This window comes from Rhodanobacter sp. B2A1Ga4, assembly GCF_018101315.1.
GTDB classification, from domain to species: Bacteria; Pseudomonadota; Gammaproteobacteria; order Xanthomonadales; family Rhodanobacteraceae; genus Rhodanobacter; species Rhodanobacter thiooxydans_A.
The window spans coordinates 114,427-172,097 of the sequence record NZ_JADBJR010000003.1 but is presented as its reverse complement, the minus strand read 5'-3'; the positions used below and the strand labels follow the sequence as shown (position 1 = coordinate 172,097).

At 68.4% G+C, this 57,671-nt stretch carries 46 protein-coding genes (2 of these 46 only partly in view); 25 read left to right on the top strand and 21 right to left on the bottom strand.

Annotated features, from left to right (window positions below):
- From murG to lpxC, 7 genes are all read left to right on the top strand, one after another.
- Positions 1-608, top strand: partial view of an undecaprenyldiphospho-muramoylpentapeptide beta-N-acetylglucosaminyltransferase gene (gene murG / locus IMW82_RS11655; RefSeq protein ID WP_211004561.1) — the 3' portion only. It extends 466 nt beyond the left edge of the window; only the last 608 of its 1,074 coding nucleotides appear in the window; the start codon falls outside the window, past its left edge; its stop codon occupies positions 606-608.
- The gene (gene murC, locus IMW82_RS11650; RefSeq protein WP_211004560.1) at positions 605-2,044 is read left to right on the top strand and encodes a UDP-N-acetylmuramate--L-alanine ligase; all 1,440 of its coding nucleotides are present in this window, start codon (positions 605-607) and stop codon (positions 2,042-2,044) included. Before murG ends, murC begins: the two co-directional genes overlap by 4 nt.
- A 2-nt stretch (positions 2,045-2,046) precedes the next feature.
- Positions 2,047-2,997: a D-alanine--D-alanine ligase gene (locus tag IMW82_RS11645; protein WP_211004559.1), complete on the top strand. Its 951-nt coding sequence runs from the start codon at positions 2,047-2,049 to the stop codon at positions 2,995-2,997.
- Positions 2,994-3,728, top strand: a complete 735-nt coding sequence (locus tag IMW82_RS11640; RefSeq protein WP_211004558.1) for a cell division protein FtsQ/DivIB — start codon at positions 2,994-2,996, stop codon at positions 3,726-3,728. The genes IMW82_RS11645 and IMW82_RS11640 overlap by 4 nt, the downstream gene beginning before the upstream one ends.
- Positions 3,725-4,957 carry a cell division protein FtsA gene (gene ftsA / locus IMW82_RS11635; RefSeq protein ID WP_108471911.1) on the top strand — a complete coding sequence of 411 codons (1,233 nt, stop codon included), beginning with the start codon at positions 3,725-3,727 and terminating at the stop codon, positions 4,955-4,957. The genes IMW82_RS11640 and ftsA overlap by 4 nt, the downstream gene beginning before the upstream one ends.
- Positions 4,958-5,081: 124 nt before the next feature.
- A complete protein-coding gene (ftsZ, locus tag IMW82_RS11630) occupies positions 5,082-6,272 on the top strand; it encodes a cell division protein FtsZ (RefSeq protein WP_108471910.1) in 1,191 nt (396 codons plus the stop codon).
- Between the two features lie 447 nt (positions 6,273-6,719).
- Positions 6,720-7,634: a UDP-3-O-acyl-N-acetylglucosamine deacetylase gene (gene lpxC, locus IMW82_RS11625; protein WP_108471909.1), complete on the top strand. Its 915-nt coding sequence runs from the start codon at positions 6,720-6,722 to the stop codon at positions 7,632-7,634.
- A gap of 184 nt (positions 7,635-7,818) precedes the next feature.
- On the opposite strand, the gene IMW82_RS11620 is transcribed toward lpxC, so the two are convergent.
- On the bottom strand, positions 7,819-8,301 hold the full coding sequence (locus IMW82_RS11620; RefSeq protein WP_211004557.1) for a DUF721 domain-containing protein: 483 nt from the start codon (positions 8,299-8,301) through the stop codon (positions 7,819-7,821).
- A 27-nt stretch (positions 8,302-8,328) separates the two neighbouring features.
- On the opposite strand from IMW82_RS11620, the gene IMW82_RS11615 reads away from it, so the two are divergent.
- Positions 8,329-9,258, top strand: a complete 930-nt coding sequence (locus IMW82_RS11615) for a M23 family metallopeptidase (protein ID WP_108471907.1) — start codon at positions 8,329-8,331, stop codon at positions 9,256-9,258.
- A 192-nt stretch (positions 9,259-9,450) separates the two neighbouring features.
- Positions 9,451-12,186, top strand: a complete 2,736-nt coding sequence (gene secA, locus IMW82_RS11610) for a preprotein translocase subunit SecA (RefSeq protein WP_211004556.1) — start codon at positions 9,451-9,453, stop codon at positions 12,184-12,186.
- Positions 12,187-12,258: 72 nt separating this feature from the next.
- On the opposite strand, the gene IMW82_RS11605 is transcribed toward secA, so the two are convergent.
- The 9 genes from IMW82_RS11605 to IMW82_RS11565 form a co-directional block, all read right to left on the bottom strand.
- Complete coding sequence (locus tag IMW82_RS11605) at positions 12,259-13,110, bottom strand: symmetrical bis(5'-nucleosyl)-tetraphosphatase (RefSeq protein ID WP_211004555.1); 852 nt, start codon at positions 13,108-13,110, stop codon at positions 12,259-12,261.
- 15 nt (positions 13,111-13,125) lie between these two features.
- A complete protein-coding gene (apaG, locus tag IMW82_RS11600; RefSeq protein WP_007509311.1) occupies positions 13,126-13,509 on the bottom strand; it encodes a Co2+/Mg2+ efflux protein ApaG in 384 nt (127 codons plus the stop codon).
- A gap of 46 nt (positions 13,510-13,555) precedes the next feature.
- Positions 13,556-14,353 carry a 16S rRNA (adenine(1518)-N(6)/adenine(1519)-N(6))-dimethyltransferase RsmA gene (gene rsmA / locus IMW82_RS11595; protein WP_211004554.1) on the bottom strand — a complete coding sequence of 266 codons (798 nt, stop codon included), beginning with the start codon at positions 14,351-14,353 and terminating at the stop codon, positions 13,556-13,558.
- Positions 14,350-15,396, bottom strand: coding sequence for a 4-hydroxythreonine-4-phosphate dehydrogenase PdxA (gene pdxA, locus IMW82_RS11590; RefSeq protein WP_211004553.1), 1,047 nt, complete (start codon positions 15,394-15,396; stop codon positions 14,350-14,352). The genes rsmA and pdxA overlap by 4 nt, the downstream gene beginning before the upstream one ends.
- Positions 15,397-15,411: 15 nt before the next feature.
- Positions 15,412-16,752, bottom strand: coding sequence for a peptidylprolyl isomerase (locus IMW82_RS11585; RefSeq protein ID WP_108472662.1), 1,341 nt, complete (start codon positions 16,750-16,752; stop codon positions 15,412-15,414).
- A 34-nt stretch (positions 16,753-16,786) separates the two neighbouring features.
- Entirely contained in the window at positions 16,787-19,168 is a 2,382-nt protein-coding gene (lptD, locus tag IMW82_RS11580; RefSeq protein ID WP_211004552.1) for an LPS assembly protein LptD, read from the bottom strand.
- Between the two features lie 150 nt (positions 19,169-19,318).
- Complete coding sequence (locus IMW82_RS11575) at positions 19,319-20,236, bottom strand: histone deacetylase family protein (RefSeq protein ID WP_211004756.1); 918 nt, start codon at positions 20,234-20,236, stop codon at positions 19,319-19,321.
- 11 nt (positions 20,237-20,247) lie between these two features.
- Positions 20,248-20,820 (bottom strand): cob(I)yrinic acid a,c-diamide adenosyltransferase, encoded by a 573-nt coding sequence (locus IMW82_RS11570; RefSeq protein ID WP_211004551.1) that lies wholly within the window; start codon positions 20,818-20,820, stop codon positions 20,248-20,250.
- Position 20,821: 1 nt separating this feature from the next.
- On the bottom strand, positions 20,822-21,433 hold the full coding sequence (locus IMW82_RS11565) for a hypothetical protein (protein WP_108472666.1): 612 nt from the start codon (positions 21,431-21,433) through the stop codon (positions 20,822-20,824).
- Positions 21,434-21,554: 121 nt separating this feature from the next.
- Between IMW82_RS11565 and ubiH the strand changes: the two genes are divergently transcribed.
- The 3 genes from ubiH to IMW82_RS11550 all read left to right on the top strand — a co-directional run bounded on the left by ubiH (position 21,555) and on the right by IMW82_RS11550 (position 24,916).
- The gene (gene ubiH, locus IMW82_RS11560) at positions 21,555-22,778 is read left to right on the top strand and encodes a 2-octaprenyl-6-methoxyphenyl hydroxylase (RefSeq protein WP_211004550.1); all 1,224 of its coding nucleotides are present in this window, start codon (positions 21,555-21,557) and stop codon (positions 22,776-22,778) included.
- Complete coding sequence (locus IMW82_RS11555; protein ID WP_211004549.1) at positions 22,775-23,986, top strand: UbiH/UbiF/VisC/COQ6 family ubiquinone biosynthesis hydroxylase; 1,212 nt, start codon at positions 22,775-22,777, stop codon at positions 23,984-23,986. Before ubiH ends, IMW82_RS11555 begins: the two co-directional genes overlap by 4 nt.
- 135 nt (positions 23,987-24,121) lie before the next feature.
- The gene (locus tag IMW82_RS11550) at positions 24,122-24,916 is read left to right on the top strand and encodes a dienelactone hydrolase family protein (protein ID WP_211004548.1); all 795 of its coding nucleotides are present in this window, start codon (positions 24,122-24,124) and stop codon (positions 24,914-24,916) included.
- A 44-nt stretch (positions 24,917-24,960) separates the two neighbouring features.
- Here IMW82_RS11550 and IMW82_RS11545 read toward each other — a convergent pair whose 3' ends face one another.
- The gene (locus IMW82_RS11545; protein ID WP_211004547.1) at positions 24,961-26,427 is read right to left on the bottom strand and encodes a GTPase; all 1,467 of its coding nucleotides are present in this window, start codon (positions 26,425-26,427) and stop codon (positions 24,961-24,963) included.
- 159 nt (positions 26,428-26,586) lie between these two features.
- Here IMW82_RS11545 and IMW82_RS11540 point away from each other — a divergent pair, with 159 nt between their 5' ends.
- Positions 26,587-30,186, top strand: a complete 3,600-nt coding sequence (locus tag IMW82_RS11540) for a hybrid sensor histidine kinase/response regulator (RefSeq protein ID WP_211004546.1) — start codon at positions 26,587-26,589, stop codon at positions 30,184-30,186.
- Positions 30,187-30,324: 138 nt separating this feature from the next.
- Positions 30,325-33,870, top strand: a complete 3,546-nt coding sequence (locus IMW82_RS11535; protein WP_211004545.1) for a hybrid sensor histidine kinase/response regulator — start codon at positions 30,325-30,327, stop codon at positions 33,868-33,870.
- A gap of 3 nt (positions 33,871-33,873) precedes the next feature.
- Here the strand turns inward: IMW82_RS11535 and IMW82_RS11530 are convergent, their stop codons facing one another.
- Positions 33,874-34,296: a DNA polymerase III subunit chi gene (locus IMW82_RS11530; RefSeq protein WP_211004544.1), complete on the bottom strand. Its 423-nt coding sequence runs from the start codon at positions 34,294-34,296 to the stop codon at positions 33,874-33,876.
- Between the two features lie 22 nt (positions 34,297-34,318).
- Entirely contained in the window at positions 34,319-35,806 is a 1,488-nt protein-coding gene (locus tag IMW82_RS11525) for a leucyl aminopeptidase (RefSeq protein ID WP_211004543.1), read from the bottom strand.
- A 99-nt stretch (positions 35,807-35,905) separates the two neighbouring features.
- Here IMW82_RS11525 and lptF point away from each other — a divergent pair, with 99 nt between their 5' ends.
- The 3 genes from lptF (at position 35,906) to ltaE (ending at position 39,221) form a co-directional block, all read left to right on the top strand.
- The gene (gene lptF / locus IMW82_RS11520) at positions 35,906-37,021 is read left to right on the top strand and encodes an LPS export ABC transporter permease LptF (protein WP_211004542.1); all 1,116 of its coding nucleotides are present in this window, start codon (positions 35,906-35,908) and stop codon (positions 37,019-37,021) included.
- On the top strand, positions 37,018-38,118 hold the full coding sequence (gene lptG / locus IMW82_RS11515; RefSeq protein ID WP_211004541.1) for an LPS export ABC transporter permease LptG: 1,101 nt from the start codon (positions 37,018-37,020) through the stop codon (positions 38,116-38,118). The genes lptF and lptG overlap by 4 nt, the downstream gene beginning before the upstream one ends.
- A gap of 83 nt (positions 38,119-38,201) precedes the next feature.
- Positions 38,202-39,221: a low-specificity L-threonine aldolase gene (gene ltaE, locus IMW82_RS11510; protein ID WP_211004540.1), complete on the top strand. Its 1,020-nt coding sequence runs from the start codon at positions 38,202-38,204 to the stop codon at positions 39,219-39,221.
- Here ltaE and phaZ read toward each other — a convergent pair.
- The 3 genes from phaZ to IMW82_RS11495 form a co-directional block, all read right to left on the bottom strand.
- Complete coding sequence (gene phaZ / locus IMW82_RS11505; RefSeq protein ID WP_211004539.1) at positions 39,196-40,494, bottom strand: polyhydroxyalkanoate depolymerase; 1,299 nt, start codon at positions 40,492-40,494, stop codon at positions 39,196-39,198. The two genes, ltaE and phaZ, sit on opposite strands and share 26 nt — an antisense overlap.
- Positions 40,495-40,584: 90 nt before the next feature.
- The gene (locus IMW82_RS11500; RefSeq protein WP_211004538.1) at positions 40,585-41,352 is read right to left on the bottom strand and encodes a methyltransferase domain-containing protein; all 768 of its coding nucleotides are present in this window, start codon (positions 41,350-41,352) and stop codon (positions 40,585-40,587) included.
- 193 nt (positions 41,353-41,545) lie between these two features.
- A complete protein-coding gene (locus tag IMW82_RS11495) occupies positions 41,546-42,049 on the bottom strand; it encodes an RDD family protein (protein WP_211004537.1) in 504 nt (167 codons plus the stop codon).
- A gap of 50 nt (positions 42,050-42,099) precedes the next feature.
- Here IMW82_RS11495 and xerD point away from each other — a divergent pair, with 50 nt between their 5' ends.
- The gene (gene xerD / locus IMW82_RS11490; RefSeq protein WP_211004536.1) at positions 42,100-43,017 is read left to right on the top strand and encodes a site-specific tyrosine recombinase XerD; all 918 of its coding nucleotides are present in this window, start codon (positions 42,100-42,102) and stop codon (positions 43,015-43,017) included.
- A 40-nt stretch (positions 43,018-43,057) separates the two neighbouring features.
- Here xerD and IMW82_RS11485 read toward each other — a convergent pair whose 3' ends face one another.
- Both IMW82_RS11485 and IMW82_RS11480 read right to left on the bottom strand, forming a co-directional pair.
- Positions 43,058-44,422, bottom strand: a complete 1,365-nt coding sequence (locus IMW82_RS11485; protein ID WP_211004535.1) for an SEL1-like repeat protein — start codon at positions 44,420-44,422, stop codon at positions 43,058-43,060.
- Positions 44,423-44,633: 211 nt separating this feature from the next.
- Positions 44,634-45,308, bottom strand: coding sequence for a Fe2+-dependent dioxygenase (locus tag IMW82_RS11480; protein ID WP_211004534.1), 675 nt, complete (start codon positions 45,306-45,308; stop codon positions 44,634-44,636).
- A 226-nt stretch (positions 45,309-45,534) separates the two neighbouring features.
- On the opposite strand from IMW82_RS11480, the gene IMW82_RS11475 reads away from it, so the two are divergent.
- The 5 genes from IMW82_RS11475 (at position 45,535) to IMW82_RS11455 (ending at position 53,016) form a co-directional block, all read left to right on the top strand.
- Complete coding sequence (locus IMW82_RS11475) at positions 45,535-46,305, top strand: DsbC family protein (protein ID WP_211004755.1); 771 nt, start codon at positions 45,535-45,537, stop codon at positions 46,303-46,305.
- A 148-nt stretch (positions 46,306-46,453) separates the two neighbouring features.
- Positions 46,454-50,317: a phosphoribosylformylglycinamidine synthase gene (gene purL, locus IMW82_RS11470; RefSeq protein WP_211004533.1), complete on the top strand. Its 3,864-nt coding sequence runs from the start codon at positions 46,454-46,456 to the stop codon at positions 50,315-50,317.
- Between the two features lie 29 nt (positions 50,318-50,346).
- A complete protein-coding gene (locus IMW82_RS11465; RefSeq protein WP_211004532.1) occupies positions 50,347-51,093 on the top strand; it encodes a hypothetical protein in 747 nt (248 codons plus the stop codon).
- A 53-nt stretch (positions 51,094-51,146) separates the two neighbouring features.
- A complete protein-coding gene (locus IMW82_RS11460) occupies positions 51,147-52,031 on the top strand; it encodes a glycosyltransferase family 2 protein (protein ID WP_211004754.1) in 885 nt (294 codons plus the stop codon).
- 91 nt (positions 52,032-52,122) lie between these two features.
- The gene (locus tag IMW82_RS11455; protein ID WP_211004531.1) at positions 52,123-53,016 is read left to right on the top strand and encodes a DMT family transporter; all 894 of its coding nucleotides are present in this window, start codon (positions 52,123-52,125) and stop codon (positions 53,014-53,016) included.
- Here the strand turns inward: IMW82_RS11455 and IMW82_RS11450 are convergent.
- Positions 53,004-53,528, bottom strand: a complete 525-nt coding sequence (locus IMW82_RS11450; RefSeq protein ID WP_211004530.1) for a DUF2127 domain-containing protein — start codon at positions 53,526-53,528, stop codon at positions 53,004-53,006. The two genes, IMW82_RS11455 and IMW82_RS11450, sit on opposite strands and share 13 nt — an antisense overlap.
- A 299-nt stretch (positions 53,529-53,827) precedes the next feature.
- Between IMW82_RS11450 and IMW82_RS11445 the strand changes: the two genes are divergently transcribed.
- A complete protein-coding gene (locus tag IMW82_RS11445) occupies positions 53,828-54,637 on the top strand; it encodes a class I SAM-dependent methyltransferase (protein ID WP_211004529.1) in 810 nt (269 codons plus the stop codon).
- 87 nt (positions 54,638-54,724) lie between these two features.
- Here IMW82_RS11445 and IMW82_RS11440 read toward each other — a convergent pair whose 3' ends face one another.
- Together IMW82_RS11440 and IMW82_RS11435 are read right to left on the bottom strand one after the other, a co-directional pair.
- Positions 54,725-54,919: a YbdD/YjiX family protein gene (locus tag IMW82_RS11440; protein ID WP_108472687.1), complete on the bottom strand. Its 195-nt coding sequence runs from the start codon at positions 54,917-54,919 to the stop codon at positions 54,725-54,727.
- Between the two features lie 10 nt (positions 54,920-54,929).
- Complete coding sequence (locus IMW82_RS11435; protein ID WP_211004528.1) at positions 54,930-57,005, bottom strand: carbon starvation CstA family protein; 2,076 nt, start codon at positions 57,003-57,005, stop codon at positions 54,930-54,932.
- 172 nt (positions 57,006-57,177) lie between these two features.
- Here IMW82_RS11435 and IMW82_RS11430 point away from each other — a divergent pair, with 172 nt between their 5' ends.
- Positions 57,178-57,671: the 5' portion of a DUF4197 domain-containing protein gene (locus IMW82_RS11430; protein WP_211004527.1), read on the top strand. 316 nt of this gene lie beyond the right edge of the window; 494 of the gene's 810 nt are visible here — the first part of the coding sequence; it begins with the start codon at positions 57,178-57,180; its stop codon lies off the right edge, out of view.

Here is a 57,671-nt window from a genome sequence, read left to right as displayed (position 1 = left end):
GGGTCGGCAACCCGGTGCGTGAGGCTATTGCGGCGCTGCCGCCGCCGGCCGAGCGCATGGCGGGACGCAGCGGCAAGCTGCGCCTGCTGGTGCTGGGTGGCAGCCTCGGCGCGCGTGCGCTGAACCTGGCGCTGCCGCAGGCGCTGGCGCAGCTGACTCCGGCGCAGCGCCCCGAAGTGCTGCACCAGTGTGGCAGTCGCGGCCTCGACGAAGCGCGCGAGGCGTATGCGCAGGCCGGCGTCGAGGCGCAGGTGGTCGCATTCATCGATGACATGGCCGGCACCTATGGCTGGGCCGACCTGGCCGTCTGCCGTGCCGGCGCGCTGACCCTGGCCGAGCTGGCTGCCGCCGGACTGGGTGCGGTGCTGGTGCCGTTCCCGCACGCGGTGGATGACCACCAGACGCGCAATGGTGAAGTACTGATGGCGGCCGGTGCCGCCGAACTGATGCAGGAGAACGAGCTGGACGTACAGATTCTGGCGCAGCGGCTGGCATCGCTGCTGGACGATCGCCAGCGACTGCTGGCGATGGCCGAAGCCGCGCGCACGCTGGCCAAACCCGACGCGGCGCAGGTCATCGCGCGCGCTTGCCTGGAGGTCGCCGCATGACGCCGCGCCGATTGCATGCGCACGAAGACCCGATGAGCACGTTCCGCCGGGTGCACTTCATCGGCATCGGCGGCGTCGGCATGAGCGGCATCGCCGAGGTGCTGCACAACCTCGGCTACGCGGTATCCGGTTCCGACCGCGCCAACTCGCCGACCGCGCAGCGGCTACGGCAGCTGGGCATCGACGTGCACGTCGGCCATGCGGTGGAAAACATCGGCGCCGCCGACGTGGTGGTGACCTCCAGCGCGATCAGGCAGGACAACCCGGAGCTCGTCGCCGCCCGCGAGGCGCGCATCCCGGTGATCCCGCGCGCGGAGATGCTGGGCGAGCTGATGCGTTTCCGCCGCGGCGTGGCGATAGCCGGCACGCATGGCAAGACCACCACCACCAGCCTCACTGCCAGCGTGCTGGCCGAGGCCGGTTACGACCCGACCTTCGTGATCGGCGGCCAGCTCAACGCGGCCGGCGCCAACGCGCGGCTGGGCACCGGGCAGTACCTGGTCGCCGAGGCTGACGAGTCCGACGGCTCGTTCCTGCTGTTGTCGCCGGTGATTGCCGCAGTCACCAACGTCGACGCCGACCACCTGGAGAACTATCACGGCGATTTCGCCGAGGTGAAGAAGGCGTTCACCGATTTCCTGCACCGGCTGCCGTTCTACGGCCTGGCCGTGCTGTGCGTGGACGACCCCGAAGTGGCCGTGCTGGCGAAGTCCACCACGCGCCGCGTGATGACCTACGGCATCGACGCCGCCGACGCCGACGTGCGCGCGCAGAACGTGAGCCAGCACGGCTTCGAGATGCATTTCGAGCTGCTGCTGCCGGGTCGCGACGAAGCGCTGCCGGTGAAGCTCAATCTGCCGGGCCGGCACAACGTGCTGAACGCGCTGGCCGCCGCCGCGATCGGCTGGCAGCTGGGCGTCGAGGCCGATGCGCTGGCGCGTGCGCTGGAGAACTTCCAGGGCGTTGGCCGGCGCTTCCACCGGCGCGGCGAGATCGCGCTGGACCAGGGCAGCGTGCTGCTGGTCGATGACTACGGTCATCACCCGCGCGAGCTGGCCGCAGTATTCGCCGCCGCACGCGGCGGCTGGCCGGAACGCCGCCTGGTGGTCGGTTTCCAGCCGCACCGCTACAGCCGCACGCGCGACCTGCTGGACGACTTCGCCAATGTGCTGGCGGAGGTCGACGTGCTGGTGCTGACCGACGTCTACCCGGCCGGCGAGGCGCCGATCGCCGGCGCCGACGGCCGTGCGCTGGCGCGTGCGGTGCGCGCGCGCGGCAAGGTCGACCCGGTGCTGGTCGAGCATCCGCGCGAGCTGAAGGACACCCTGCCGGCGCTGTTGCGCGACGGCGATCTGCTGCTGCTGCTCGGTGCCGGCGACATCGGCGCGGCGGCGGTCGAGCTGGCCCAGCTCGGCAACCTGAGGACGAACAAGTGAGCATGAAGGTGGCCGTGAACAAGATCAGCGACCCCGCCCGCTTCGGCCGCGTCGCCGTGGCGATGGGCGGCAGTTCGGCCGAGCGCGAGGTCTCGCTGGATTCCGGCCGCAACGTGCTGGAAGCGCTCAAGGCGCGCGGCGTGGACGCGCATGCGGTCGACGGCATTCCGGCCCTGCTCGACGCGCTGCGCACCGGTGGCTTCGCGCGCGTGTTCAACATCCTGCACGGCCAGCACGGCGGTGGCGAGGACGGCGTGCTGCAAGGCACGCTGGAGGCGCTGAAGGTGCCGTACACCGGTTCGGGCGTGCTGGGCTCGGCGCTGTCGATGGACAAGACGCGTTCGAAGCGCGTGTGGCAGTCGCTGGGCCTGCCGACGCCGAAGTTCGTGGCGTTGCCGCGTGGCGCGGATGTGCACGCGGCGGCGAAACAGATCGGCTTCCCGTTGATCGTGAAGCCGGCCTGCGAGGGTTCCAGCGTGGGCGTCACCCGCGTGTTCGAGGAATCGCAGCTGGACCAGGCGGTCGAGCTGGCGGCGAGGTATCCGGGCGACCTGCTGATGGAAACCCTGATCGAGGGCGACGAACTGACCGTCGCCATCCTCGGTCGCCAGGTGCTGCCCAGCATCCACATCGTGCCGAAGGGCGCGTTCTACGACTACAACGCGAAGTACATCGCCGAAGACACGCGGTACCTGTGCCCCGGCCTGGAAGGCGATGCCGAGACGGAGCTGCGCGCGCTGGCGCTGGCCGCGTTCGATGCGCTGGGTTGCCAGGGTTGGGGCCGGGTCGACGTGATGCGCGACCGCCAGGGCCGCAACTGGCTGCTGGAAGTGAACACCGCGCCAGGCATGACCTCGCACTCGCTGGTGCCGAAGGCGGCCAAGGCGGCCGGCATCGACTATCAGGAACTGTGCTGGCGCGTGCTGGAAACCAGTTTCCGGGAGGGCCTGTGAAGGGAGCCATCCGCCTCGTCGCCTGGTGCCTCGCCATCGCGCTGGTCGTGCTGCCGATCGTCGGCGTGCTGCGCGGCTGGTTCGCGGCCGGGCGCTGGCCGGTGACCCAGCTCACGGTGCAGGCCGAGTTCAAGCACGTCAGCGCGGACGACATCCGCGCCGCGGTGCGGCCGCGGCTGGGCAAGGGCTTCTTTGCGCTGGATCTGGACGCGGTGCAGAAGGCGGTGGCTGCGCTGCCGTGGGTGGAATCGGTGGAGGCGCGCAAGCGCTGGCCGGACACCTTGCAGTTGCGCATCTACGAGCGCCAGCCGTTTGCCCGCTGGAACGACAAGCAGCTGATCAGCCGGCAGGGGCTGGTGTTCGAGGCACCCGGCATGGCTGGCATCGGCGCGCTGCCGGATCTGCGCGGGCCGGACGCGCGGCTGGCCGAGGTGGTCAGCTTCTACGCGGAAACCAGCAAGGCGTTCGCCGGCACCCATCTGCAGGTCACCGGTGTGGCGCTGACCGAGCGCGGCAGCTGGAGCGTCAATACCGCGGATGGCGCGCAGATCGTCATCGGCGATCGCGAGCAGGCCGGGCGCCGGCTGCGCCGCTTCCTTGACGTCTATCCGCAGCTGATCGCCGGCCATGCCGACGGTTTCGCCTACGCCGACCTTCGTTACACCAATGGATTCGCCGTGCGCTGGCCGCAGACGGCCGCCGTCAACGCTGGAGGTTCGCCCCGCTCATGAAGCCACGCAATGACAAGCAATTGGTAGTGGGGCTCGACATCGGCACCTCGAAAGTGGTGGCGATCGTCGGCGAGTACGAGCCGGGCGAACCGATCACCGTGATCGGCATCGGCACCCACGTCTCGCGTGGCATGAAGCGCGGTTCGGTGGTGGATATCGAGTCGACCGTGCATTCGATCCAGCGCGCGGTGGAGGAAGCCGAACTGATGGCCGGCTGCGACATCCGCTCGGTCTACGCCTCGATTTCCGGCAGCCACCTGGAAACCCGCAACTCGCACGGCAACGCGGCGATCCGCGACCGTGAGGTGACCGCCGGCGACCTGGAACAGGTGCTGGAAGCGGCCAGCGCGGTGGCGATCCCGGCCGACCGCAAGGTGCTCTACAAGGAATCGCAGGAATACCGCATCGACGGCCAGGACGGCATCCGCGCGCCGATCGGCATGAGCGGCGTGCGGCTGGAGGCGAACGTGCACCTGGTCACCGGCGCGGCGGCGGCGGTGCAGAACGTCACCAAGTGCATCCAGCGCTGCGGCCTCACCGTGGACGAACTGGTGCCGTCGGCGGTGGCCAGCGCGAAGGCGGTGCTGACCGATGACGAGCGCGAGCTTGGCGTGTGCCTGGTCGACATCGGCGCCGGCACCACCGACATCGCGATCTACACCCAGGGTTCGATCCGCTACACCGCCTCGCTGCCGGTCGGCGGCGATCAGGTCACCAGCGATATTGCGTACGGCGTCCACACGCCGACCGCGCACGCGGAGGAAATCAAGATCAAGTACGCCTGCGCGCAGACCGGACTGGCGCACGCCGAGGAAACCATCCAGGTGCCCAGCGTGGGCGATCGCCCGCCGCGCCGGCTGGCGCGGCAGTCGCTGGCGCAGAGTGTGCAGGCGCGCTACGAGGAAATCTTCGAGATGGTGCAGGACCAGCTGCGCCGCTCCGGTTACGAGAGCCTGGTCGCCGCCGGCGTGGTGCTGACCGGCGGCGCCTCGAAGATGGAAGGCGCGCTGGAACTGGCCGAGGAGATCTTCCACAAGATGGTGCGCATCGGCGTGCCACAGCAGATCGACGGCCTCGGCGAAGTCGTTTCCAGTCCGCTGCACGCCACCGGCGTGGGCCTGCTGCTGCATGGCTCGCGCGCGGGCGGCACGCGCATGGGCGGCTCGGCCGGCGGCAGCGTCGGCGGCCTGGTCGGCAAGTTGCGCGGCTGGCTTACCCGGAATTTCTGATGATGGTTTTTCTAAGCGGCGCAGGAGGCGCAGCCACGGGCAGAAGGACGTTCGCCCACCACCATGGACCGACAGGAGTCGCGCTGCATGGTTACAACGACAACAACTCTACGGAGGACGGGAAATGTTTGAACTGATTGATAAACTCGCACCCAATGCAGTCATCAAGGTGATCGGCGTGGGCGGCGGCGGCGGCAATGCCGTGGCGCACATGCTGAATGCCAACATCGAAGGCGTGGAATTCGTCGTCGCCAACACCGACGCGCAGGCGATGAACAGCTGCGGCTCGCGCACCCACCTGCAACTCGGTGGCAACGTGACCAAGGGCCTCGGTGCCGGCGCGAACCCCGAGGTCGGCCGGCAGGCCGCGCTGGAGGATCGCGAGCGGATCGAGGCGATGCTGGAAGGCGCCGACATGGTGTTCATCACCGCCGGCATGGGCGGCGGCACCGGTACTGGTGCGGCGCCGGTGGTGGCGCAGCTGGCCAAGGAAAAGGGCATCCTCACCGTGGCGGTGGTCACCAAGCCGTTCCCGTTCGAGGGCCGCCGGCGCATGCAGGTCGCCCTGAAGGGCATCGAGGACCTGTCGCAGCACGTCGACTCGCTGATCACCGTGCCGAACGAGAAGTTGCTCAGCGTACTCGGCCGCGAGGTCACCCTGCTCAATGCGTTCAAGGCCGCCAACGATGTGCTGCAGGGCGCCGTGCAGGGCATCGCCGACCTGATTACGGCCCCGGGCCTGATCAACGTCGACTTTGCCGACGTGCGCACCGTGATGTCGGAGATGGGCCTGGCCATGATGGGCTCGGGCACCGCCCGCGGTGACGACCGTGCCCAGGCGGCGGCCGAGGCGGCGATCAAGAACCCGCTGCTGGAAGACGTCAACCTCAACGGCGCCTGCGGCATCCTGGTCAACGTCACCGCCGGTCCGAACCTGACCATGCGCGAGTTCGACGAGATCGGCCGGATCATCCACGACTTCGCCAGCGAAGACGCCACCGTGGTGATGGGCACCTCGCTCGACCCGGAAATGAAGGACGACGTGCGGGTCACCGTGGTCGCCACCGGCCTCAACCGTGCCGTCGCCTCCCGCCAGCAACCGCCGATCCGCATGGTGGAAACCACCCAGCAGGTACAGATGCGGCCGCGTCCGGTGGTGCTGCGGACCGGTACCGGCAACGAAGTGGTCGACTACGCGCAGCCGGACATGGTGGTCAGCCACAGCCGTGCGGAGTCCGCGGCGCCGGCGAAGAACGCCGAGCCGGGCTTCGATTACCTGGATATCCCGGCGTTCCTGCGCCGCCAGGCCGACTGATGGAAGATTGACTTCTGGCAGCTTGCACAAGTTAAGGAGATGCGAAAGTATTGAACGAATGCCCGCTGGGTCGGTCACTATTCCCATCGTGTCAGCGGCCTTGGCCGATCGTGCCGAGGTGCGAGGTGGGTCGAGGATTGGCCTGGGGAGGCCGTTTGCAGGTGTAAGCAGCAAGGCTGTGCGTCGGGATGACGCACGACCAGCGGCCATGGGCTTCCCGTGGCGGCCGGTCCGATGCCCCGTGCCGGATTCCCGTCCAGGCACGGGGCGTCGTGTCGAACCATCGCTTGGTCGGGAAAACCGCAGCGGACGCTCCCTCAGCTTTCAAGGATGAAAGAAACATGAAGGCTTAATCAGACTGTACGGTACGGTTTGCTTTTATCGCAGGTTAAAACTGTGTTAGCATCCGCTCCTGATTGGCTGCTGCCTACACGGGTACCAACTACAATGATCAAGCAGCGTACGCTTAAGAACATCATCCGGGCGACCGGCGTCGGCCTGCACACGGGTGACAAGGTGTACATGACCTTGCGTCCTGCCGCGCCGAACACCGGCATCGTGTTCCGCCGCACGGATCTCGATCCACCGGTGGATATTCGCGCCCGCCAGGACAATGTCGGCGACACCCGACTGTCGACCACGCTGGTCAACGGCGATGTGCGCGTTTCCACGGTCGAGCATCTGCTCTCGGCGATGGCGGGCCTGGGCATCGACAATGCCTACGTCGACCTGTCCGCGCCGGAAGTGCCGATCATGGACGGCAGCGCCGGTCCGTTCGTCTTCCTGCTGCAGTCTGCCGGCATCGAAGAGCAGAACGTGGCCAAGCGCTTCATCCGCATCAAGAAGCCGGTGAAGGTTCAGGAAGGCGACAAGTGGGCCAGCTTCGAGCCGTTCGAAGGCTTCAAGGTCGGCTTCTCGATCGACTTCAACCACCCGATCATCAGCCAGCGCACCTCACGTGCCGAGATCGACTTCTCCACCACCTCCTTCGTCAAGGAAGTGAGCCGCGCACGCACCTTCGGCTTCATGCGTGACATCGAGATGCTGCGCGAACACAACCTGGCGCTGGGCGGCTCGATGGACAACGCCGTGGTGCTGGACGACTACCGCGTGCTGAACGAGGACGGCCTGCGTTACGAGGACGAGTTCGTCAAGCACAAGATCCTCGACGCGATCGGTGACCTGTACCTGCTCGGCCATAGCCTGATCGGCGCGTATCACGCGCACAAATCCGGTCATGAGCTGAACAACAAGCTGCTGCGCACGCTGATGGCCGATGCCTCGGCGTGGGAAGAGGTCAGCTACCAGGACGACCCGGCCACCTCGCCGATCTCCTACGCCCACCCGGCACAGGCGATCTGAGCCGACGCTCGCTTCTCCTCCACAAACCCCTTACAAGAAACGGCCCTGTCGCGAGACAGGGCCGTTTTTCGTGATGCGTATCACATTTTCACCGCGTTACGCTTCACGCCTCCATGACATGGCGGATTACTCCTTAACAAACGGCGTGTTATAAAACCGCCTCCGGTACGCGGGTCGGTGCAGATCAGTCCGTGCCGGGCAAGGGGGAATCAGCGGTTTCGGCGAAGGACGCCAGCTCAAGGAACAGTACCCGCCATTCGGGGTCTGTGAATGACGCGGCGGCAGCCCTGAGGTGGGCGGCGGCGGCGGGCGAAAGCGGTTTCGACCGGTCCGGCGCTGTGGCGACCGGTGGTGGGGGAACTACTTTCACGGTGACTGAACTGGCGCAGGTGCCGATGGCATGTGCGGCGGCAAGGATTTGCGTCTGCATCAGTCGCAGGCGTGAGGCCCAGCCCGGTGAAGACGCCAGGAAGACGAGGCGGTCGTTGCGCAGGTTGGCGAATCTCACCTGCTCGCGCAATGGCGATGGCAACGTCTGGCGCAGTGCGCGGTCCAGCGCTTCCAGCGCACCGGCCTTTCGGGCCAGTGTCGCGAAGGAGCCGCAGTCGGCGAGGGACTTCGGTCCGTTGCCGGTGCGACGGGAAGTGGCCGGAGTGGCGCGCTGCATGGTGCCGGAATTCGACCCTGGAAAGACATGCAGATCATACTCGTATCACGCGCCAGGAAATTGCCGAAGACCCTCGACCTGGCGGATCACCGCCTGCGTTGGAAGCTGTTTTCGGCGGCCGCGCTGGCGGTGCTTGGTTGCATGGGGGCCGGCGTGGCGCTGGCCATGCTGGTGGCCAGCCCGCGTGATCGGGCACTGGTCGAGATCCACGACCTGCAGCAGCAGATTCAGCAGCAGAATGCCCAGCTGGGTGGCGTGCGCCAAGATGCCCAGCGTGGCCTCGATGCGCTGGCCGTGAAACTGGGTCAGCTGCAGGCTCAGTCGACCCGTCTGAATGCGCTGGGCGAGCGGCTGGCCGAGGTTGGCAAGCTCGACGATGGCGAATTCGATTTCGACCAGCAGCCGGCGGTGGGTGGCGTCGAGGATGCCGGCAGCAGCGCCTACGCCCTGCCGCCCGCGCTGGACGACAGCATCAATCAGCTGGCCAGCCAGTTCGACCGGCAGCAGGCGCAGCTGTCGGCGTTGCAGAGCTTGCTGCTGGATGCCCGGATCGAGTCCAACCTGAAGCCGACCGGGATGCCGGTGCCGGGCTACATCTCCTCCTATTTCGGCGTGCGCGCGGACCCGTTCGACGGCCGCTCGGCGCGGCACACCGGCATCGATATCTCGACCCCGCTCGGTACGCCAGTGCACACCGTGGCCGAAGGCATGGTGACCTTTGCCGGTGTTCGCAGCGGCTACGGCAACGTGATCGAGATCGACCACGGCAATGGCTACATGACCCGCTACGCGCATAACAGTGCGCTGGTGGCGCGTCCGGGCCAGCATGTGCAGGTGGGTGACGTGATCGCCCGCGCGGGTTCCACCGGCCGCTCCACCGGGTCGCATGTGCATTTCGAGGTCTGGTACGACGGCCGCGTGGTCAATCCGCTGGCGTTCGTGCGCAACCACCGCTGACGCCGGGTCTTCGCCCCGGCCATCCCTTGAATCCCGCTCCGGCTGGCGCCATTCAGGACTGCGTGGCGGCATGGCCTGGCCGGCCGTATCCCGGTGGGGCCGGCCTCATGGGCGGCGCCCGGCGGGCATGTAGTAACATGCCCGATTGGCCCGCGCCTGCCGCAGGCATTTCACTCCCAACCCGGAAGATCGATGTTCAATCGTGCCCTGACGAGCCTGTTTGGTAGCCGCAACGAACGCGTATTGCGCCAGCTTTCCAAGAGTGTCAACCGCATCAATGCGCTGGAGCCCGAATTCGAAAAGTTGAGCGACGACGCGCTGCGCGGCAAGACCGACGAGTTCAAGCAACGCGTTGCCGCGGGCTTGTCGCTGGACAAGCTGCTGCCGGAGGCGTTTGCGGTGGTCCGCGAGGCGGCCAAGCGCACCCTGGGCATGCGTCATTACGACGTGCAGATGATCGGCGGCATGGTGCTGCACCAGGGCAAGATCGCCGAGATGCGCACCGGTGAGGGCAAGACCCTGGTCGGCACGCTGCCGGTCTACCTGAATGCGCTGGCCGGCAAGGGTGTGCACGTGGTCACCGTGAACGACTACCTGGCCCGGCGCGACTCGGCCCAGATGGGCAAGCTGTACAACTTCCTCGGCCTGGCCGTGGGGGTGGTGTACCCGGGCATGGACCACGCCGACAAGCACGCGGCCTACGCCGCCGACATCACCTACGGCACCAACAACGAGTTCGGCTTCGACTACCTGCGCGACAACATGGCGCTGAGCAAGGAACAGCGCTACCAGCGCGGCCTGCACTATGCGATCGTCGACGAGGTCGACTCGATCCTGATCGACGAGGCGCGCACGCCGCTGATCATCTCCGGCCCGGCCGAGGATTCCCCGCAGCTGTACCTCGCGGTGAACAAGATCGTGCCGCAGATGGTCCGCCAGGCCGAGGAGGACGGCGAGGGCGACTACTGGGTCGACGAGAAGCAGAAACAGGTGCACCTGTCCGAGGCGGGCATGCAGCACGCCGATGAACTGCTGCGCGCGGGCGGCGTGATCGAACAGGACAGCGGCCTGTACGACTCCAAGAACCTGGCAGTGGTGCACCACCTCAACGCCGCGCTGCGCGCCAACGGCATCTACCAGCGCGACGTGGACTACATCGTGCGCGACGGCGAGGTGATCATCGTCGACGAGTTCACCGGCCGCACCCTGCCGGGCCGGCGCTGGTCGGACGGCCTGCACCAGGCGGTGGAGGCGAAGGAGGGCGTGCCGATCCAGCGCGAGAACCAGACGCTGGCCACGGTGACGTTCCAGAACCTGTTCCGCATGTACAAGAAGCTGGCCGGCATGACCGGCACGGCCGACACCGAGGCGTTCGAGTTCCAGAGCATCTACGGCCTGGAGGTGGTGGTGATCCCCACCCACAAGCCGATGATCCGCAAGGACAACCCGGACATGATCTTCCTGTCGCAGACGCCGAAGTACAACTCGGTGATCGAAGACATCAAGGATTGCCACAAGCGCGGGCAGCCGGTGCTGGTCGGCACCACCTCGATCGAGGTGTCCGAGCTGCTGTCGGGCCTGTTGAAGAAGGCCGGTGTGGCGCACGAGGTGCTGAACGCCAAGCAGCACGAGCGCGAGGCGCACATCGTGGCCCAGGCCGGCGCGCCCGGCCAAGTCACCATCGCCACCAACATGGCCGGCCGCGGTACCGACATCGTGCTCGGCGGCAGCCTGGACGCGGCGCTGGCGGAGCTGCCGGCGGAGGCCGGCGAGGCCGACCGCCAGCGTGTCAGGGTCGAGTGGAAGAAACTGCACGAGCAGGTGGTCGCTGCCGGCGGCCTGCACATCATCGGTACCGAGCGGCACGAGTCGCGGCGCATCGACAACCAGCTGCGTGGCCGTTCCGGCCGCCAGGGCGATCCGGGCTCCTCGCGCTTCTACCTGTCGCTGGAAGACAACCTGCTGCGCATCTTCGGTGGCGAAGGCCTGGTGCGCTGGATGAAGCGCTTTGGCATGAAGGACGACGACGCGCTGGAAGATCGCATGATCAGCCGGCAGATCGAGAAGGCGCAGCGCAAGGTCGAACAGCACAACTTCGACATCCGCAAGCACCTGCTGGAATTCGATGACGTCGCCAACGACCAGCGCAAGGTGATCTACCGCCAGCGCGACGAACTGCTCGACGGCGAAGAGGTGCAGGCCACCGTCGCCGACATCCGCGACGACGTGGTGCAGAGCATGGTGCGCGGATTCGTGCCGGATGACAGCATCGACGAGCAGTGGGACCTGGCCGGTCTCGACCGCGAGCTGGAAAGCGAGCTCGGCCTGTCGCTCGACCTCAAGCGCTGGGTCGAGCAGCAGCACGAGATCGACGCGAAGATGATCCTCGAGCACGTGCGCGCCGCGGTGAACGAACTGTTCCAGGCGAAGGAAGCGCAGATTGGCGCCGAGACCATGCGCCAGCTGGAAAAGCACATCATGCTGACCGTGGTCGACAACGCCTGGAAGGATCACCTGGCCAGCATGGATTACCTGCGCCAGGGCATCTACCTGGTCGGCTACGCGCAGCAGGACCCGAAGCAGGCGTTCAAGCGCGAGTCGTTCAAGCTGTTCTCCGACATGCTCGAGCGGATCAAGGCCGAAGTGGTGCAGATGCTGGCGCGGATCCGTATCCGCAGCGAGGAGGAAGTCGCCGCGATGGAGGCCGAGCAGCGGCGCCTGGCTGATCGCCTGCAGAAACAGATGCTGGCCAGCGGCGGCGGTGCGCCGGCGGAAGGCGCGTTCGGTGGCGCCGCGGAACCGGCGGTGGGTGCCGGCATGCGCCTGGCCCAGCCGGCCCAGCATGACGGCCCCAAGGTCGGTCGCAACGACCCGTGCCCGTGCGGCTCGGGCAAGAAGTACAAGCACTGCCACGGCCAGCTGGCCTGAGCCGGTTCGACAGGCATGAAAAACCCCGCCGCGGCGGGGTTTTTCATGCCTGTCGGTTCGATCCGTGGCGAATCAATCCTCGCCGCCCGGCGGCCGCTTGCGATGCGGTTCGGCGTTGACCGTGACGTATTGCGGCTCCTCGCTGTCCAGTCGCAGGGCGGTGAGCTGTCCACCCCAGACGCAGCCGGTGTCGATCGCGTGCACGCCGAGGCCGGCGAATCGGCCCAGCGTCGACCAGTGGCCACAGACGAAGCGGGTGTCGCGCCGGCGCATGCCGGGCACCTCGAACCACGGGTACAGTCCGGCCTTCTGCGTGCCGGGGATGCCCTTTGCCTCGAAGTCGATGCGGCCGTTGACGTCGCAGTAGCGCATGCGGGTCATCGTATTGATGGTGGCGCGCTGGCGATCCAGGCCTTGCAGCCGGCTCGTCCACTGCGCCGGCCGGTTGCCGAACAGGTTGCGCAGCAGCCGCGGGTGGCGCGGGCTGGACAACTCGCGCTCGACATCCTGGGCGGAACGCATGGCCTGGCGCAGCGTCCACATCGGTGCCAGGCCCGCGTGCACCATGGTCCAGTTCAGCTGCTCGTCGTGGTGCAGCAGCTTTTGCGAGCGCAGCCACTCGAACAGCACCGGCGCGTCGTCGGCGAACAGTACCTCGCGCAGCTCCGGGTTCACCCGCGCCTGCGCGTCGGGCCGGCGCTGGGCGATGGCCAGCAGGCTCAGGTCGTGATTGCCCAGGGTGACCACGCTGTGCTCGCGCAGGCCGTGGATCAGCCGCAGCGTGTCCAGCGATTGCCCGCCGCGGTTGACCAGGTCGCCACAGAACCACAGCTGGTCCTGCGCCGGGTCGAAGCGCACTTTCTCCAGCAGGCGTTGCAGTTCGGGATAGCAACCCTGCACGTCGCCGATCGCGTACGTAGCCATGTCAGCGCAGGGCCATCAGTGCAGCGTACGCGGAATGGACAAGGTGAAGGTCGGGATGGGCGCCTCAAATTCCGTACCGTCGTCGGCCAGCATCTGGTAGCTGCCGCCCATGGTGCCGACCGGGGTTTCCAGCACGGCGCCGGAGGTGTATTCGAAATCGTCGCCGGGCCGCATCCACGGCTGTTCGCCGACCACGCCTTCGCCGGTCACTTCCTCCACCTTGCCGTTGGCGTCGGTGATCATCCAGCGGCGGGTGAGCAGGCGCGCGGGCATCTCGCCGGCATTGCGCAGGGTAACGGTGTAGGCGAAAACGTAGCGATTGTCACCGGGCTTCGATTGATCGGGGACGAAGCGGGTTTCGACCTGCACGTCGATCGTGTAGGAAGATTTTTCAGTCATGTCCGGATTGTAAGGCCTGTCGCCGCGAATGGGGCGCCGCTGCCCGTCAGAGACTGCCGTAGGCCTTGGCCAGGCGTACGAAGTCGGCCGGGGCAAGGGTTTCGGCGCGCGCTTTCGGGTCGACGTCGGCGCGGCGGATCGCCTCGTCATCGAGCAGTTGCTTCAGTGCATTGGCCAGCGTCTTGCGCCGCTGCCCGAACGCGGCCTTGACCACGGCGTAGACATGCCCGGGCTGTGCGTCATGCAGCTCGTGCGGTTGCAGCGGCAGCAGCCGCACCACGGCGGACTCCACCTTCGGCGGCGGGCGGAAGGCTTCCGGCGGCACGTCGAACAGCGGCTCGACCCGGCACGCCAGCTGCAGCATCACGGACAGCCGGCCGTATACCTTGCTGCCCGGTTCGGCGGCCATGCGCTCGACCACCTCCTTCTGCAACATGAAGTGCATGTCGGCGATCGCCGCGGCGTGCTCGATGCAATGGAACAGGATCGGGCTGGAGATGTAGTACGGCAGGTTGCCGGCGATGCGCAGCCGCGGCACGCCATGACTGTGTGCGAGCGCGCTGAAGTCCACCTTCAACACGTCGGCGTGGATGATGTGCAGTTCTCCCGCGGCGGCGGCACGCGCCTGCAGGGCGGGGATCAGGTCGGTGTCCAGCTCGATCGCGGTGAGCCTGCCGGCCGCAGCCAGCAGCGGCAGGGTCAGCGCGCCTTCGCCGGGGCCGATTTCGACCACGAAGTCTTCCGGCCGCGGCGCGATCGCGCTGACGATGCGGTCGATGTAGCGCCGGTCGTGCAGGAAATGCTGGCCGAAACTTTTCTTGGGGCGTGCGGGGGCGTGGTTCATGGGGTCTTTCGCAAGGTTGGGCCCTCACCGCGCTCCTCTCCCCGCAGAGGCGAGGACGGATGAGTGCCACGGTGCGCCACGAGTTCCAAGGCCATGTTCGCCGCGGCGAACAGGCTGGCCGGGTCGGCGGTGCCGGTGCCGGCCAGGTCCAGCGCGGTGCCGTGGTCGACCGAGGTGCGGATGAACGGCAGGCCGAGGGTGAGGTTCACGGTGCGGTCGAACGCCTCGCTCTTCAGCACCGGCAGCGCCTGGTCGTGGTACATCGCCAGCACCGCGTCGTAGCGCACACGCTGCGACGGCACGAAGGCGGTGTCGGCCGGCAGCGGGCCGAGCAGTTGCAGGCCTTCGGCGCGCAGCTCGTCCAGCAGCGGGATGATGGTGTCCAGTTCCTCGCGGCCGAGGTGGCCGCCCTCGCCGGCGTGCGGGTTGAGGCCGAGCACCGCGATGCGCGGCTCGGCCAGGCCGAACTTCGCGCGCAGTTCGGCGTGCACGATGCGCAGCGTGCGCGCCAGCGACTCGCGGGTAATCGCTGCCGACACCGCCGCCAGCGGCAGGTGGGTGGTTGCCAGCGCCACCCGCAATTCCGGGCTGGCCAGCATCATCACCACGTCGGCGTGCGCGCGTCCGGCGAAGAATTCGGTATGCCCGCTGAAGCGGATGCCAGCGTCGTTGATCGAGGATTTCTGTAGCGGCGCGGTGACCACGGCGTCGTAGCGTCCGGCCATGCAGCCGTCGGCGGCCTCGGCCAGGGTGTCCAGCACGTGCCGGGCGTTGCGCGGATCGGGCCGGCCGGGGACTTCGTCGATCGTCAGCGGGGTGTGGTGCACACGCAGCGTGCCGGGACGACGCGCCGTCTGCGTGCTGCCGTCGTCATCGGCCAGTTCGACGGCCAGGCCGCAACGCGACGCGGCGCGTTGCAGCAGGTTGCGGTCGGTGATCGCCACCAGGCTGGCCGCCAGCGGCGTGGCCGCCAGGCGCACCAGCAGCTCGGGGCCGACGCCCGCCGGCTCACCCGCGGTAAGCGCGAGCCGGGGCAATGGCATGACGTTCAGCCGCCTTTACGGCGAGCTGGCGGCAGCCCGGTCGTCCGCGACGCGCAGCTCGGGCACCAGGATGTCGACATAGGCATTGGAACGCAGGTCACGCAGGTAGTCGTCGTAGGCCTGCTCGGACTTGCGCGTGCCGATGGCCTGACGTGCCTGGTCGCGTTCGATCTGCACGGTCTGGTCGCTCTGGCGTTCGCCGAGCCGCTGCACGATGTGCCAGCCGGCGGAACTCTGGAACGGCTTAGACACCTGGTTGTCCTTCAGCTGGGCCAGCTGGGCGGCGATCGCCTCGCCCCACGCCTGCGGCGGGAACCAGCCCATGTCGCCACCGAGGTTGGCGGTGGTGTCGTCCTTGGAGTTTTCCTTCGCCAGGGTGGCGAAGTCCTCGTGCTTGTCGACGATGCGGTGGTACAGGTCCTGCGCTTTCTGCTCGGCCTGGGCCGGAGTCAGCAGTTCGCTCGGCTTGATCAGGATTTGCCGGGCGTGCAGCTCGGCGACCACCTTGCGGCTGCTCTGGCGCTGGTCGACCAGCTTGAGGATGTGGAAGCCGGTCGGGCCGCGCAGTGCCGGGCTGACGTCGCCGGGCTTCATCGAGGCGATGGTGTCGGCGAACGCGGGCGGAATCTCGTCCAGTCGGCGCCAGCCGAGGTCGCCGCCGTCCAGTGCATCGGACGCATCGGAGTAGCGGATCGCGGCGGCGTTGAAATCCATGCCACCCTTGATCGCGGCCAGCGCCTGCTCGGCCTTGGCCTGGCTGGCCTGGATCGCGGCGGCGTCGGCGCCGCCGGGGATGCTGATCTGGATGTGCGCCAGATGCACTTCGCCGGCCTTGTAGGTCGGGCTGCTGAGCAGGTTGTCGATCTCGCTGTCGGTGACCGAGACCGAATCCTGCACCACGCTCTGGTGCAGCCGCTGCACGGTGATCTGGTCGGCCAGCTGCTGGCGGAACGAGGCGAAGCTGGCGCCGCTGCGTTCCACCTCGGTACGCAACTGCTCGGGACTGAGCTTGTTCTGCTGGGCCACGCCCTGGATCGCCTGGTCGACATCGGCGTCGGAGACGTGGATGCCCTGGTCCTGCGCCTTCTGGATCTGCAGGCGCATCAGCACCAGCCGGTTGAGTACCTGCTGCTGCAGCACGTTCATCGGCGGCAACTGCTCGGTGTGGCCGGCGTACTGCTGCTGCACCGAGGCCACCGCGTCGTTTAGCTCGCTCTGCAGGATCACGTCGTCGTTGACCACCGCCACGATGCGGTCCAGCGACTGGCCGGCCGGCGCGGCCGGGGCCAGCAGCTGGGCGTGGGCGGGGAGCATGATCGCGAGCGCGAGCAGGAGAGATGCGAGGGATTGCTTCATCTGTGGAAAGCCTGGGTCGCCGGGGCGAATGCGTTTATTGATAGCCGAGAATATCACGGCGCAGCAGTGGATCGATTTGGCCGCCGGTGGAGCCCAGCCCCTTGAAAACCACTTCGAACATGACGGCGTTGTCGCGATGGTTGGTGTTGCCGCCGGTCGGAACCGGGCCGAAGCCGTAGTAGCTCTGGTTCACGTAGCTGCGCCCCACCAGCCGTAGCGACACGCAGCAGCTGTCGTATTCCACGCCCGCCAGTGCATCGACGCTCTCGCGGTCCTTGACCGAATAGGTCCATGCACCCACCAGTCGCCAGCGTTCGGACACTGGGTAGACCACGGACGCGCTGTATTGTTCCAGCAGCCCGCGACGGTAGCGGTAGGAGAAGTTGAGGATGCCGTCGGTGCGAATGCGCCGCTGCAGTTGCACCGCGGCCAGGTCGGTGAGGCGGGTGTTCGGGCTCCACTGGTAGGCGCTGTTCAGGCGCCAGTGGTCGCTGAGCTGCATGTCGAGCTGGGCCACATAGGCCGAGCGCACCCAATCCGTGCCCAGCACTTTCTGCGGGCTGAAATAGTGGATCTGGCCGATGCTGGCCGACACCCGCTCGACGCCGCCGTCGTCCAGCAGGCGGGTGGTCAGCGCCGCGGTGAGGTTGTTCGCGTCCATCTGGCGGTCGGCGCCCGAGAACTGGTTGGTCGAAAACAGCTGCCAGTAGTCGAACGACATCGCGTTGGTGTCGAACAGCGGCAGGTTGTTCTGGTTGCGGTACGGCACGTACAGGTAGTACAGCCGCGGCTCCAGGGTCTGCGTGTAGCTGTCGCCGAACAGCGTGGTGCTGCGGTCGAACACCAGTCCGCTGTCGAGGCTGATGATCGGCAGCGAACGGCTCGGCGACTTCTGGTCGAACGGCGTGGTCGCGCCGCTGCCGAGCAGTCCGCCATAACCGTAATTCTGGTAGCTGCTGTCCAGCTGGTAGGCGGTGTAGCGGTAGGCCAGCCGCGGGCGCACGAACCAGGCGGAGCTGCCGAAGTCCGCCGCCAGGTAGGGATACAGGTCTTCGCGCTGGCCTTCGATGAAGCCGTTCTTGCGGAAGGCCACCGCCGAGCTGTCCATGCCAAATTCCAGCCAGCGTGACAGCGGTACATCCAGGCTGAACTTCGCGTAGGGCAGCTGCTTGTACGGCAGGCCGCTGTCGGTCACGAACGGGTTCATGTTCTGGTAGATGGTGCCGCCGAAGGAGGCGTTCCACCACTTGCCGCCGCCCACGATCGCGGCGTTGGAAGCCAGCGTATAGACCGCGGCGTGGGACAGGGCGTCGCCGTAGTCGTACAGGTAGCTGCTGTCCGAGGCGTGGTTGTACGAACCGACGAATTGCCAGCCTTTCCACAATTGCGTGTTGTCGGCGAATTTCACCAGGTAGCGTGAGTCGCCCCTGGTGTCGGCCAGGCCGTCGCTTTCGCCGTGGTCGTTCGGCACGTATTCCACGTTGAGCTGGCCGCGGCTGCCCGGCGTCAGGTAACGGAATTCGCCGGCCAGCATCGCGCCGCGCGCGCTGTAGATGCGCGGGTCCAGCGTGGCATCGTAGTTCGGTGCCAGGTTCAGGTAGTACGGCGTGCTGATCTCGTAGCCCGCGCGGCTGGTATGGCCTATGGTCGGGTAGAGGAAGCCGGTCTTGCGGCGGTCGTCGACCGGGAAGCTGAAATACGGCAGGTACAGGAACGGCACGTTGCCCAGGCGCATGGTGGCGTTGCGTGCCACGCCGACGCCGGTCTCCTTGTTGATGGTGATCGACTTGGCGCGGAACTCCCACAGGTGGTGGCCGACGTCGCAGGTGGAGTAGGTGGCCTGCGAGTAGCGGGTGTGCTGCGCATCCAGCATCTGGCCCTGGCCGGCGGTGCCGTTGCCGCGCGCGTCGAGCATCTGGTAACGCACGTCGTTGGCGATGCCGCGGCTGGCTTCGGTATTGCCACGCATGCTCGAGGCGGCCAGCAACTGGCCGGCTTCCTGGTAGCGCACGTTGCCGCGGGCGTCGTAGTCGGTGTTCTGGTCGTTGTAGTCGATGCGCTCGGCCTGCAGTTGCTGGTCGGCACGCTGCAGTTTCACTTCGCCGGACAGGTGGTAGACCGACTGGTTGGAGCTGTCCACGTGCTGCGCCTGCACCAGGGTGGGGCTGGTTTCGCGCAGGCGGGTGTCCGTGCCCAGGCTGGGGTCGTAGAACTCCAGCAAGGCGTTGGGCCGGCACATCGCGTAGTTGAGCGGGCGCGGCGCACAGTGGAACGAGCCCAGCGGGCAGGCCTGGTCGATCGGGGCGGCGGGACTCGCGGGCCGGGCCTGGGTGCTGCTGGCGTCGGCCTGGCCGCCGAACAGGGCAAGGGCGGCAGCGACTGCCAGCAGGCGGCGTGGAGGTAGCTTGGGCGTCACGGGGAATCTGCCGGCTTCGAAGGCTCGTTAAGCTAGCAGAAAGACCCCCCGGACGGCAGCTGAACGTTTCCCGCCGCACGCCGGGATTCAGCATGGGCGGGCATCAAAAGGGGGAAATTCGATGCAGGGCGCGGTGTGCTGCGCAGGTTTTTACTCGATGAGGGCGCCGACGTGCGCGCTCACGCTGGCAGCCAGCGCGGCGAGGTCGTAGCCGCCCTCCAGGGTGGAGACCAGCCGACCGCCGGCATGCGCGTCGGCCAGCGCCGCCAGCCGTCCGGTGATCCACGCGTAGTCTTCCTGACCCAGCCGGAGGTCGGCCAGCGGGTCGTCGCGGTGGGCGTCGAAGCCGGCCGAGACCAGTACCAGCTGCGGCTTGAAGGCATGCAACCGAGGCAGCAGCACGCCGTCCCACAGCTCGCGGAATTCGTACGAGCCGGCGCCGGGCGACAGCGTGCCGTTGACGATGTTGCCCACGCCGCGTTCGTCCTCACCGCCGCTGTCAGGGTAGAGCGGCGACTGGTGGCTGGAGACGAACAGCACGCGCGGCTCGCGCTCGAATATGTCCTGGGTGCCGTTGCCGTGGTGCACGTCGAAATCGGCGATGGCGACCCGCTTCAGGCCATGTGCGGCCAGCGCATGGGCGGCGCCCACGGCGATGTTGTTGAACAGGCAGAAGCCCATCGCCCGCTCGCGCGTGGCGTGGTGGCCGGGCGGGCGCACCGCGCAGAACGCACGCCGCACTTCGCCGCCGAGCACCGCGTCGACCGCGGCCACCACGGCGCCGGCCGCATGCAGCGCCGCTTCGGTCGAGCCGGGGCCCATCACGGTGTCCTGGTCCAGCGCGAGCAGGTCGCCTGGCGGTGCACCGAGCAGGATTTCCCCGACGTGGGCCGCGTCGTGCACGCGCCAAAGCTGTTCGCGGGTCGCCTGCGGCGCCTCGATGCGGTCGAGCGCGGCGAAACGGTCGTGGTCCAGCGCCTGCAACACCGCGTGCAGCCGTGACGGCCGTTCGACGTGTCCCGGGCCCGGGTCGTGCTGCAGGCAGGCAGGGTGGGTGTACAGCCGCAGCATGCCGCGGCTTACCCGACAGGCTTGGGCTTGCGGCGGCGTTCGTGCTGCCACAGCACTTCGCCGTGGCCGCTGGCGTGGGCCAGCACGCGCGCGATCACGAACAGCAGGTCGGACAGCCGGTTCAGGTAGCGCTGCGGCTGGTTGCGGATATCTTCCACCCGCGACAGCGCGATCACTTCGCGCTCGGCGCGGCGGCACACGGTGCGCGCCAGGTGGCCACAGGCGGCGGCCATGCCACCGCCGGGCAGGATGAACTCCTTCAGCGGCGGCAGCGGTTCGTTGAGTTCGTCGAGGATGCGCTCCAGCCGCTCGATGTCGCTGTCCTCGACCATCGCCATGCCGGGAATGCACAGCTCGCCGCCGAGGTCGAACAGGTCGTGCTGCACCTGGGTCAGTGCCTCGCGCACTTCGTCATCGACGCCGTCGGCGGCCAGCAGCATGCCGATCGTGCTGTTGAGCTCGTCCACCGTGCCATAGGCGTTGACCCGCAGCGAATCCTTGCCCACCCGCGAACCGTCGCCGAGGCCGGTGCTGCCGTCATCGCCGGTGCGCGTGTAGATCTTCGAGAGCCGGTTGCCCACGTCAGTGCCGGATGTGGCCGCTGCGCTGCGATGCGTGCGCCAGCTGGGTCGCCAGCACGTGCAGCACGGCGCCCAGCGCCACGTAGACCGAGGTGCCGGCGAGGAACGGCAGGTACCAGTCGCCAAGGTTGCCGAACCACGCGCCGAGGCTGCGCGGTGCCGGCACGCTGGCGCTGATCCAGTAGAAGCTGCCGTTGGAGACCAGGTAGCAGACGCCCTCGGCGACCAGCAGCGTGGCCACCGCGAGGCCCAGCGTACGCAGGTTCAGGCCCTGCTGGCGCTTCGCCAGCCAGCTGCCGCCCAGCCACAGCGCCGCGTAGGACGGCAGCAGGAACCAGTAGGCCGGCGACACGCAGTAATGGCTCCAGAAGTCGATGCCCTGGCCGCTGATGACGAGGTAGTCCACCAGCACCGCCTCGGCCATCAGCAGCGCAAATGTCATCCAACCGGCCCAGCGGCCCTGGCCGCGCAGCCAGAAGCCGGCGAGAAAGAACACGCCCCACGAGGCGTCCCACAACGCGTGGTGCAGCAGGGAGGGGTGGAAGCGGGTGACGCCCATCACCAGGGCCAGGCCCAGGAAGATGGCCAGGCGTCGGGTCGTTGCGATTGCCATGTGGACTCCGTGCTGCTCGGCTGAATACAGATGTTGAAGTTTAGCCCAATGCGGCCGGGCCGATGCGCCGGTGTCACGCCGCCCGGTGCGGAGACGTCGTGCCCGCGCGTATCATCCGGGCATGAATCCCTCCGCAACCCCTGTCGAGGGCGGCGTGCTGATCGTTGGTGGCGGCTTGGTCGGCGCCAGCCTGGCGATCGCGCTGGATGCCGCCGGCGTCGCCGCCACCCTGGTCGAAGCCGCCGCGCCGCGCGCCGACGCCCAGCCCAGCTACGACGAGCGCAACCTGGCGCTGGCCCGCGCCACCGTCAACGGGCTGGCGGCGATCGGCGTATGGCGGCACGCCGCCGCTCGTGCCACGCCGATCCGGCACATCCATGTCAGCCGTGCCGGCGAGTTCGGCAGCGCGCGCATCGATGCCGACAAACAGGGCGTCGATGCACTGGGCTGGACCCTGCCGGCGCGCGAGCTCGGCGCCGCGCTGCTGCGCCGGCTGGACGAATGCACCCGGCTGACCCGGCTGGCGCCGGCCACGTTGTCCGCGCTGCAGCCGCTGGCCGGCGGCTGGCGCGCGCAGATCGAAACCGCCGACGGTGCGCGCAGCCTCGACACGCAGCTGTTGGTCGGCGCCGACGGCACGCACTCGTTCGTGCGTGCGCAGCTCGGCATCGACGCCGAACGGCACGACTACCGGCAGACCTTATTCGTCTGCACGGTTACCCCGGAACGCGACCACGCAAATCGCGCGTACGAACGTTTTGCCGACGACGGGCCGGTCGCGTTGCTGCCGCTGGCTGAGCGCCGCTGCGGGCTGGTGCTCACGGTGTCCGCCGATGAGGCCGAGGCGGTAGCCGCGCTGGACGATGCGGGTTTCATCGAACTGGCGCAGCGCCGTTTCGGCTGGCGACTGGGTCGGCTCGGCCGGCCGGGCAAGCGTCATCCGTACGCGATCCATCGGGTTGCCGCCGCGCAGCTGACTGCGCCGCGCGCGGTGCTGGTCGGCAACGCGGCGCAGACCGTGCATCCGATCGGCGCGCAGGGTTTCAACCTGGGCCTGCGCGATGCGCTGACCCTGGCCGAGCTGGTGGCGGGCGCACCCGATCCGGGCGTTGCCGATCTGCTGGCGCGCTACGCCGCACGTCGTGCGCCGGATCGCGCAGGCACCATGGCGATGAGCCACGGCCTGGTACGGCTGGCCTGCCTGCCGCAGCCGCTGCTGGCGCCACTGCGCTCGCTGGCGTTGCTGGCCTGTGACCGGCTGCCGCCGCTGCAGCGCGTGCTGGCGCGGCGCGGCATGGGTTTTCGCGGCGAGCCGCCGCTGGCAGTGCTGGAGCGCCTGCCATGAACACTTCGCTGCAGGACATGCCCTCCCGCCGCCGCGCGCCTGCGCTGGACGTGGCCGTGGTCGGCGGCGGCATGGTCGGCGCCGCCGCTGCGCTGGCGCTGGCACGGGCCGGCTTCAGCACCGCCTTGCTGGAGGCGCGCGCGCCGGCGGCATGGAACGCGAGCGCCGAGGTGGACCTGCGCGTGGTCGGGCTGGCGCCGTCGTCGCTGGCACTGCTCGATGAACTGGACGTCTGGACGGCCATCCGCGACGCCCGCGCCGGCCCGTACACGCACATGCACGTATGGGACGCCGAAAGTGGCGCGGCGATCGACTTCGACGCGGCCGGCGAGGGCCGCGACCGGCTCGGCTATATCGTCGAGAACAACCTGGTGCAATGGACGCTGTGGCAGGCGCTGGGAGCTGCCGGCGTGCGCCGGCTGTGCCCGGCCGAAGTGAAAGGTTTTGAGGCGCGCGAGGATCGCATCCAGCTGGAGTTGGCCACCGGCGAGACATTGGCAGCGGGCCTGCTGGTGGCGGCCGACGGCGCTGCCTCGCCACTGCGCCAGCTGGCCGGCATTGGCACGCGTGGCCGCGACTACGCGCAGCGCGCGGTAGTGGCGCACGTCGCCACCGAGCGCCCGCACCAGGACACCGCCTGGCAGCGTTTCCTGCCGGGCGGCCCGCTGGCGCTGCTGCCGCTGGCGGACGGGCGCAGCTCGATCGTGTGGTCGCTGCCCGAGGCCGAGGCGCAGCGCGTGCTGGCGCTGGACGACAAGACTTTCCTCGACGAGCTCGGCGTGGCCAGCGACTTCCGGCTGGGCCGGATCGTCGCCAGCACGCCGCGTGCGGCGTTCCCGTTGAAGCTGCAACTGGCCGAGCGCTACCAGGCCGACCGTGTCGTGTTGCTGGGGGATGCCGCGCACGCGGTGCATCCGCTGGCCGGGCAGGGCGTCAACCTGGGCCTGCGCGACGTGGCCGAATTGCGCGACACGCTGGTCGACGCCCGCGCGGCCGGCCGCGACATCGGCGCCGCCCACGTGCTGCGCCGCTACGCGCGCCGCCGGCGCAGCGCCGACACGCTGGACGCGCTGGGCTTCGACGCGCTGGCGCGCATCTACGCATGGCAGTCGCCGGCGCTGGTTGCCGCGCGCAGCGTCGGCGTGCGCCTGCTGGATCGATTCGCGCCACTGAAGCGGCGGTTCTCGGAACACGCTGCCGGACTTTGATCTTTGCCCCTCCCCCCGTTCGGAGGGGGAGGCCGGGAGGGGGTGAAGCTCTTGGCTTGAAGATCAAGAGCGCCCCCACCCCAACCCTCCCCTGCGCGCAGGGGAGGGCGCTGCCAACCCACCGGAGGATCAACCATGCGTATCGCCCGACTTTGCTGTCTGCTGTTGCTGGCCGGTTCGAGTTTTTCGATACAGGCGAAGATGGTGCACCGCCCGGTCGAGTGGACGCAGGACGGCACCCGTTTCCACAGCGTGCTGGTCTACGACGACGCGTCGAGCGCGAAGCGGCCAGGGCTGGTGATGGTGCCGAACTGGTACGGCATCAACGACGTGGCGGTAAAGAAGGCCGAGATGATCGCCGGCAAGGAGTACGTGATCCTGCTCACCGACATGTACGGCGCCGGCGTGCGTCCGCAGCCGGGCAATGCCGATCAGGCGCAGGCGGCGGTGAAGCCGCTGTACGCCGATCGCGCGCTGATGCGCAAGCGGATCAACCTGGCGCTGGGCCAGCTGAAGGCGCAGGCAGCCAGTGCGCCGCTCGACGCATCGAAGCTGGCCGCGATCGGTTTCTGTTTCGGTGGCTCGGCCGTGCTCGACCTGGCGCGCAGTGGTGCGGACGTCGCCGCGGTGGTGTCGTTCCACGGTGGCCTGGATACCGACAACCCAGCGTTGGCGAAGAACATCAAGGCACGCGTGCTGGTCATGAACGGCGCCGACGACAAGGGCACCATGCCCGACGCGGACAAGTTCATGGACGAGATGCGCATGAGCCCCGCCGACTGGCAGTTCGTGGTGATCGGCCACGCGGTGCACTGCTTCACCGAAGTCGGCGAGAACTCGCCGGGCTGCCGCTACGACGAGCGTGCCGCCACCCGCAGCTACCGGCTGATGCATGACTGGCTGCGCGCGGCGTTCGCCGGCACGCCATAGCGATTCGCGGGGCGACAGCCCGTTCTCAAAAATCAGCTCGTGGATCAGTTCGCGCGTTCGCGCTCGCGCACCGCATCCATGGTCAGCGTGGCCAGCTGGCGCAGGCGCGTGCCGCCGGCGTCGGCGAGTAGTTCCTTGAGGCGGGCGCCGGCGTCGTCCTGGTCGAGGCTATGGCGCTCGGCCAGTGAGGCGGCAAGAGCACGGCCCATCGAGTCGAAGATCAGCGCGTAGGCGAAGGCGTGCAGCATGCCGCCGCCCAGCGTGCCGAGGCCGGGGAACGCCTTCAGCGCGTTGCCGGCGACGGCCAGCACGATCGAGCTGCCGGTGCGCAGGGTGAGCTTGGCCTGCTGCACGAAATCCTCGATCTGCACGTCGCTGACCTTGACACCGTACAGCTCGGCCAGCGCGCGGGTGAGGCCGGTGGCGAGTACGCCCTGGATCACCAGGTCGCTGCCCGGCGCCACCGCGGCCAGCGCGCCGACGATGGCGCGGCGGGCGTACTTGCGCACGATGCGTTCGGCTTCCTCGGCGCGGGTTTGCGCTTCCAGCGTGCCGGTGCGCTGGTGCAGGCCGGCCAGCACGGCGTTCTCGCGCAGATCCTCCAGGCCTGTGGCGCCGGGCGCGGTGAGCCGTTCGAGGGCCTGCAGCAGCGGTTCGATCGCAGGCTTGCGTTGGCGTTCGACCGACTCGGTACTGCCGTCGGCAAGCTGGCGTTGGTAGCGCTCGCTGCCGCCGGCACTGACCGCCAGCACGGTGCTGGCGATGTCGCGCGCGTGCCGGCGCAGGCGCGCCAGCAGTTGATCGAGTTCGCTGCTGCTCCACTGGTCGGCCTTGTTCAGCACCAGCAGCAGCGGCTTGCCGAAGTCGGCCAGCCAGCGCAGTTCGTCGGCCTGGCTACGGTTGAGGTCGCCAGCACAAAGATAGATCACGGCGTGCGCGCGTAGCGCTTCCTCGCGCGCCAGCGTTTCGTGCGCCTCGCCGCCGGCCTCGCGGCTGCCGGGCACGTCGGCCAGCACCAGCGTGCGGCCGTCCGGCAGCTGGCCGTCGTAGTGGCCGACGGCGCGGGTGGTGCCGCCGCGGGCGTCGCTGGCGACCTGCGCGTGCGGTGCCAGTGCGCGGATCAGGCTGGACTTGCCGGTGGAGATTTCGCCGAACAGCGCCACGTAGACGCGCGCGCTGACGCGGCGGCGATCGAGCTCGTCGAGTTCGGCGGCGAGCGCGCCGGTGTCGGCGCCGCGTTCGCGCAGCTGGCCGATGCGCTGTTCCAGGCTGCCGCGATCGGGCACCGGCGGCAGCCGGCGCTTGCGGCGCGGACGCAGCAGCCACCACAGCACGCTCAGACCGGCCGCGGCGAAGATCAGCAGCACGCCGCCCAGCGTCCATTGCAGCCAGGTCGGCAACGCGAGGAAGCGTTGCGCCAGGGCGAGCGCACGTTCGGCGGCCGCGAACAGCAGCCATAGCAAGGCGGCCATGGCTAGCGCGGAGAACAGCAATCGCAGGCGTCGGGACATCCGCGCATTCTAGCCAGCTTCCTGGCGTCGACCTTGCGCACGCCTGTTCGCGCCCGCGACGTGGTTTTGGCACTATCGTGTGTCGGGACGCGGCTTCGGCCGAGGCCGGCGCGGATTCGCAGCGCCGGATCAGGGGGACTGATGGGGAACGGATCAAGGTTGTCCGCTTGGCTGCTGGGCGTGGTCCTGGGCGCGTTGTTCGTGTCCATGCCCGCTGTCCTGGCGGAACCCGTGGCGCCGGACACACAGGCGGCGGGTCCGTTGCCGACGCCGCAGTTCCGCCGCTACGGGACGATGGACGGCTTGCCCAGCGGCGCGATCTACGCCGTGGCACAGGATCGCAACGGCCTGATGTGGTTTGGCTCGGCCGGCGGCCTGGTGCGCTTCGACGGGGTCGGCTTCAAGGTGTTCCGGCATGCGACGGATGCCCCGAACTCCTTGCCCGCCAACCCCACGTATTCCCTGCTGATCGATCGCGACAACCGGGTCTGGACCGGTGGCATTTCGACCGGGCTGATTGCCTATGACCAGAAGAGCGAGCGCTTCCGGTGGTGGACCCACGATGACAAGCAGGCGGCCAGCCTGGCCAGCGATGAAGTCTGGGACATGGCACAGACGGCCGACGGCACGTTATGGGTGGCCACGGAGGGTGGCCTTGATCGCATGCGACCGGATGGAAGCGGGTTCGACCACATGCCGCTGGACGTTGGCGGTGGAAAACACTCCGCCTCGTTCGGCCAGACGCGGGCGCTGTTTGCCGGGGCCGATGGCCGCCTGTGGATCGGTGCGGAAAGTGGCCTGTACCTGCGCGAGCCTGACGGCACGATGCACAAGGTGCCGGTGGACCCCTCGTTTCGCGGCGACCTGAGCAAGACCTGGCGCATCGACGGCGGGCACGGCGAGATCCGGGTGTCGCTGACCGGCGGTCTGCTGATCATCGGTGCCGATGGCGTGGCGCGGCCGCTGGCGAGCCGGCAGCTGTCATCGCAACGGATCATGAGCAGCACTCGTGACGCTGCGGGGCGGCTGTGGATAGCCACGGCCGATGGTGTCTTTCTGGACCGCGTCGACGCGAATCCTGTCGATGGGGACCATCTCGATGGACAGCTGCAGCGGGTCGCCGCTCAACCGTTGTTGCAGGGTGGGCTGCCCGGCAGCAAGACGTGGCAGACGACTCTCGATGGCGAAGGTGGGCTGTGGATCACCTTCGATCAATCCAGCATCGCCTACCTGCCGCCGGGGTGGAGCGGGTTCTCCCGCTTTACCCACATTCCGGACGATGCCGACAGCCTGACCGGTATTGCGGCGTCGACGATTCTGATGAGTCGCGATGGCAGGTTGTGGCTGGGCGGCAACGATGGCTGGATCGACAAGCTGGATGCGGTCACCGGCCGGATACAGCATGTCGTGCGGGGCATTCAGGGGCAGATCGTGTCGCTGGCGGAGGATACGCGTGGTCGCCTGTGGATCGACAGCCCGCCCCAGCTCCATCTGCTCGACCGGGGCAAGCTCACTTCGATCGATCTCGGCCATGCGCGGGTGACACGGCCGGTGCTGCTCTGTGCCGGCGACGCCGGACGGATGTACGTCGCCTCATGGAATGAAGGCGTGTTCGTCGTCGACCCCGACAGCCTGGCCATCACACCGGTGCCGATGGAGCAGGGCAGCGACGGCATCCTGCGTCCCGATCAGATCACTTTCCATGCGGGCAGCCTCTGGTATGCGAGCGAGGGCGGCTTGCTGCGGCAGGATGACAAGGACGGGAAACTGCATTTCGTGCCGGGCATACCGCGTCAGGAGATCGTTGCTTTCGCCTTCGATGCGACGGGCTTCTGGCTGGCCACCAGTGACTCGGCGATCGAACACTACCGGTATGCCGACGGACGTGCAGTGCAAGATGACAGCATCGATTTCGGCCATGAGGAGCCCAAGTCCGATCTGCGCGACTTGCGGGTGGATCGACAGGGCCGGTTATGGGTGTTCGCCAATCCGGGCCTGTGGCTGTTCGATCAGCACACGCGCCGCTTCAAGTCGTTTGGTCCGGCGCATGGCCTGTCGAATGCAAATTTCGACGGTACCGCGACCGCCATGGCGCCCGACGGAATGATATTTGTCGCCAGCAGCGGCGGCGTCGTGGCATTCCAGCCCGAACGGCTGTTGCAGACGGAGAAGACCGGCTCGTTGCCGGCGTTGTCGCTGGCGTATCTCAACGTGCAACGCGCCGGCGAGGTACGCGCCATCGCCCTCGACAGCAAGGTGGTGCAACTGGGCTGGCGCGATCGTGACCTGCGCGTGGGTGTACGGCTCGCTTCGTACGTCAACCCCGCGGTCAACCGCTACCGCTTCCGGTTGCACGGGTTCGACAGCGGCTGGGTCGATGCGGGCAATCGTGCCGAGCGGGATTTTGCGGGGCTTGCCGCGGGCGATTACACGCTGGAAGTGCAGGCTGCCGGTGCCGGTGATCGCTGGGTCGGGCTGGCCACGCCGATCAGCATCCATGTGCAGGCCCCGCCGTGGCTGCGCTGGTGGGCATGGGTCATCTATGTGTTGCTGCTGGCGGCGCTGGTCGGCCTGGTGCTGCGCAGCTGGCGGCGGCGCATGGCGCAGCGGCACCACGTGCAGCTGGTCGAGCAGCAGCGGCAGCTGGCGGAGGCGGCGAGCGCGGCGAAGACGCAGTTCCTGGCCACGCTGAGCCACGAGATCCGCACCCCGATGACCGGCGTGATGGGCATGGCCGAGCTGCTCCTGAGCACGCCGCTGGACCGGCAGCAGCAGGGCTACACGCAGGCGATGCAGCGCTCCGGCGGGATGCTGCTGAAGCTGCTCAACGATGCGCTGGACCTGGCCCGGATCGAGGCCGGCAAGCTGGAACTGGAGCCGGTGCCGTTCGAGCCGCGACAACTGCTGGAGGACGTGGCGCAGCTGGAGCAGGGCCTGGCGCACGCCAAGGGCATCCGCTTCGTGCTCGACGTGGCCGAGGACCTGCCGGCGCAACTGCTCGGCGACGCGGTGCGGATCAAGCAGATCCTGCTGAACCTGGCCAACAACGCGTTGAAGTTCACCGAGCACGGCAGTGTCACGCTGAGTGCGCAACGCCAGCCCGATGGTCTGCAGTTCAACATCAGCGACACCGGCCCGGGCATTCCCGAGGCCAGCCAGGCACGGCTGTTCCAGCGCTTCGAGCAGGCCGACAGCCCGCAGCGACGCGCCGGCAGCGGCTTGGGCCTGGCGATCTGCCGCGAGCTGGTGGACATGATGGGCGGCAGCATCGAGCTGGAGTCGCGGCTGGGGTACGGCAGCACGTTCCGGGTACGGCTGCCGCTGGCCGAGCCGGCGGTGGTGCCGCCGCCGGTGGAGCGGCCAAGCGGGCGCAGCTACCGGCTGCTGCTGGTGGAGGACGACACCATCGTGGCGGCAGTGATCCGCGGTCTGCTGGAGCGCGAGGGCCACGTGGTGGTGCACGTGGTCAACGGGCTGGCTGCGCTGGCCGAGCTGGCGCACACGCAGTTCGATGCGGTGCTGCTGGACCTGGACCTGCCGGGTGTCGACGGTTTCCAGGTGGCGCGGTTGATCCGCCAGCGCGAGCACGCGGGGCAGCACCTGCCGATCGTGGCGGTGACCGCCCGCTCCGGTGGCGAGGACGAGGCGAAGGCACGCGCGGTGGGCATGGACGGCTTCCTGCACAAGCCGCTCAGCGGCGAGCAGCTGGCTGCAGCGCTGGCGCGGTTCGTCGTGGCGGCGGGCGACGCCCCGCCCTGAGCCGGGGGCAGGCGCGTGCGCTCGCGCCGGCGGGGAGGTTTTGGCATCATGGCGGCACGGGACTGACTGCCGCCATGGCGCCTCGTCCGCATGCGGTACGGCGCAGGCAGGCATGGAAGCCCGAAGGGGACAACCTGAATGTTTTCGGCAGTCTTGCTGAGCTTGGCCCTCGGGCTGGCCACGCCCGCGTCGGGCGTGCCGGCAACCCCGGCTGCCGTGATGCAAGCCGACCCGCTGCCGACCCCGCGGTTCCGTCGCTACGACACCTCGGACGGGTTGCCCAGCACCAACGTCTACGCCGTGGCGCAGGATCGCGACGGCGCGATCTGGTTCGGCACCAAGGGTGGCCTGGCACGTTTCGACGGCATCGGCTTCAAGGTGTTCCGGCATGCCGAGAATGACCCGGGCTCGCTGTACAACAATGGCATCGCCACGCTGACGGTCGACCGGCAGGGGCGCCTGTGGGCCGCCGGCCTGAATGCGGGCCTTAACCGTTACGACGAGGCCAGCGGCACGTTTCGGCACTGGGGACACGACCCAGCCGACCCGGCCAGCCTGTCCAGCGACCGGGTCTGGGCGGTCGCGCAAACCGCCGACGGCAGCTTGTGGGTGGGCAGCGCTGGCGGGCTCGACCGCATGCGCCCGGACCAGCGCGGCTTCGAGCACGTGGTCGACCCGCTGCTCGGTGCCACGCCAGCCGCGGTCGGCACCGTCGCCGCGCTGTACGTGGACGGGCACGGGCGGCTGTGGATTGGCAGCAGCCATGGCGTATTCGTGCGCGAGGCGGAAGGCACGATCCGCCGCGTGCCGTCGGCCGAACCGCGGCGAACCATCGACGCGTGGCGCATCGACGGCAGCGGCGACGAAGTGCGCATCGCCGCCACCGACGGCTTGTGGATCGTCGGCGCGGACGGCGTGGCGCGGCGTTTCGGTACTGGCATGATTCCCGACACCAACGTGATGAGCAGCGTGCGCGACAACGCGGGCCGGCTGTGGGTCGGCACGCAGAAGGGGCTGTTCCTGCAGGCGCGCACTGGCGGGCCGGTGACCGCGGTGACCGACCAGCCGGTGCTCTACGGCAACCTGCCGGGCACCTGGGTGTGGCAGCTGATGGTCGACCGCGAAGGCGGCCTGTGGGCGGTGCTGTACGACGGCGGCGTGGCGTACCTGGGGCCGGGCTGGAACCGCTTCAGCCGCTTTACCCACACGCCGGACGATCCGTCCAGCCTGCGCGACGCGATCGCCACCACGATGGCGCGTGGCAAGGACGGTCGCCACGTCTGGGTGGGCCAGCGCGGGGGCCGGGTCGACCGGCTCGACCCGGTGACCGGCATGGTCGAGCACGTGTTGTCGGGGCTACGCGGCGACGTGATCGGCATGACCGAAGACGCGAAGCAGCGCCTGTGGGTTGTGGTGCAGGGCGCGCTGTACCGCGACACCGACGGGCGGCTCGACCGGGTCGACCCGGCCGGCGCGATGATGCAGCGGCCGCTGGAGGTCGAGCCTGGTCCGGACGGCCAGATGTATGCGCGCACCTTTGGCCAGGGCTTGTTCCGCATCGACCCGGAGACGCTGGCGATCCAGTCGGTGCCGATGGATGGCTCCAGCGACAAGGTGCGCTGGGGCAGCCAGATGACGCTGCGCGACGGCGTCTTCTGGTACGCCAGCGACGGCGGCATGATGTGGCTGGACAAGGCGCAGGACCGTTTCGTGATGGTGCCGGGCGGGCCGACCGGGCAATCCGTCGACGCCTTCGACTTCACCGCCGACGGGCTGTGGATGGCCAATGCCGACGGGCTGGTCCACTACCGCCGTCGCGGTGACGGCATCGTGGTCGATCGCCGGGTCGATGCGACGCATGGCTGGCCATCGCTCAACGTCACCGACCTGCGCGTCGATGCCGCGGGCCGCGTCTGGGTATTCGGCCACGACGGCCTGTGGCGGTTCGACCCGGACAGCGGCACGTTCCGTTCATTCGGCCTGCAGGACGGCCTGACCAACGGCGAGTTTTTCCGCGGCTACGCGCGGATGCCGAGCGGCTACATCTACGCCGCCACCCTGGGCGGCGTGGTGGCGTTCAACCCGGACCGGAGCAACCGGCAAACCAGCGTGCCGCAGATGGCGCTCACCCAGGCCCGGGTGCGCCACCGTGGCGTCATCCAGGTACTGCCGATCGGCACGCAGCCCTTGCACATGGACTGGCACGACAGCCAGCTCGCGATCGAGGCGCGGGTGTTTTCCTACATCGCGCCGTCCGCCAACCGGTACCGTTTCCTGCTGCACGGCTTCGACAACGACTGGGTCGACACCGGCAGCCGCGGCGAGCGCGATTTCAGCGGACTGGGCGCCGGCGACTACACGCTCGACGTGATGGCGGCGGGTGCCGACGGCCTGTGGGTGCACCTGGCCGCGCCGCTGCACATCCATGTCGAAGCACCGCCGTGGCTACGCTGGTGGGCATGGGTCATTTATGTGTTGCTGCTGGCGGCGCTGGTCGGCCTGGTGCTGCGCAGCTGGCGGCGGCGCATGGCGCAGCGGCACCACGTGCAGCTGGTCGAGCAGCAGCGGCAGCTGGCGGAGGCGGCGAGCGCGGCGAAGACGCAGTTCCTGGCCACGCTGAGCCACGAGATCCGCACCCCGATGACCGGCGTGATGGGCATGGCCGAGCTGCTCCTGAGCACGCCGCTGGACCGGCAGCAGCAGGGCTACACGCAGGCGATGCAGCGCTCCGGCGGGATGCTGCTGAAGCTGCTCAACGATGCGCTGGACCTGGCCCGGATCGAGGCCGGCAAGCTGGAACTGGAGCCGGTGCCGTTCGAGCCGCGACAACTGCTGGAGGACGTGGCGCAGCTGGAGCAGGGCCTGGCGCACGCCAAGGGCATCCGCTTCGTGCTGGAGCTGGCCGACGACTTGCCCGCGCAGCTGCTGGGCGACGCGGTACGGATCAAGCAGATCCTGCTGAACCTGGCCAACAACGCGTTGAAGTTCACCGAGCACGGCAGCGTCACGCTGAGCGCGCAGCCGTTGGCCGACGGCCTGCAGTTCAGCGTGAGCGACACCGGCCCGGGCATTCCCGAGGCGAGCCAGGCACGGCTGTTCCAGCGCTTCGAGCAGGCCGACAGCCCGCAGCGGCGCGCCGGCAGCGGCTTGGGCCTGGCGATCTGCCGCGAGCTGGTGGACATGATGGGCGGCAGCATCGAGCTGGAGTCGCGGCTGGGGCACGGCAGTACGTTCCGGGTACGGCTGCCGCTGGCCGAGCCGGCGGTGGTGCCGCCGCCGGTGGAAGTGCCGAGCGGGCGCCGCTACCAGCTGCTGCTGGTGGAGGACGACACCATCGTGGCGGCGGTGATCCGTGGCCTGCTGGAGCGCGAGGGCCACGTGGTGGTGCACGTGGTCAACGGGCTGGCCGCGCTGGCCGAGCTGGCGCACGCGCAGTTCGATGCGGTGCTGCTGGACCTGGACCTGCCCGGCGTCGACGGCTTCCAGGTGGCGCGGCTGATCCGTCAGCGCGAGCACGCGGGGCAGCACCTGCCGATCGTGGCGGTGACTGCCCGCCAGGGCAGCGAGGACGAGGCGAAGGCGCGCGCGGTGGGCATGGACGGCTTCCTGCGCAAGCCGCTCAGCGGCGAACAACTGGTCGGCGCGCTGGCGCGGGTGGTGGACGGTGCCACCGTGCCGGCATGAGTGTCACATGTCGTATTTGTGCAGCTCGAAACCCAGTCGCTGGTATTCGCGCCAGCGCGTGCGCGAGCCGTCGCGTTCGGCCGGATCGGCGGCCACCACTTCCAGCACGCGCTGGTAGCGGCCGGCGGGGCAGGTCTCGCGCAGGTTGATCAGCAGCGGGCGGTCGGCACTGTCGACGCTGGGCGGCACGATCAGCACCGCGACCTCGTCGTCGTCATCGTCGCCGGCCAGCTGGTGCGGGATCATCGCGTCGTCGTCGAATGCCCACAGCAGTTCGTCCAGTGCCTGCGCCTGGTCGTGGTCGCGGGTCAGGATCAGCGTCGGCTGCTGCCCCGCGAACGCCTTTTTCGCCAGCTCGCAGACGAGCAGCAGCGGCTGTTCGCGGAAGCGCGGCTTGTCGATCAGGTAGAAGTCGGCTCGGGGCATGGCGGTCGGCTCCGGGATGCGCTCAGCCAGCGCGATCCAGCAGCCACTGCGCCAGCAGTGCCACCGGACGGCCGGTGGCGAGGCCCTTGCGGCCTTCCTCCCAGGCAGTGCCGGCGATGTCCAGATGGGCCCAGCGCTGGCCGTCGGTGAAGCGCGACAGGAAGCAGCCGGCGGTGATCGCGCCGGCGCTCTTGCCGCCGATGTTGGCGACGTCGGCGAAGCCGGAGTCGAGCTGCGCCTGGTAGTCATCCCACAGCGGCAGGCGCCAGGCGCGGTCGAGGGTTTCCTCGCCGGCGGCGAGCAGTTCGGCGGCGAGGTCGTCGTGCTTGCTCATCAGGCCGCTGGCGTGCTTGCCCAGCGCGATCACGCAGGCGCCGGTGAGCGTGGCGGCGTCGATCAGCGCCTGCGGCTGGTACGTCTGCGCGGTGTAGGTCAGCGCGTCGCACAGGATCAGCCGGCCTTCGGCGTCGGTGTTGAGCACTTCGATGGTGAGTCCGGACAGGCTGGTCAGCACGTCGCTGGGACGATAGCTGTCGCCGTCGGGCATGTTCTCCACGGCCGGCACCACGCAGACCAGGTTGAGCTTCAGGCCCATCTTCACCGCGGCCACGAACGCGCCCAGCACGCCGGCGGCGCCGCCCATGTCGAACTTCATCTCCTCCATGCCGGCGCCGGGCTTCAGGCTGATGCCACCGGAGTCGAAGGTGACGCCCTTGCCGACCAGCGCGTACGGCTTGTCGCCGTCGTTGCCGCCCTTGTATTCAAGCGCGATCAGGCGCGGCTTGTTGACCGAGCCGCGCGCCACCGCGAGCAGCGAGCCGAAGCCGAGCTTCGCCATCGCGGCCTCGTCGAGCACGTTGCAACTGACCTTGTCCTGCGCGTCGGCGAAGGCCTGCGCCTGCGCGGCGATGTACGCCGGGTTGCAGATGTTCGGCGGCAGGTTGGCCAGTTCGCGGGCGAAGCGCACGCCCTCGGCGATCGCCACGGCCTGGTCCAGCCCGCGCTGTGCGTCGGCGCCGGCGGCGAAGGTGAGCGTGGCCAGTTCGGTCTGCTTGCTCTTGTCGCGCGGCTTGAACGTGGCGGTGTAGCGGTAGGCGGCGTGGTCGCTGGCCAGTGCGGCGATGCGCACGCGCCAGGCGCTGTCGCGGCCGGGCACGTCCACTTCGGTGAGGCAGGACACTGCGCTCGCCACCGGCAGGCGCCCGAGCGCGCGGGCCGCCTCGATGTTCACCTTCTGGTAGCGCGCCGCATCGAACGATTTCTGCGCGCCCAGGCCGACCACCAGTACGCGTTGCGCGGCGACGCCGGTCGGCGCGAACAGCAGCGTGGTGCTGCCGGCCTTGCCGCTGATGTCGCCGCTCTCCACCTGGCGCTTGATCATTCCACCGGCAGCGCTGTCCAGCTGGGCAGCCGCACTGGTCAGCACGCCCTGTTCGTAAACGCCGACCAGCACGCAGGCGCTGTCGACGGTGGCGGGGGCGGTGGTGCCGAGGCTGAACTGGAGTGTCATCGGGGGGTTCCTGCATGGGCCCGGCTTGCGGCCGGACAGGCTAGACTTGCGGTTTGCCGGCCGATCGGGCCGGGCCGTTCAAGCGGACAAGTTTATCGCATGCTGAGCATCCTCGACCGCTATTTCCTGCGCGAGCTGGCGCAGACCGTGGCTGCCACCGTGGTGGTGCTGCTGGTGGTCGTGGCCGGCAGCGCGTTCGCCAAGGTGCTGCAGCAGGTCGCCAACGGCAGCTTCCCGCCCAGCGTGATGTTCCAGGTGCTCGGCCTGCGCACGCTCGACGGACTCACCAACATGATGCCGCTGGCCAGTTTCGTCGGCGTGCTGTTGGGGCTGGGGCGGATGTACCGCGAGAGCGAGATGCACGTGCTGTCGTCCTCCGGCATGGGGCCGCGCGGGTTGCTGCGGCCGGTGCTGATGCTCGGCGCGGTGCTGGTGGCGATCACCACGTTGGTCTCGCTGTGGCTGGGGCCGTGGGCGGTGCGCACCAGCGACGCGCTGGTGGCGGAGGCGAACCGTTCGGTGATCGCGGCGGGCCTGGACGCAGGGCGTTTCACCGAGCTGCCCGGCAAGGGTGGCATCATCTTCGTCGACAGCCTCAGCCGCGACGGCAGCAAGCTGGGGCGCACGTTCGTGGCGACCCAGAGCGACAGCAAGGACGGGCCGCCGCACCTGAAAGTGGTCAGCGCAGCCAGCGGCGAGCTGTACCAGGAGAGCAACGGCGACGGCCGCTTCATCGCGTTCAAGGACGGCTGGCAGTACGACATCCCGCTGGGCCTGAACAACTGGCGGCAGATGCAGTACCAGCGCAACGACACCTCGCTGTCCAGCGTGCAGGCCAACGAAGACGACGATCCGGCACATTCGAAGAGCAGCTGGGCGCTGGCCCGGTCGGACGATCCGGACGACCGCGCCGAGTTGGCCTGGCGCGCCAACGCGCCGCCGCTGACCTTCGTGCTGCTGCTGCTGGCGCTGCCGCTGTCGCGGCAGAGCCCGCGCGAGCCGAAGTACGGCCGCCTGCTGCTGGCGGTGCTCACGTTCTATCTCTACTACACCCTGCTGGCGCTGGGCCGCGCGCAGATCGGCAAGGGCCACTGGCACAGCGAGGCGCCGCTGTGGGCGCTGCATGTGCTGGTGCTGGCGTTGGCCTTGTGGATGCTGTGGAAGCAGTATTCCCCGCGCAAGCTGCGGGTGCCGTCGCCGGGTGTGCCGGCATGACGGTGTTCAACATCAAGCGCGTCGACCGGCTGGTGGCGATGAGCGTGCTCGGCTCGCTGCTGATGGTGTGGCTGGTGCTGACCGGCTTCGATGCGGTGACCCAGCTGTTGCGCCAGCTCGGCAACGTCGGCAAGCACGGCTACACGCTGAGCAATGCGGTGGCCTATGTGCTGGTGACGTTTCCCCGCCGCGCCTACGAGATGTTCGGCAACGCCGCGCTGATCGGCGGCCTGCTCGGCCTGGGCGGGCTGGCCGGCACCGGCGAGCTCACCGCGCTGCGCGCGGCCGGCATGTCGCGGCTGCGCATCGCCGGCTCCGCGGTGGGCGTGGTCGCGGTGCTGATCGTCGGCGTGGTGATCATGGGCGAGACGCTGGCACCGTGGGGCGACCAGCAGGCGCAGACGATGCAGACGCGGGCGAAGCCCGGCAACCTCGGCATGAGCACCAGCAGCGGTCTGTGGGCGCGCGACGGCAATGACGTGATCAACGCCCGCGGCACCTCGCTCAAACTGCGCGATGGCGTCGGCACGGTGCAGCTCAGCGACGTGCGCGTGTTCACCTTCACCACCGACGGCAGGCTCGAGCGCTTCGTGTGGGCCAGGACTGCCGAGCACAACGGCCGGCAATGGGTGCTGCACGACGTGCGCGTCACCACGCTGGATGCGCAAGGCACCCATGCCAGCACCGCGGCCGCGCTGCCGTGGCAGTCCAGCCTCGATCCGCAGGTGCTAGCGCAATCGGTGATCCAGCCGCAATACCTTTCCATGCGCGACCTGCGCCGCAACATGAATTATCTGCAAGGCAACGGCCAGAGTCCGGGCACCTACGCGGTGGCGTTCTGGGGGCGTGCGCTGTATCCGCTCAACGTGCTGGTGCTGGTGCTGTGCGCGATGCCGTTCGCGTTCGGCTCGCTGCGCTCCGGCGGCCTGGGCAAGCGCATGTTCATCGGCATCCTGCTCGCGCTGGGCTGGTACTTCCTGCAGCAGGCGATGGTGAATTTCGGCACCGTGTACGGCATGCCGCCGCTGCTGGCGAACCTGCTGCCGGCGCTGATCCTGGTGACGGCGGCCTGGCTGTATTTCCGTCGGCGCGTCTGAGCGCTTCGCGCCGGCACACATGCTTGCCCGGAACGCCCGATGCGGCCAAGCTGGCCTTCTTTGTCGACAGCAGGGGGTGAATCGTGGAATGGGTTGATCTGCGCAGCGACACAGTGACGCGTCCGACCGCGGCGATGCGCGCGGCGATGCTGGCGGCCGAGGTCGGCGACGACGTCTACGGCGAGGACCCCACGGTCAACGCATTGCAGCAGCGCCTCGCCGACGAGCTCGGTTTCGACGCCGGCCTGTTCGTGCCCAGCGGCACCCAGTCCAACCTGCTGGCGCTGATGAGCCACTGCGAACGCGGCGACGAATACCTGGTCGGCATGGACGCGCACACCTACAAGTTCGAGGGCGGCGGCGCGGCGGTGCTCGGCTCGATCCAGCCGCAGCCGATCGTGCAGGCGGCCGATGGCAGCCTGCCGCTGGAGCGCATCGAGGCGGCGATCAAGCCGGTCGACCCGCACTTCGCGCGCACCCGCGTGCTGGCGCTGGAGAACACCTGGCACGGCCGCACCCTGCCGCTGGACTATCTGCAGGCGGCCCATGACACGGCACGCGCGCACGGACTCGGCCTGCACCTGGATGGCGCGCGCCTGTTCAATGCCGCCGTTGCCTGCAACGTGCCGGCGCGCGAGATCGCGCGGCATTTCGACACGGTGTCGGTGTGCCTGTCCAAGGGCCTCGGTGCGCCGGTCGGTTCGGTGCTGCTCGGTTCGCACGCGCTGGTCGACAAGGCGCGCCGCTGGCGCAAGGTCACCGGCGGCGGCTGGCGCCAGGCCGGCATCCTCGCCGCGGCGGGCCAGTACGCGCTGGACCACCACGTGGCGCGGCTGGCCGACGACCATCGCCGTGCGGCCTACCTGGCCGGCCGCCTGCGCGAGATCGCCGGTATCGACCTGCTCGGCCAGTACACCAACATGGTGTTCATTGACGTGCCCGCCGGGCGACTGCGCGAACTGGACGTCCATCTGCGCGAGGCCGGCATCCGCATCAGCATCGGCTACCTGCCCACGCTGCGCCTGGTGACGCATCTGGACATCGACGACGACGGCGTCGAGCGCGTCGTCGCGGCGTTCAGCGCGTTTTTCGCGCGCGGCTGACCTTCGCCACGCCGCGCGAGTCTGCGGGGGCGGCGTCGAACTGGCGGATGAAGTCGCGTACCTGCGGGTAGACCGTCTCGCGCCAGCGGCGGCCGCTGAAGATGCCGTAGTGGCCGGCGCCTTCGATCACCTTGTGTGCGCGGCGCTTGGCCGGAATGCTGCTGCACAGGTCGTGCGCGGCTTCGGTCTGGCCGAGGCCGGAGATGTCGTCCAGTTCACCCTCGATGGTGAGCAGGGCAGTGCGTTCAATCGCGGCGGGGTTCACCCGTTCGCCGGCCACGTTCCACAGGCCGCGTGGCAGCAGGAACTGCTGGAACACCTTGTCGATCGTGTCGAGGTAGAACCTGGCCGGCATGTCCAGCACGGCGTTGTATTCGTCGTAGAACTTGCGGTGCGATTCGGCGTCGTCGAGGTCGCCGCGCAGCAGGTCCTGGTAGAAATCCCAGTGCGAATTGAGGTGGCGGCCGGGGTTCATCGCGATGAACCCGGCGTGCTGCAGGAAGCCCGGATAGACCTCGCGGCCGTGGCCGGGGTAATTCGGCGGCACGGTGTGGATCACGTTGCCCTTGAACCAGGACAGCGGCTGGGTAGTGGCCAGGTTGTTGACGCTGGTGGGACTGCAGCGCGGGTCGATCGGGCCGCCCATCATGGTCATGCTGCGCGGGGTGGCTTCGCCGCGTGCGGCCATCAGCGACACCGCCGCCAGCACCGGCACGGTCGGCTGGCAGACCGAGATCACGTGCAGCGTGGATGCGCCGATGTGGCGGATGAACGCCTCGACGTAGGCAATGTAGTCGTCAAGTCCGAACGTGCCGGCCGCGGCTGGCACCATGCGTGCATCGACCCAGTCGGTGATGTAGACCTTGTGGTCGCGCAGCAGCGTGCGCACGGTGTCGCGCAGCAGCGTGGCGTGGTGGCCGGACAGCGGCGCCACCACCAGCACCACCGGATCGTTCTTCATCTTCTCGATGGTGGACGGGTCGTCGCTGAAGCGCTTGAAGCGCTTCAGCTGGCAGAACGGCTTGTCCAGCGCGACCCGTTCGATCACCGCGATCTCGTGCTCGTGCGCAGTGGCGGTGTGGATGCCGAACTCGGGCTTCTCGTAATCCTTGCCGAGGCGATGGATCAGCTCATAGCCGGCGGCCATCCGCTGCACGCCGGGCATCTGCGCGAACGGACTGCTGGTGCCGTTGAGCATGCGCGCGCTGGCTTGCGCGAAGTGGCTCAACGGGCCGAGGAACGAGCGTTGCCATTCGTGGATCTGATAGAGCATCGGAAGTGGGCGAGCCGGAGACGAAGGGGCCATCTTAGCGCTGTTTGATCGCTGGGTGTTGCGACGCCGCAATCGCGGTGCCCTGTCCAATCAGTGACTTGGCGTTGCCACCGGACGGTAACGGCAGCGCAGCAACAGTTCGTCGACCCCGTCCGTATCGCCCAGACCCTCGCGCCATCGCAGCGGTTTCTGGAAGCGCAGGCCGAGCGGCATGAACACCCGGTTGTACCACCACATCGCGCGCTCGCGCCGGTGGGTGAGGTACCACTGGCCGAGTCCGAGCAGGCGCGAGGACTTCGGCTGCATGCCGTACACCGCGCTGCGTTCGATGGTGAAACCGTGCCGCGCGAGCAGCGCCACGATCCGCTCCGGTTCGTAGCGGCGGCAGTGGCCGACGAAGTCGTCGAACGCGGTCCATGCCGCCGGGTGCAGCGGCACCGACAACAGCACGCTGGCGCCCGGTACGGCCACGCGCGCCAGTTCGGCCAGCGCGCCATCGTCGTCGGCGACGTGTTCGAGGATGTCGAGCGCGCAAACCAGGTCGAAGCTGGCGCTGGCGCACGGCAGGGCGCCGATCATGCCGTGTACCGCGTTGGCGCCGCTTGCCTGCAGGCGACGCAGCGCGGCATGGCTGAGATCGACGAAGCAGGTGCCGTGCAACGGCAGCCGTGGGCGCAGGCCGGGTGCCACCTCCAGCCGGCGCAGCGCGGCGTCGGCCAGTTCGCGCAGCAGCGGCCAGGTGTTGAAGCGTTCCGGCCCGATCAGTTTCGACTCTGACCACAGCGATTCGTAGAAGCCGCGGTTGGCGCGGATCAGTTCGGCGTTGCTGCGGCTTTCGGCAGGGTGCGATGCGGGCATCGGCGGATTGAAGCGTGGATGCGCTGAGCGAAGTGTGAAGCTCAGCGCTTGTGAAGAAAACCACTTCCTGTGGTTTTCTTCCGTCGCGAGTCCGGCACATGTCCGGACTCGCTCACGCGAATCAGGCACTTGCGTGCCCGATCCGCGCCCGGCCATCCATGGCCGGGCTTCGAGGTTGAAAAATCACAACCTCTCAGCCCAGCATGCGGATCTCGGTGCCGGCCGCGATGTCGTGCAGCGCACGCCGGCGCGAATCGAACATGGCTACGGCGAACCAGCCGGTCCACACCGCCAGCAGCGTCCACAACGTCGCACGCAATCCGGCCACCGGCGCCAGCAGCAACAGCACCAGCGGCGCGGCGGCCACCAGCACGCGGATCAGCGCCTGTTGCAGCGTCGGCGTGCCGCCGTCGTCGCGGGTGACCCGGATGCGCCACGGCCGCATGCCCAGCGTCTGCCCGCCGCGCCGCCACGAGCCGATGAAGTACGCCGCCACCACCGCGCCCTGCAGCGCCTGGTACCAGATCGGCACCACCGTCGTCGCGCCGGTGCGGATCAGCTTGCCGCCGGTGGCGAGCTGGCACAGCAGCCCCACCACCATCACGATCGCCACCACGATCAGCAGGTCGTAGACCAGCGCCAGCAGGCGGCGCCACAGCGGGCAGGGCGTGTCGGTGGTGGCGGGGTTCATGGGCATCGTGGCTCGGTCGCTTGCGTAGTGCGCGCGCAATGGCCAGCATCGTGCGCATGAGGAAGGAAGAGAAGCGCGCCAGTATCGCCGAAGCCGACCGGCTGGGCATCAACGCATTTGTGGAACGGGTCTGGTCGGAGGACGGCCTGGCCGACCGCACGCTGGAGGCCTACCGCCGCGACCTGGAGGCGCTGGCGCGCTGGCTCGCGGCGCGCGGGCGCACTCTGCACACCGCACGGCGCGAGGACATTTCCGCCTACCACGGCGCGCAGCCGACGGCGGTGCGCTCGATCGCACGGCGGCAGTCGGCGTTCCGCCGCTACTACGCGTTACTCACCCGCAGCGAACCGGGTTTCGCCGACCCGACCCTGCTGATCGAACGCCCGAAGCTGCCGCGCAGCCTGCCCAAGGCGCTGGCCGAACGCGAGATCGAGGGCCTGCTCGACGCGCCCGACACCAGCACCACGCTGGGCCTGCGCGACCGCGCGATGCTGGAGCTGATGTACGCCTCCGGCCTGCGCGTATCCGAGTTGGTCGAGTTGCCGCTGGCCGCGCTGAACCCGCGCCAGGGCGTGCTGCGCATCACCGGCAAGGGCGGCAAGGACCGGCTGGTGCCGGTCGGCGAGGAAGCGCTGGCGCGCATCGGCGCCTACCTGGCCGAGGCGCGGCCGGCGCTGGCGAAAGGCCGCCAGCCGGCGGCGCTGTTCCTCAGCCAGCGCGGCGAAGGCATGACCCGGCAGATGTTCTGGACCCTGGTCAAGCGCTACGCGCTGAAAGTCGGCATCAACCCGAAACGCATCTCGCCGCATGTGCTGCGCCACTCCTTCGCCACCCACCTTCTCAACCACGGCGCCGACCTGCGCGCGCTGCAGATGCTGCTTGGCCACAGCTCGCTCAGCACCACCCAGATCTACACGCTGGTGGCGAAGGAAGGCCTGAAACGGCTGCATGCGCAGCATCATCCGCGGGGGTGAGGAGTTCGAACGAAAGTCCGCGATTCCGGTATCCGCGGACTCACTTGCCGGTTGCAGCGTCAAGCACGGCAAGCGGGTCTTGCTGATGCATCCTCTCGATCAGGTCCCGGGACCTGGCCAGCTGCATGAGATTGAGCCTTTTGCGCATGCTGTCACGGACGTCGGCGGCGTCGGGCGGTGCATCGTTCATGGCTGCCACCACATAGGCCAGCGCATAGCCGGCGGCCATATCGCTTGGGTGATTGACTCCGTCGAAGTACATCTCGGCGATGTTGAGCAAACCACCGTGTTCGCCGTTTGCGGCGGCTGCGCGGAAGAGCCTCTCGGCAGTCACCTTGTCTTTCGCCACTCCTTCGCCGTTCGCGAACATGGCGCCGAGGCCGTTCTCGGCGTTCCCATCGCCTTGCCTGGCGCCGGCCGCATACCAGCCGAAGGCTTGCGCATAGTCCCTGGGGACACCCACGCCGTATTCGTAGACCCTGCCGAGATTGGATTGTGCTTCGCCGTAGCCTTGTGCCGCCGCCAGGCGATACAGGGCTACGGCGTGCTGAACATCCTTGGCGACGCCACGTCCCTCTTCGTACATCACACCCAGGCCGTTCAGTCCTTGGGCATCGCCCAGCGCCACTGATTTCCCGTACCAGAGAAAGGCCTGTTCGTAGTCCTTCGGCTGCTCTTGATCACCGTGGAAATAGATGCTGGCGAGGTTGTTCATCGCATCCACGTTCCCCTTCTGGGCAGCCCGTCGATACAAGGCTATGGCCTGTACCACGTTGCGCGGCACGCCACGACCATCGGCATACATCAACCCCAGGTTGTTCTCCGCCTCGCGATCGCCATGGGCGACGGCGGTGCGGTACCACTTCAATGCCAAGGCGTCGCTTCGTTCGAAGCCAACACCCTCGTCGTACATCCACCCCAGCCGAAACTCCGCCGGCGCGTATCCTTGGGCAGCGGACAACATGAGCCATTTCGCGGCTTCCGTGGAATCCCGTGGCACTCCGTTACCGAAGAGATAGTTGGCCCCCAGGTTGTGCTCTCCTTTGGCGTTTCCCTGGGCGGCAGCTTGCCGGTAGAGCGCGATGGCCTGGTCCCAATCTTTCGGCACACCCTCGCCGAGGTAGTAAGAAACGCCGAGCGCGTTTTCGCCATCGGCGTTTCCCTGGGCGGCGGAGGCACGATACAGGGCCAAGGCCTTCACGACGTCCTTGGGCACGCCATTGCCATCGGAATACCTGAGGCCCAGGCGATATTCCGCGTTGGCGTCACCCCTGGCCGCCAGGGATTCGAGCTGCGCGAGCTCTGCCGCAACATCGCCCGCGCTTGTCGCCGTCAATTGCCTGGGGCTGGATACACAACCAGACAGCGCGACAGTCGCAGCTATAGCCACCATGACCTTTCCCATGACTCCCCCTTGTTGAATCTCCCCATGAACTTCGCAGTTCACGGCCATAACTAACAGCGCGCGGACGGCCACATTTTTTAGTGGGTAAAAATCTAGAGGTCAGGCTTGTTCTGCTGCATCAAGTGAAGTGACGGCGAAAATGGTGAAGCGGTCACTTCCCAGCTTGGATGATGGGTAAAGGATCACCGGAGGTGGCACGAGAATCTTGACCTTACACATCCGCCCACATGCGCAGCAGGTTTGCATGCGACTTGCTGATGGTGTCGAACGTGGCGCTCTTGCCTTCGCGGCCGAAGATCTGCCGCTTGGCGTTGTCCAGGTCCCACAGCAGTTCGCGCTTGCCGGTGTCGCGCACCTGGCTCTGCACCCAGATGATGGCGGCGTAACGTGCGCCCTGGGTGACCGGGGTAACGTGGTGCAGTGAGTTGGCCGGGTAGGCGATGGCGGAGCCGGCATCCAGCTTGAAGCCGTATTCCACGCCGTTGCTCTCCACCACCAGGTCGCCGCCGGTGTAGCTGGCGGGGTCGGACAGGAACACCGTGATCGCCACGTCGGTGCGCACCGCGCTGCCCAGGCCGCCCATCACCGGGGCATCGACGTGCCGGCCGTATTGCATGCCGACGTCGTAACGGTTGAACAGGACCTGCGTCATCGCGGACGGCAGGATCGCCGCCTGCAGCATGGTGTTGCGCAGGAAGGCGCTGCGCACGATCTCCCGCAGCCGGGCCTGGCTTTCGGTGTTGATGTCGATCTGCAGATTCTTCTTGACCTCGCGTGCCGACCAGCCGGCCGTGCTGGCGCCGTCGACGAACGGGGCGCCCTGGAGTTCGCTGCGTATCGTGCCGAGTTCCTCGGCGGTCAGTACGTTGGGAGCGCAAATGATCACGGGGATTCCGCCGGGCGATTCAGGTTGTCGGGAAAGGCCGCGCGCGGCCGGGCTGTACTGCCGGTTCGTTTCGGGCGGCGGTGTCGCGAAAATCTACCATCGAACCGGGGCGCCGATCATCGCTTTCTGCGGCATCGTGCACCCAATGGCGTTCAGCTGCCTGTGCGAGAATGCATGTCTGCCACCGGCGAACGCGCCGGCCACGGATCGAACGAGGTTGGTGATGTTGAAGAAACTGTTGCTGGCGCTGTGCATCGGCGGACTTTCCCTGGCTGCCTGTGCTGCCGAAAACGATGTGGCGCCGGCCGCCAGCCCGGCGGTGACGCCGGCGGCGCAGCAGATGGTGCGACAGGCGATCAAGAGCCTGGCGGCGAACGTGCAGGTCGATTCGATCGAGCCGGCGCCGATGCCGGGCTTCTACCAGGTGATCGCCGCCGGCCAGTTGCTCTACGTCAGCACCGACGGCAAGTACGCGATGCATGGTGACGTGATCGACCTGAGCCGCAAGCAGAACATCAGCGACGCCGCCTGGGCGCGCTTCCGCAAGGCCGAGCTGGCCAAGGTGCCGGCGTCCGATCGCATCGTGTTCGCGCCGGCGAACCCGAAGTACACGGTGACCGTGTTCACCGACGTGAACTGCGGCTTCTGCCGCGCACTGCACGAGCACGTGGCCGCGTTCAACAAGGAAGGCATCGCGGTGGAGTACCTGGCGTGGCCGCGCGAAGGCCTGGTGACCACCGCCGGCCGGCCCACGCCGACCTACACCGAGATGGCCTCGGTGTGGTGTGCCAAGGACCGCAAGGCCGCGTTCACCGCCGCGAAGGAAGGCCATGCACCGGCGCCGGCGACCTGCGCCAACCCGGTCAAGGACCAGTTCAACCTGGGCGTGAAGCTGGGCGTCAGCGGCACCCCGACGATCTACGGGCCGGATGGGCGCGTGCTGGGTGGTTATGTGACCCCCGAGCAGCTGCTGCAGGCGCTGCAGCAGGGCGGCTGAGCTTCGCCTCCCGCTCCTGCGACCGAAGAAGGCCCCTTGAGGGGCAAGGCTGGGAACGGAACGTAAGGGCGGGGCTCCGGCCTTGGCTTATGCCGTATTGCAGCATGGGTTAGAATAGGCGTTTTCCTCGCATAGCGCCGTTCCCCGCATGATCGCACTCGACGGGCAGAACGCCCTCTCGCCGTTCCGTCTCGAACGCCTCAATGCCCGCCTGGATGCCCTGCATCGCGGCGTACGCGTGCAGGCGTCGTGGTTCGTCTATTTCGTCGACGCCGGCACGGTGCCGGAGGGCGAGCTGCGCGAGCGCCTGCTGGCCGTGCTGGAAGCGAAGGATGCGCTGCCCGAGCCGGCCACGCTGTGGGTGGTGCCGCGGCTGGGCACGATCTCGCCGTGGTCGAGCAAGGCCACCGACATCCTGCATGGCGCCGGTTTCGACGTGCGCAGGGTGGAACGCGGCCTGGCCTGGCAGGTCGCCGGCCTGCCGCCGGCCGAGGCACCGGACCACGCCGCGATCATGGCGGTGCTGCACGACGCGATGACGCAGTCGGTGCTGACCCGCATCGAAGACGCGCAAGGCCTGTTCCTGGCCGGCTCGCCTGGCGACCTGGTGCACGTGGCGCTGGGCGCCGAGCCGCAGGCCGCATTGGCCGCGGCGAACCTGCGGCTGGGCCTGGCGCTGGCCGACGACGAGATCGACTACCTGGTCGACCGCTACGCCGAACTCGGCCGCGATCCCACCGACGCCGAGCTGTTCATGTTCGCCCAGGCGAATTCCGAGCACTGCCGGCACAAGGTGTTCAACGCCAGCTGGACGGTCGACGGCGCGGAACAGGACAAGACCCTGTTCGGCATGATCAAGCACACCCACCAGCGCTCGCCCGCGCATACGCTGTCCGCCTATTCGGACAACGCGGCGGTGATCGAGGGCAACACCGGCCGGCGCTTCTTCGCCGATCCAGCCGATGGCGTGTGGCGCGCTCACGAGGAACGCATCGACTACGCGATCAAGGTGGAAACGCACAACCACCCCACCGCGATCGCGCCCTGGCCCGGCGCGGCCACCGGCGCCGGCGGCGAGATCCGCGACGAGGGCGCCACCGGCCGCGGCGGCAAGCCAAAGGCCGGGCTCACCGGTTTCTCGGTGTCCGACCTGCGCATTCCCGGCCTGCCGCGGCCGTGGGAAGTGGAGCGCCCGCTGCCTCCGCGCATGGCCAGCGCGTTCGAGATCATGCGCGACGGCCCGCTCGGCGCCGCCGCGTTCAACAACGAATTCGGCCGCGCCTGTCTGGGCGGCTATTTCCGCAGCTACGAGCACGAGAGCGCCGAACCCGGCCTGCGCCGCGGCTACGACAAGCCGATCATGCTGGCCGGCGGGCTGGCCAATCTGCGCCCCGGCCACGTGCTGAAACGCGCGGTGCAGCCGGGCAACAAGGTGATCGTGCTGGGCGGCCCGGCCATGCTGATCGGCCTGGGCGGCGGTGCGGCCTCGTCGGTCGCCGGCGGCGCGTCAAGCGCGGAGCTGGACTTCGCCTCGGTGCAGCGCGACAACGCCGAGATGGAGCGGCGCTGCCAGGAAGTGATCGACGCCTGCTGGGCGCGCGGTGAAAACAACCCGATCGTCAGCGTGCACGACGTCGGCGCCGGCGGCCTGTCCAACGCGATTCCCGAGCTGCTCAACGACGCCGGCGTCGGCGGCGTGATCGACCTGTCGAAGATTCCCTGCGACGACCCCTCGCTGTCGCCGATGCAGGTGTGGAGCAACGAATCGCAGGAACGCTACGTGCTGGCGATCGGTCCGGAGAATCTGGCCGAGTTCGAGGCGATGTGCATGCGCGAGCGCTGCCCGTATGCCGTCGTCGGCGACGCCACGGTCGAGCGCCAGCTGGTGCTGACCGACCCGCGCCGCGGGCTGACCGTGATCGACCTGCCGATGGACGTGCTGTTCGGCAAGCCGCCGCGGATGCATCGCGACGCCACGCGGCACAAGGCGCGCGTCGACCTGGTGCCGGACCTCACCGGCATCGGCATGGACGAGGCGCTGCTGCGCGTGCTGCGCCTGCCCGGCGTGGGCAGCAAGAGCTTCCTGATCACCATCGGCGACCGCACCGTCGGCGGCCTGAATGCGCGCGACCCGATGGTCGGCCCGTGGCAGGTGCCGGTGGCCGACTGCGCGGTGACCATCGCCGACTTCGACGGCTATGCCGGCGAGGCGATGGCGATGGCCGAGCGCGCGCCGGTGGCGCTGCTCTCCAGCGCCGACGCGGCGCGGCTGACGGTCGGCGAGGCGATCACCAACCTGGCCGCGGCGTCGATCGCCAGCCTCGGCGAAGTGCGCCTGTCGGCGAACTGGATGGCTGCGGTCAACCATCCGGGCGAGGACGCCGCGCTGTTCGATGCGGTCAAGGCGATCGGCATGGAATTGTGCCCCGAGCTGGAGATCTCCATCCCGGTCGGCAAGGACTCGCTGTCGATGCAGACCGTGTGGCAGGACGGTGCCACCGCGCAGCGCACGGTGTCGCCGGTGTCGCTGGTGATCACCGGTTTTGCCCGCGTCGGCGACGTGCGCCGCACGCTCACCCCGCAGTTGCGGCTGGATCGCGGCGCCACCGAGCTGTGGCTACTCGACCTGGGCGCGGGGCGCGACCGCCTCGGCGGCTCGGCGCTGACCCAGGTGTTCAACCGCGGCGGCGGCGTGCCGCCGAACCTGGACGACGCGAAGCGATTGCGTGCGCTGTTCGAGCTGATCCAGGAAGCGAACGCGAGCGGCCTGCTGCTGGCCTACCACGACCGCTCCGACGGCGGCGTCATCACCACCTTGCTGGAGATGGCGTTTGCCGGCCACTGCGGCCTGGAAATCCATCTGGACGGCTGGGCCGAGGCGACCCTGCGTGCGCTGTTCAACGAGGAACTCGGCGCGGTGGTGCAGGTGGCCGAGGCGAACCGCGAGGCGTTCGAAGCGCTGTTGATCAAGCACGGGCTGGCCGGCATCAGCCATCGCATCGGCCGGCCAAAGGAGAAGCTGGGGATCAAGCTGTTCCTCGGCGGCGAGACCTTGTTCAAGTGGCACTGGAGCACGCTGTTCAAGGCGTGGAACGAGACCAGCCACGCGATGCAGCGCCTGCGCGACAACCCGCTCAGCGCGGATGCGGAATCGGAGTGGCGACTCGACGATGCCGACCCGGGCATCACCCCGAAGCTCACCTTCGATCCGGCACAGGATGTCGCCGCGCCGTTCATCGGCAAGGGCGAACGCCCGCGCATCGCGGTCCTGCGCGAGCAGGGCGTCAACGGCCAGGTCGAGATGTCGGCCGCGTTCACCCGCGCCGGCTTCGACGCGGTGGACGTGCACATGTCCGATCTCGCCAGCGGGCGGATCAAGCTGGCGGACTTCCGCGGCTTCGCCGCCTGCGGCGGTTTTTCCTACGGCGACGTGCTCGGCGCCGGCCGCGGATGGGCCACCTCGATCCTGTACAACGACAGGCTGCGCGCCGAGTTCACCGCGTTCTTCGCCGACCCGACGAAGTTCGCACTCGGCGTATGCAACGGTTGCCAGATGCTGTCGCAGCTGAAGGAGATCATTCCCGGCGCGCAGCACTGGCCGAAGTTCCTGCGCAACGCGTCCGAACAGTACGAGGCGCGCCTGGCCACGCTGGAGATCCTCGACACGCCAAGCCTCTTCTTCAAGGGCATGGCCGGTTCGCGGATTCCGGTGGCGGTGGCGCACGGCGAGGGCCGGGTCAGTTTCCCGCACGCCTGCAGCCCGTCGAAGTCGAACGGCGCGGTGCGCTTCGTCGACAACCGCGGCAAGCCGACCGAGAATTTCCCGCTCAACACCAACGGCTCGCCGGGCGGCCTGGCCGGCTTCACCGCCGCCGATGGCCGCGTGACGATCATGATGCCGCACCCCGAGCGCGTGTTCCGCAGCGTGCAGCTGAGCTGGCATCCGGAGCAGTGGGGCGAGGATTCACCGTGGATGCGCATGTTCCGCAACGCCCGCGTGTGGTGCGGCTAACCACTCGCCCGGCAACGAGGCGCTGAGCGATGGACCGGCGCCGCTGGCCGGCGTGGCGTGGCGTGCTGGCGCGCGTGGCCTGGCTGGTCCTGCTGGCCTTGCTGCCGTGGTGGCTGGGTCTGCCGCTGCTGCTGGCGCTGGCGGCGGTGGTGACCTTGCTGCAGCACCGGCTGGCCGTCGAACATGCCGCGTTGATCCGGCGCGCCTTGCGCTGGGGTCTGCCGGGCGTGCTGTTCGCGCTGCAGCGGGCACTGGGTGGCGACGCGTTTGCCTGGGGCGCGGCCTTGCTGGGCGCGCTGGCCGGCTACACGCTGCTGGCTGGCCTGGAGGCCTGGCTCGATCGCGCGCTGCGCCGCGCACCGGCGGCGGCGCCATTCGCCGAGTGGCCGGAACTGGCGATGGCGCCGATCGGTCCGCCTGCGGAGATCATCGAGCTGCAGCCGCCGACATGGCAGGTTGCTGCGGACGGTCTGGTCGATCCACTGGGCGGTCGCGTGGCCTACCGTGATGGCGCGTACCTTTTTGAAATCGGCGAACGCATCGACGGCGTCGGCACACAGGCCGCCTTCAGTCCGGGTGGGCGCTGGTTCGCCGCGCGCATGCACAACGACCGCGGCGTGCTGCTGTGGGATCGCCAGCGCGAGCGGCAGCATCGCCTGCGCGGCTGGCAGCTGGGTGGCTGGTATTGCGAGCAGCCGTGGCTGCTTCGCCGCGACGACGACATGCCGCTGGCGTTGTCGGCCGTGCTTGGCGAAGACGATGTGGAAGAAACGTGAAGTCGCGGACGGTTCTCCCTGCGCGCGTCTCCGCGCATACTTGCCCCGTGACTATCCCCGCTTCCCATCGCTCGCCGTTCGCGCTGGCGCTCAGCGTGATCGTGGTGTCCGCCGACAGCGGCCCGACGTTGCGTGAATGCGTGCGCAGCGTGCTGGCCAGCACGCTGCCGCTGGAGTTGATCCTGGTCGACAACGATTCGCACGACGGCGTGCCCGAGGCGATCGAGCGCGCGCATGTGCACGACACGCGGCTGCAGGTGATCTACAACCACCGCAACCTCGGCTTCGGCCCGGCGGCGAACCTCGCCGCGAAGCAGGCGCATGGCCAGGCGCTGCTGATCCTCAACCCCGATTGCCTGTTGCTGCAGGACGACCTGCAGCGCTTGCTGGACCTGCTGTCCGGCCGGCCCCGGGCCGGCCTGATCGGTGCGGTGGTGTGCGATGCCGACGGTCGCCCCGATCCGGCCTCGTGGCGGCGCGATCCACTGCTGCAGCGTGCGCTCAACAGCCTGTTCGGCCGCGCCGGCGAGAAGGTCAACATCGAGCGGGAGATTCCGGCCGAGACGATCGAGGCCGAGGCCGTCTCGGGTGCGTTGATGCTGATGCCGCGCGCGATGTTCCAGCGTCTGGGCGGTTTCGACGAGGACTACTTCCTGCATTGCGAGGACCTGGACCTGTGCCGCCGCGTGCGCGACCTCGGCTATCAGGTGCTGCTGGCCGGCGACGTGCGCGTGCTGCACGGCAAAGGCAGCTCCAGCCGGCATCGCCCGGTGTTCGTCAGCCGGCACAAGCACCGCGGCATGTGGCGCTGGTTCCGCAAGCACGACCCGGCCGCGCGCAACCCGCTAATCGTCGGCGTGGTATGGCTGGGCATCTGGGGGCATTTCCTGCTGCAGATCCCGCGGCAGTTGCTGCGGCGGAAGGCGAGGAGCGAGTGAGGAGAAGTGGGAAAATAGCGAAGGAAAAACCGCTACGTGGCGCCGCTGCCTTTCTCTCGCTCCTCACTCCTCTCCATTCACTTCCCACCCCATGAACGCACGCACCACCTCCCTCCTCGCTACCCTCGGCCTGCTGGCGATGACCGCCGTGTGGGGCTCCACCTTCGTGCTGATCAAGGACGTGATCGGGCGCATGCCGGTGGCGGATTTTCTGGCCGTGCGCTTCGTGATCGCCGCGATGGCCATGCTGGTGCTGTTCGCCCGGCCGGTATGGCGGCTCGGCCGCGGACAGGTTGCGCGCGGCCTGCTGCTGGGCACGATCTACGGCATCGGCCAGTTGCTGCAGACCTGGGGGCTGTCGCTGATCGCGCCCAGCGTCAGCGGTTTCGCCACCGGCATGTACGTGGTGTTCACGCCGATCCTGGCGTTGCTGCTGCTCGGCCAGCGCATGGCTGGCGTGGTGTGGCTGGCGGTGGCGCTATCCACCGCGGGGCTGGCGCTGTTGTCGCTCAACGGCGTCTCGGTGGATCTCGGCGTGTGGCTGACACTGGCCTCGGCGGCGCTGTACGCGCTGCACATCGTGCTGCTCGGCCAGTGGTCGCGGCAGGGCGAGGCGTTCGGCCTGTCGGCGGTGCAGATGGTGGCGATCGCCGCGGTCTGCCTGCTCGCCACCGCACCGCACGGGCCGGTGCTGCCGCCCGATCGCGGCGCCTGGTTCGCCGTGCTGTACATGGCGCTGGTCGCCGGCGCCGGCGCGATGCTGATGCAGACCTGGGCGCAATCGCACCTGCCCGCTGCGCGTGCGGCCATCGTGATGACTACCGAACCGGTATTCGCCGCCGCGTTCGCGGTGCTGCTGGGCAGCGACGTGATCAGCTGGCGCATGCTCGCCGGCGGCGGGCTGATCCTGGCGGCGATGTACCTGGTCGAGCTGATGCCGCGACGTGCGGCGCTATCCGCCGAGGCGGCGCATCACGAGGTGTGAGGCTTCGATGCATGTCGTGCCGCTCGCGTCTGCAGCGCCACGCGCACCAGGTACACCACGATTGCCACATTGCCGACCAGGGTGGCCAGCTTGAGCCAGCCGAAGCGGTGCAGGGTCTCGTACAGTTCCAGCGGGATCAGCGAGCCGGTGGCGATCACGGTGAACCACTCGGCCCAGTACTTGCCCCGCCACAGACCGATGCCTTCGATGCCGAACAGCACGGCGTAGCCCAGTGCGACCACACCGACCGCCACGAACCGGCTGGGCCCGAAATCCTGCAGCAGGCCGACCAGCTTCCAGCGCAGGCTGTTGCTGTCGGCCAGCGAGAGATGTTCCAGCCAGTGCACCAGTTGTTCGAAGTTCTGCTGGCGGTCGAGGTGAAAGGCCGCCATCGCCACCAGGACCAGGCAGACGGTCTTGACGATTTCGTAGATGGCGATGATCCGCAGGCCAGCATGGTGCTGGCCGGACGCGACCGCCGCGGGGGCGCCGGTGGATTCGGGAATGGACATCGGGTGGTGACTGGGTGAGCAGTCCGTATTGTCGCCGATCCGGGGCGGACCGGCCTGTGGGAGATGTCATGGCCGTGCGGGACAGCGGACGCCTGGCCCGCACTCGATGCGTTGCCGCTGTACGGTAGTGAAAACGGGAAGCCAGGGGCAGCTGGCGTGAATTCACTATCCTCCATGCCGCTATCTCGCATCAGGCTGCCAGACTACGTGCATCGGGTGGGCGAGCCGGAGTCGCTCATGGGAGACCAGGAAGCGAGCCTGCGCCCGATGTGACCGTTTTCCCGTTCCGGAGGCCAGCCATGTCGCATCCCGTCGAGCATTCCCCTGCCGTCGCCACGGACGCGGGCGAACCCATGCCGCGCGGCCCGTCGGCCGTCGGCCTGCGCGACGCGAAACTCGGCGGCTGGTATCGCGAGGACAGCGGCGAGTTGTTCCGCGGCATGCCGATCGGCGCCGGTGACGTGGTGGTGGACGTCGGCTGCGGCGCCGGCGTCAACAGCGTGTTCTGCGCGCGTCACGGAGCGCTTGTCTACGCCATTGACCGGGAGCCGCAGGTGATCCGCGAGGTGCGTGCCCGGTTGAGCGTCGAAGGCCGCGGCACGCATGCCGCGCTGGTCAGCGACGCGAACCCGCTGCCGCTGGACGATGGCTTGGCCACGCGGGTGATCTGCACCGAGGTGTTGCAGCACGTCGATGATCCGCGCCAAGTGCTGGCCGAGCTGGTGCGGATCGGTGCTTCCGGCGCCATCTACCTGCTCAGCGTACCCGGCGCGCTGCAGGAGGGGTTGCAGGAAAAGGTGTTGCCGCCGGAATACCGTGGGCAACCCGGTGGCGCGCTGCGGGTGATCGATCGCGATGAGCTGGCCCGGTGGGTCAGCGACGCCGGCCTGGTGGTGATGGAGCACACCCAGCACGGCTTCTTCTGGTCGATCTGGTGGGCGCTGTTCTGGGGTTGCCGGGTGGAGCTGTATGACCCCGCCCATCCGGTGCTCGATCACTGGACCGCCGCCTGGCAGGCACTGCTGGACATGCCGCAGGGACAGCAGCTCAAGCAGCAGCTGGACGAGTTCATGCCGATCAGCCAGATCGTCGTGGCGCGCAAACCCTGAGCGCGGCGCGGCGGCGAACCGTGGCCGCACTGGCAGATATTCCGGTGCGCTCACCCCTCCCGTGACAGCAGAGGGGCTTGCGAATGCTCAGCAGCAGCGTCCGCCGCCGCCCTTGTAACGCGCTTCCTGCCGCTCGCGGAAGAACTCCTTGTAGCTGGGCACCTCGCGTTCGGGGTGATGCTCGCGCAGGTGCTTCACGTAGACGTCGTAGTCGGGCACGCCGCAGCACAGGCGGGCGGTTTGCACCGCCCACTTGCGCACGGACTGGAAGTTCGCGTTCATCGCGTCGTCCTCAGCCAGCCACGCTGCCCAGCGCCACGTACGGTTCCTCGTGCGCGGTCGGGTGGTTGGTCTGCCAGCCCCTGATTGCGGCGCGCAGGCAGAAGATCACCATCGCCACGACCAGCACCATGAACAGGCCTGTCATCACCATATCCACGTAGTTGTTGGTGACGATCTGCTGCATCGCGGCCTGGGTCTTGGCCGGGGCCAGCAGCTTGCCCTGCTGCATCGCGGCCGCGTACTTGTTGGCGGCGGCGGTGAAGCTGATCGGGCCGACCAGCTTTTCGTAGCCGGCGGTGAGCGTGCAGATGATCAGCCACAGCGCTGGGATGCCCGGCACCCACACGTAGCGCTCGCGCTTGAGTTTCACCACCACCACGGTGGCCAGCATCAGCGCGATCGCGGCCAGCATCTGGTTGGCGATACCGAACAGCGGCCACAGCGTGTTGATGCCGCCGAGCGGATCGACCGCGCCCTGGTACAGGAAGTAGCCCCACAGCGCCACGCAGATCGCGGTGGCCAGCAGGTTGCCGGTCCACGATTCGGTTTCCTGCAGCGGCTTGTGGATCAGGCCGGCGATCTCCTGGATCATGAAGCGGCCCACGCGGGTGCCGGCATCGACCGTGGTCAGGATGAACAGCGCTTCGAACAGGATCGCGTAGTGGTACCAGAACGCCATCATGCCGCCGCCGGGCAGGATGTTGTGCAGCAGCTGGGCCATGCCCACGGCCAGCGTCGGCGCACCGCCGGCGCGGCTGAGGATGCTGCCCTCACCGATGTTTTTGGCGGTCTGGATCAATTCGTCCGGGGTTACCACGAAGCCCCACTGGCTGATCGTGGTGGCCGCGTCCTGCACGGTGGTACCGATGATCGCGCTCGGCGCATTCATCGCGAAGTACACGCCCGGGTGCAGCGAGGCGGCGGCGACCAGCGCCATGATCGCCACGAACGCCTCCATCAGCATGCCGCCGTAGCCGACCAGACGGGCCTGGCCTTCGTTGGCCAGCAGCTTCGGCGTGGTGCCCGAGGCGATGATCGAGTGCCAGCCGGAGACCGCGCCGCAGGCGATGGTGATGAACAGGAACGGGAACAGGTTGCCGGCGAACACCGGGCCGGTGCCGTCGATGAATTTCGTCACCGCCGGCATCTGCAGCATCGGCGCGGACAGGAAGATCGCCAGCGCCAGCAGCGCGATGGTGCCGATCTTGAGGAAGGTGGACAGATAATCGCGCGGCGCCAGCAGCAGCCACACCGGCAGCACCGAGGCGCAGAAGCCGTAGCCGATCAGCCACCAGGCCAGCGCCTTGGCGTCGAAGTCGAACAGCGGCGCCAGCGTGGCCGATTCGGCCACGTAACGGCCGACCCAGATCGAGGCCAGCAGCAGCACCAGGCCGATGATCGACACTTCCAGGATCCGGCCCGGGCGGAACCAGCGCATGTAACCGCCCATCAGGAACGCAATCGGGATCGTGGCAGCGACCGTGAACGTGCCCCACGGGCTGTGCGTGAGCGCCTTGACCACCACCAGTGCCAGCACCGCCAGCACGATCATCATCAGTACCAGCACGCCGATCATCGCCACGATGCCGGGCATCGGGCCCAGCTCCTCGCGCAGCATGTGGCCGAGCGAGCGCGCGTCGCGGCGCAATGACAGACCCAGGATCATGAAATCCTGCACCGCGCCGGCGAACACCACGCCGAACAGGATCCAGATCGTGCCGGGCAGGTAGCCCATCTGCGCGGCCAGCACCGGGCCGACCAGCGGGCCGGCACCGGCGATCGCGGCGAAGTGGTGGCCGAACACCACCCACTTGTCGGTGGGCACGTAGTCCAGGCCATCATTGCGCAGCACCGAGGGCGGCGCGCGGGTGGGATCGAGCCGCAGCACCGAGTGCTCGATGAACTTGCCGTAGAAGCGGTAGCCGATCACGAAGATGGCGATCGACGCGGCGACCAGCCAGATCGCGTTGATCGGCTCGCCCCGGCGCAGCGCCACCACGCCCAGGCAGAACGCGCCGACGATGGCGATGGCGACCCACAATATCTTGCTGGCCGGGCTGGGTTTGGGCATGACGGCGGCTTGCATGGGCGGGTTCTCCTGGACAGTGCTGCAAGATTCATCCCGCCGGCCGCGATGGTCAATCCCGAAACCGGCCAATCGGCATTAGCCTTTGGTCGAATAGCGAGGTCCGCGTCGTCACGCCGTGACGAGGCGGCGGCGCTACACTGGCCGCCCCGCCGGCCACAAGGAATTCGTCATGCGCATTGCGGTTCGCTACGGTTTGCTGAGCCTCGCCCTCACGGTCGCCGCGCTGCCGCTGACGGCCACCGGTTCCGGTCAGTTCAAGGACCTGCTGAACAAGGTCAGGCAGTCGACGCATGCGTCCAGTTCATCACAGCTCGGCAGCAACCTGCCGACCAGTGACATCGCCGCCGGCCTCAAGGAGGCACTGGCCAAGGGCACCACCAACGCGATCAACAGCCTCGGTCGCGACGGCGGCTTCTGGAACAACAGCAAGGTACGCATCCCGCTGCCGGGCAAGCTCGAACAGGCCGGCAAGCTGGCGCGCGAGCTGGGCCAGGGCGCCAAGGTCGATGCGTTCGAGCTGAGCATGAACCGCGCGGCCGAGAAGGCGGTGCCGCAGGTGGCCGAGATCTTCGGCGACGCGATCCGCAAGATGACCCTGGATGACGCGCGCGGCATCCTCACCGGCGGCGACCACGCGGCCACCGACTTCTTCCGCCGCGTCGC

What these genes read in the sequence shown, in the direction of transcription:
- murC (WP_211004560.1), top strand. Translation starts at nt 605, where the DNA reads ATGACGCCGCGCCGATTGCATGCGCACGAAGACCCGATGAGCACGTTC.
- IMW82_RS11645 (WP_211004559.1), top strand. Translation starts at nt 2,047, where the DNA reads ATGAAGGTGGCCGTGAACAAGATCAGCGACCCCGCCCGCTTCGGCCGC.
- ftsA (WP_108471911.1), top strand. Translation starts at nt 3,725, where the DNA reads ATGAAGCCACGCAATGACAAGCAATTGGTAGTGGGGCTCGACATCGGC.
- ftsZ (WP_108471910.1), top strand. Translation starts at nt 5,082, where the DNA reads ATGTTTGAACTGATTGATAAACTCGCACCCAATGCAGTCATCAAGGTG.
- lpxC (WP_108471909.1), top strand. Translation starts at nt 6,720, where the DNA reads ATGATCAAGCAGCGTACGCTTAAGAACATCATCCGGGCGACCGGCGTC.
- IMW82_RS11620 (WP_211004557.1), bottom strand. Translation starts at nt 8,301, where the DNA reads ATGCAGCGCGCCACTCCGGCCACTTCCCGTCGCACCGGCAACGGACCG.
- IMW82_RS11615 (WP_108471907.1), top strand. Translation starts at nt 8,329, where the DNA reads ATGCAGATCATACTCGTATCACGCGCCAGGAAATTGCCGAAGACCCTC.
- secA (WP_211004556.1), top strand. Translation starts at nt 9,451, where the DNA reads ATGTTCAATCGTGCCCTGACGAGCCTGTTTGGTAGCCGCAACGAACGC.
- IMW82_RS11605 (WP_211004555.1), bottom strand. Translation starts at nt 13,110, where the DNA reads ATGGCTACGTACGCGATCGGCGACGTGCAGGGTTGCTATCCCGAACTG.
- apaG (WP_007509311.1), bottom strand. Translation starts at nt 13,509, where the DNA reads ATGACTGAAAAATCTTCCTACACGATCGACGTGCAGGTCGAAACCCGC.
- rsmA (WP_211004554.1), bottom strand. Translation starts at nt 14,353, where the DNA reads ATGAACCACGCCCCCGCACGCCCCAAGAAAAGTTTCGGCCAGCATTTC.
- pdxA (WP_211004553.1), bottom strand. Translation starts at nt 15,396, where the DNA reads ATGCCATTGCCCCGGCTCGCGCTTACCGCGGGTGAGCCGGCGGGCGTC.
- IMW82_RS11585 (WP_108472662.1), bottom strand. Translation starts at nt 16,752, where the DNA reads ATGAAGCAATCCCTCGCATCTCTCCTGCTCGCGCTCGCGATCATGCTC.
- IMW82_RS11565 (WP_108472666.1), bottom strand. Translation starts at nt 21,433, where the DNA reads ATGGCAATCGCAACGACCCGACGCCTGGCCATCTTCCTGGGCCTGGCC.
- ubiH (WP_211004550.1), top strand. Translation starts at nt 21,555, where the DNA reads ATGAATCCCTCCGCAACCCCTGTCGAGGGCGGCGTGCTGATCGTTGGT.
- IMW82_RS11555 (WP_211004549.1), top strand. Translation starts at nt 22,775, where the DNA reads ATGAACACTTCGCTGCAGGACATGCCCTCCCGCCGCCGCGCGCCTGCG.
- IMW82_RS11550 (WP_211004548.1), top strand. Translation starts at nt 24,122, where the DNA reads ATGCGTATCGCCCGACTTTGCTGTCTGCTGTTGCTGGCCGGTTCGAGT.
- IMW82_RS11545 (WP_211004547.1), bottom strand. Translation starts at nt 26,427, where the DNA reads ATGTCCCGACGCCTGCGATTGCTGTTCTCCGCGCTAGCCATGGCCGCC.
- IMW82_RS11535 (WP_211004545.1), top strand. Translation starts at nt 30,325, where the DNA reads ATGTTTTCGGCAGTCTTGCTGAGCTTGGCCCTCGGGCTGGCCACGCCC.
- IMW82_RS11530 (WP_211004544.1), bottom strand. Translation starts at nt 34,296, where the DNA reads ATGCCCCGAGCCGACTTCTACCTGATCGACAAGCCGCGCTTCCGCGAA.
- IMW82_RS11525 (WP_211004543.1), bottom strand. Translation starts at nt 35,806, where the DNA reads ATGACACTCCAGTTCAGCCTCGGCACCACCGCCCCCGCCACCGTCGAC.
- lptF (WP_211004542.1), top strand. Translation starts at nt 35,906, where the DNA reads ATGCTGAGCATCCTCGACCGCTATTTCCTGCGCGAGCTGGCGCAGACC.
- lptG (WP_211004541.1), top strand. Translation starts at nt 37,018, where the DNA reads ATGACGGTGTTCAACATCAAGCGCGTCGACCGGCTGGTGGCGATGAGC.
- phaZ (WP_211004539.1), bottom strand. Translation starts at nt 40,494, where the DNA reads ATGCTCTATCAGATCCACGAATGGCAACGCTCGTTCCTCGGCCCGTTG.
- IMW82_RS11500 (WP_211004538.1), bottom strand. Translation starts at nt 41,352, where the DNA reads ATGCCCGCATCGCACCCTGCCGAAAGCCGCAGCAACGCCGAACTGATC.
- IMW82_RS11495 (WP_211004537.1), bottom strand. Translation starts at nt 42,049, where the DNA reads ATGCCCATGAACCCCGCCACCACCGACACGCCCTGCCCGCTGTGGCGC.
- xerD (WP_211004536.1), top strand. Translation starts at nt 42,100, where the DNA reads ATGAGGAAGGAAGAGAAGCGCGCCAGTATCGCCGAAGCCGACCGGCTG.
- IMW82_RS11485 (WP_211004535.1), bottom strand. Translation starts at nt 44,422, where the DNA reads ATGGGAAAGGTCATGGTGGCTATAGCTGCGACTGTCGCGCTGTCTGGT.
- purL (WP_211004533.1), top strand. Translation starts at nt 46,454, where the DNA reads ATGATCGCACTCGACGGGCAGAACGCCCTCTCGCCGTTCCGTCTCGAA.
- IMW82_RS11465 (WP_211004532.1), top strand. Translation starts at nt 50,347, where the DNA reads ATGGACCGGCGCCGCTGGCCGGCGTGGCGTGGCGTGCTGGCGCGCGTG.
- IMW82_RS11455 (WP_211004531.1), top strand. Translation starts at nt 52,123, where the DNA reads ATGAACGCACGCACCACCTCCCTCCTCGCTACCCTCGGCCTGCTGGCG.
- IMW82_RS11450 (WP_211004530.1), bottom strand. Translation starts at nt 53,528, where the DNA reads ATGTCCATTCCCGAATCCACCGGCGCCCCCGCGGCGGTCGCGTCCGGC.
- IMW82_RS11445 (WP_211004529.1), top strand. Translation starts at nt 53,828, where the DNA reads ATGTCGCATCCCGTCGAGCATTCCCCTGCCGTCGCCACGGACGCGGGC.
- IMW82_RS11440 (WP_108472687.1), bottom strand. Translation starts at nt 54,919, where the DNA reads ATGAACGCGAACTTCCAGTCCGTGCGCAAGTGGGCGGTGCAAACCGCC.
- IMW82_RS11435 (WP_211004528.1), bottom strand. Translation starts at nt 57,005, where the DNA reads ATGCAAGCCGCCGTCATGCCCAAACCCAGCCCGGCCAGCAAGATATTG.